Origin of the sequence: Microbacterium sp. 71-36, from assembly GCF_001898305.1 — a bacterium.
Lineage (GTDB): Bacteria > Actinomycetota > Actinomycetes > Actinomycetales > Microbacteriaceae > Microbacterium.
In genome coordinates, this window is record NZ_MKTP01000002.1 from 120,812 (window position 1) to 178,482 (window position 57,671).

General features: G+C 70.2%; 47 protein-coding genes (1 of these 47 cut by a window edge). 28 read left to right on the forward strand and 19 right to left on the reverse strand.

Going from position 1 to position 57,671, the window contains the following annotated elements; all coding sequences use genetic code 11:
- The 3 genes from BGO45_RS09195 to BGO45_RS09205 form a co-directional block, all read left to right on the forward strand.
- The coding region (locus tag BGO45_RS09195) for a response regulator transcription factor (RefSeq protein WP_292693197.1) at window positions 1–591 on the forward strand (591 nt) is incomplete at its 5' end.
- The gene (locus BGO45_RS09200) at window positions 584–1,843 is read left to right on the forward strand and encodes an ATP-binding protein (RefSeq protein WP_292693199.1); all 1,260 of its coding nucleotides are present in this window, start codon (window positions 584–586) and stop codon (window positions 1,841–1,843) included. The genes BGO45_RS09195 and BGO45_RS09200, both read left to right, overlap by 8 nt.
- Complete coding sequence (locus BGO45_RS09205; RefSeq protein WP_292693202.1) at window positions 1,840–2,880, forward strand: hypothetical protein; 1,041 nt, start codon at window positions 1,840–1,842, stop codon at window positions 2,878–2,880. The genes BGO45_RS09200 and BGO45_RS09205 overlap by 4 nt, the downstream gene beginning before the upstream one ends.
- A 256-nt stretch (window positions 2,881–3,136) precedes the next feature.
- On the opposite strand, the gene BGO45_RS09210 is transcribed toward BGO45_RS09205, so the two are convergent.
- Window positions 3,137–3,370, reverse strand: a complete 234-nt coding sequence (locus tag BGO45_RS09210) for an acyl-CoA carboxylase subunit epsilon (protein ID WP_292693205.1) — start codon at window positions 3,368–3,370, stop codon at window positions 3,137–3,139.
- Window positions 3,367–4,965, reverse strand: a complete 1,599-nt coding sequence (locus BGO45_RS09215; RefSeq protein ID WP_076491050.1) for an acyl-CoA carboxylase subunit beta — start codon at window positions 4,963–4,965, stop codon at window positions 3,367–3,369. Before BGO45_RS09215 ends, BGO45_RS09210 begins: the two co-directional genes overlap by 4 nt.
- 148 nt (window positions 4,966–5,113) lie before the next feature.
- Here BGO45_RS09215 and BGO45_RS09220 point away from each other — a divergent pair, with 148 nt between their 5' ends.
- From BGO45_RS09220 to BGO45_RS09320, 21 genes are all read left to right on the forward strand, one after another.
- On the forward strand, window positions 5,114–5,896 hold the full coding sequence (locus BGO45_RS09220) for a biotin--[acetyl-CoA-carboxylase] ligase (RefSeq protein WP_292693208.1): 783 nt from the start codon (window positions 5,114–5,116) through the stop codon (window positions 5,894–5,896).
- Window positions 5,897–5,955: 59 nt separating this feature from the next.
- Window positions 5,956–6,510: a PH domain-containing protein gene (locus BGO45_RS09225; RefSeq protein ID WP_292693211.1), complete on the forward strand. Its 555-nt coding sequence runs from the start codon at window positions 5,956–5,958 to the stop codon at window positions 6,508–6,510.
- Between the two features lie 165 nt (window positions 6,511–6,675).
- Entirely contained in the window at window positions 6,676–7,809 is a 1,134-nt protein-coding gene (locus tag BGO45_RS09230) for a 5-(carboxyamino)imidazole ribonucleotide synthase (RefSeq protein ID WP_292693214.1), read from the forward strand.
- A gap of 94 nt (window positions 7,810–7,903) precedes the next feature.
- Window positions 7,904–8,371, forward strand: coding sequence for a 5-(carboxyamino)imidazole ribonucleotide mutase (gene purE, locus BGO45_RS09235; RefSeq protein WP_292693724.1), 468 nt, complete (start codon window positions 7,904–7,906; stop codon window positions 8,369–8,371).
- Window positions 8,372–8,427: 56 nt separating this feature from the next.
- Window positions 8,428–9,834 (forward strand): LCP family protein, encoded by a 1,407-nt coding sequence (locus BGO45_RS09240; protein WP_292693727.1) that lies wholly within the window; start codon window positions 8,428–8,430, stop codon window positions 9,832–9,834.
- Window positions 9,831–10,931, forward strand: coding sequence for a glycosyl transferase (locus BGO45_RS09245; RefSeq protein ID WP_292693217.1), 1,101 nt, complete (start codon window positions 9,831–9,833; stop codon window positions 10,929–10,931). The genes BGO45_RS09240 and BGO45_RS09245 overlap by 4 nt, the downstream gene beginning before the upstream one ends.
- A gap of 98 nt (window positions 10,932–11,029) precedes the next feature.
- Window positions 11,030–11,983: a glycosyltransferase family 2 protein gene (locus BGO45_RS09250; RefSeq protein ID WP_292693220.1), complete on the forward strand. Its 954-nt coding sequence runs from the start codon at window positions 11,030–11,032 to the stop codon at window positions 11,981–11,983.
- Entirely contained in the window at window positions 11,980–15,435 is a 3,456-nt protein-coding gene (locus tag BGO45_RS09255) for a glycosyltransferase (RefSeq protein WP_292693223.1), read from the forward strand. Before BGO45_RS09250 ends, BGO45_RS09255 begins: the two co-directional genes overlap by 4 nt.
- Complete coding sequence (locus BGO45_RS09260; RefSeq protein ID WP_292693226.1) at window positions 15,432–17,525, forward strand: acyltransferase family protein; 2,094 nt, start codon at window positions 15,432–15,434, stop codon at window positions 17,523–17,525. Before BGO45_RS09255 ends, BGO45_RS09260 begins: the two co-directional genes overlap by 4 nt.
- Entirely contained in the window at window positions 17,522–19,762 is a 2,241-nt protein-coding gene (locus BGO45_RS09265; RefSeq protein ID WP_292693229.1) for a hypothetical protein, read from the forward strand. Before BGO45_RS09260 ends, BGO45_RS09265 begins: the two co-directional genes overlap by 4 nt.
- Window positions 19,752–21,143 carry a hypothetical protein gene (locus BGO45_RS09270; protein ID WP_292693231.1) on the forward strand — a complete coding sequence of 464 codons (1,392 nt, stop codon included), beginning with the start codon at window positions 19,752–19,754 and terminating at the stop codon, window positions 21,141–21,143. Before BGO45_RS09265 ends, BGO45_RS09270 begins: the two co-directional genes overlap by 11 nt.
- Window positions 21,140–21,523 carry a GtrA family protein gene (locus tag BGO45_RS09275; RefSeq protein WP_292693234.1) on the forward strand — a complete coding sequence of 128 codons (384 nt, stop codon included), beginning with the start codon at window positions 21,140–21,142 and terminating at the stop codon, window positions 21,521–21,523. Before BGO45_RS09270 ends, BGO45_RS09275 begins: the two co-directional genes overlap by 4 nt.
- Window positions 21,520–22,677, forward strand: a complete 1,158-nt coding sequence (locus tag BGO45_RS09280; protein ID WP_292693237.1) for an FAD-binding oxidoreductase — start codon at window positions 21,520–21,522, stop codon at window positions 22,675–22,677. The genes BGO45_RS09275 and BGO45_RS09280 overlap by 4 nt, the downstream gene beginning before the upstream one ends.
- A complete protein-coding gene (locus tag BGO45_RS09285; protein WP_292693240.1) occupies window positions 22,664–23,656 on the forward strand; it encodes a glycosyltransferase in 993 nt (330 codons plus the stop codon). The genes BGO45_RS09280 and BGO45_RS09285 overlap by 14 nt, the downstream gene beginning before the upstream one ends.
- On the forward strand, window positions 23,649–24,461 hold the full coding sequence (locus BGO45_RS09290; RefSeq protein WP_292693242.1) for a glycosyltransferase family 2 protein: 813 nt from the start codon (window positions 23,649–23,651) through the stop codon (window positions 24,459–24,461). The genes BGO45_RS09285 and BGO45_RS09290 overlap by 8 nt, the downstream gene beginning before the upstream one ends.
- A complete protein-coding gene (locus BGO45_RS09295; RefSeq protein ID WP_292693245.1) occupies window positions 24,458–25,225 on the forward strand; it encodes an NAD-dependent epimerase/dehydratase family protein in 768 nt (255 codons plus the stop codon). Before BGO45_RS09290 ends, BGO45_RS09295 begins: the two co-directional genes overlap by 4 nt.
- A complete protein-coding gene (locus BGO45_RS09300) occupies window positions 25,222–26,079 on the forward strand; it encodes a sugar phosphate isomerase/epimerase (protein ID WP_292693247.1) in 858 nt (285 codons plus the stop codon). Before BGO45_RS09295 ends, BGO45_RS09300 begins: the two co-directional genes overlap by 4 nt.
- On the forward strand, window positions 26,076–26,957 hold the full coding sequence (locus tag BGO45_RS09305) for an ABC transporter permease (protein WP_292693250.1): 882 nt from the start codon (window positions 26,076–26,078) through the stop codon (window positions 26,955–26,957). The genes BGO45_RS09300 and BGO45_RS09305 overlap by 4 nt, the downstream gene beginning before the upstream one ends.
- A complete protein-coding gene (locus BGO45_RS09310; protein WP_292693252.1) occupies window positions 26,941–27,702 on the forward strand; it encodes an ABC transporter ATP-binding protein in 762 nt (253 codons plus the stop codon). The genes BGO45_RS09305 and BGO45_RS09310 overlap by 17 nt, the downstream gene beginning before the upstream one ends.
- A gap of 55 nt (window positions 27,703–27,757) precedes the next feature.
- Window positions 27,758–28,321, forward strand: coding sequence for a hypothetical protein (locus BGO45_RS09315; RefSeq protein ID WP_292693256.1), 564 nt, complete (start codon window positions 27,758–27,760; stop codon window positions 28,319–28,321).
- Window positions 28,321–30,870 carry a hypothetical protein gene (locus tag BGO45_RS09320; protein WP_292693258.1) on the forward strand — a complete coding sequence of 850 codons (2,550 nt, stop codon included), beginning with the start codon at window positions 28,321–28,323 and terminating at the stop codon, window positions 30,868–30,870. The genes BGO45_RS09315 and BGO45_RS09320 overlap by 1 nt, the downstream gene beginning before the upstream one ends.
- Before the next feature lie 36 nt (window positions 30,871–30,906).
- On the opposite strand, the gene BGO45_RS09325 is transcribed toward BGO45_RS09320, so the two are convergent.
- From BGO45_RS09325 to BGO45_RS09375, 11 genes are all read right to left on the reverse strand, one after another.
- Window positions 30,907–32,310, reverse strand: coding sequence for a bifunctional dTDP-4-dehydrorhamnose 3,5-epimerase family protein/NAD(P)-dependent oxidoreductase (locus BGO45_RS09325; RefSeq protein WP_292693261.1), 1,404 nt, complete (start codon window positions 32,308–32,310; stop codon window positions 30,907–30,909).
- Between the two features lie 5 nt (window positions 32,311–32,315).
- On the reverse strand, window positions 32,316–33,314 hold the full coding sequence (gene rfbB / locus BGO45_RS09330) for a dTDP-glucose 4,6-dehydratase (RefSeq protein ID WP_292693264.1): 999 nt from the start codon (window positions 33,312–33,314) through the stop codon (window positions 32,316–32,318).
- Window positions 33,314–34,183, reverse strand: a complete 870-nt coding sequence (gene rfbA / locus BGO45_RS09335; protein WP_292693268.1) for a glucose-1-phosphate thymidylyltransferase RfbA — start codon at window positions 34,181–34,183, stop codon at window positions 33,314–33,316. The genes rfbB and rfbA overlap by 1 nt, the downstream gene beginning before the upstream one ends.
- Before the next feature lie 100 nt (window positions 34,184–34,283).
- A complete protein-coding gene (locus BGO45_RS09340; RefSeq protein ID WP_292693271.1) occupies window positions 34,284–35,228 on the reverse strand; it encodes a UDP-glucuronic acid decarboxylase family protein in 945 nt (314 codons plus the stop codon).
- 36 nt (window positions 35,229–35,264) lie between these two features.
- On the reverse strand, window positions 35,265–36,146 hold the full coding sequence (locus BGO45_RS09345; RefSeq protein WP_292693274.1) for a glycosyltransferase: 882 nt from the start codon (window positions 36,144–36,146) through the stop codon (window positions 35,265–35,267).
- Between the two features lie 37 nt (window positions 36,147–36,183).
- Window positions 36,184–37,257 (reverse strand): glycosyltransferase family 1 protein, encoded by a 1,074-nt coding sequence (locus BGO45_RS09350; RefSeq protein WP_292693275.1) that lies wholly within the window; start codon window positions 37,255–37,257, stop codon window positions 36,184–36,186.
- A 62-nt stretch (window positions 37,258–37,319) separates the two neighbouring features.
- Entirely contained in the window at window positions 37,320–38,567 is a 1,248-nt protein-coding gene (locus BGO45_RS09355; protein WP_292693277.1) for a hypothetical protein, read from the reverse strand.
- Complete coding sequence (locus tag BGO45_RS09360) at window positions 38,564–39,694, reverse strand: glycosyltransferase family 1 protein (protein WP_292693280.1); 1,131 nt, start codon at window positions 39,692–39,694, stop codon at window positions 38,564–38,566. Before BGO45_RS09360 ends, BGO45_RS09355 begins: the two co-directional genes overlap by 4 nt.
- Window positions 39,694–40,893 (reverse strand): glycosyltransferase family 2 protein, encoded by a 1,200-nt coding sequence (locus BGO45_RS09365; RefSeq protein WP_254845521.1) that lies wholly within the window; start codon window positions 40,891–40,893, stop codon window positions 39,694–39,696. Before BGO45_RS09365 ends, BGO45_RS09360 begins: the two co-directional genes overlap by 1 nt.
- Window positions 40,890–42,089: a glycosyltransferase family 4 protein gene (locus tag BGO45_RS09370; RefSeq protein WP_292693284.1), complete on the reverse strand. Its 1,200-nt coding sequence runs from the start codon at window positions 42,087–42,089 to the stop codon at window positions 40,890–40,892. Before BGO45_RS09370 ends, BGO45_RS09365 begins: the two co-directional genes overlap by 4 nt.
- Before the next feature lie 2 nt (window positions 42,090–42,091).
- On the reverse strand, window positions 42,092–44,020 hold the full coding sequence (locus BGO45_RS09375; protein ID WP_292693287.1) for a DUF6541 family protein: 1,929 nt from the start codon (window positions 44,018–44,020) through the stop codon (window positions 42,092–42,094).
- 147 nt (window positions 44,021–44,167) lie between these two features.
- Here BGO45_RS09375 and glf point away from each other — a divergent pair, with 147 nt between their 5' ends.
- Genes glf through BGO45_RS09395 form a run of 4 tightly spaced genes read left to right on the forward strand, consistent with a single transcriptional unit; the run spans window position 44,168 to window position 48,898 of the window.
- The gene (gene glf / locus BGO45_RS09380) at window positions 44,168–45,304 is read left to right on the forward strand and encodes a UDP-galactopyranose mutase (RefSeq protein ID WP_292693290.1); all 1,137 of its coding nucleotides are present in this window, start codon (window positions 44,168–44,170) and stop codon (window positions 45,302–45,304) included.
- Complete coding sequence (locus tag BGO45_RS09385; protein WP_292693293.1) at window positions 45,301–47,343, forward strand: acyltransferase family protein; 2,043 nt, start codon at window positions 45,301–45,303, stop codon at window positions 47,341–47,343. Before glf ends, BGO45_RS09385 begins: the two co-directional genes overlap by 4 nt.
- Before the next feature lie 23 nt (window positions 47,344–47,366).
- Window positions 47,367–48,158, forward strand: coding sequence for an ABC transporter permease (locus BGO45_RS09390; RefSeq protein WP_292693295.1), 792 nt, complete (start codon window positions 47,367–47,369; stop codon window positions 48,156–48,158).
- The gene (locus BGO45_RS09395; RefSeq protein WP_292693297.1) at window positions 48,158–48,898 is read left to right on the forward strand and encodes an ABC transporter ATP-binding protein; all 741 of its coding nucleotides are present in this window, start codon (window positions 48,158–48,160) and stop codon (window positions 48,896–48,898) included. The genes BGO45_RS09390 and BGO45_RS09395 overlap by 1 nt, the downstream gene beginning before the upstream one ends.
- 3 nt (window positions 48,899–48,901) lie before the next feature.
- Here the strand turns inward: BGO45_RS09395 and BGO45_RS09400 are convergent, their stop codons facing one another.
- The 6 genes from BGO45_RS09400 to BGO45_RS09425 form a co-directional block, all read right to left on the reverse strand.
- Window positions 48,902–50,767 (reverse strand): S-layer homology domain-containing protein, encoded by a 1,866-nt coding sequence (locus tag BGO45_RS09400; RefSeq protein ID WP_292693301.1) that lies wholly within the window; start codon window positions 50,765–50,767, stop codon window positions 48,902–48,904.
- Window positions 50,768–50,842: 75 nt separating this feature from the next.
- The gene (locus BGO45_RS09405) at window positions 50,843–52,693 is read right to left on the reverse strand and encodes an O-antigen ligase family protein (protein WP_292693304.1); all 1,851 of its coding nucleotides are present in this window, start codon (window positions 52,691–52,693) and stop codon (window positions 50,843–50,845) included.
- On the reverse strand, window positions 52,690–53,343 hold the full coding sequence (locus tag BGO45_RS09410) for a hypothetical protein (RefSeq protein ID WP_292693307.1): 654 nt from the start codon (window positions 53,341–53,343) through the stop codon (window positions 52,690–52,692). Before BGO45_RS09410 ends, BGO45_RS09405 begins: the two co-directional genes overlap by 4 nt.
- Entirely contained in the window at window positions 53,340–56,366 is a 3,027-nt protein-coding gene (locus BGO45_RS09415) for an S-layer homology domain-containing protein (protein ID WP_292693309.1), read from the reverse strand. The genes BGO45_RS09410 and BGO45_RS09415 overlap by 4 nt, the downstream gene beginning before the upstream one ends.
- Before the next feature lie 176 nt (window positions 56,367–56,542).
- Complete coding sequence (locus BGO45_RS09420; protein WP_292693312.1) at window positions 56,543–57,514, reverse strand: glycosyltransferase family 2 protein; 972 nt, start codon at window positions 57,512–57,514, stop codon at window positions 56,543–56,545.
- A protein-coding gene (locus tag BGO45_RS09425; protein ID WP_292693315.1) for a glycosyltransferase crosses the window boundary here: on the reverse strand, window positions 57,511–57,671 show its final stretch. It continues 1,750 nt past the right edge of the window; 161 of the gene's 1,911 nt are visible here — the last part of the coding sequence; the start codon falls outside the window, past its right edge; it ends in the stop codon at window positions 57,511–57,513. The genes BGO45_RS09420 and BGO45_RS09425 overlap by 4 nt, the downstream gene beginning before the upstream one ends.

Consider the following 57,671-nt stretch of genomic DNA (forward strand, 5'->3'; position numbering starts at 1 on the left):
TCGTTCCACGTGGTCTCGTCGGGGGCGAACGTCGCCGCGTACCTCGATTGGCGCCGTGCCGCAGGGGAGGCTCCCGCCGACGTCGTGGTGCTCGACCTCACGCTCGGCGACGGCACCACCGTCTCCGAGAACGTCGACCGTGTCGTGCGCGACGGTTCGAGCGTGATCATCCACAGCGTCGCCGATCGGCCGGCCGCGGTGCGCGAGGCGCTCGCCGCCGGCGCCGCCGGTATCGTCAGCAAGTCCTCGCCGACGCACGAGGTCCTGGCGGCCATCGACACCGTCGCCCGGGGCGAGCTCCTCGACAACGTCGAGTGGGCCAGTGCCGTCGAGGGCGATCGCGCGTTCGCCGACGCGCAGCTCTCCGCACGCGAGCGAGAGGTGCTGCGACTGTACGCTGCGGGGCTGCCCCTCAAGGCCGTCGCCGAGCGTCTGGGAGTGGCGTACTCCACGGCCAAGGAGAACATCACGCGCGTCCGCGTGAAGTACGTCGAGGTGGGTCGCCCCGCCCCGACGAAGGTCGATCTGCTGCGGCGGGCGATGGAGGACGGAATCCTCCACGAGACGCCCGAGACCCCCCGAGATGCCTGACGTCGAGCGGTCCGTCCTCGACGAGGCGTGGGGGCGGATCCCCCACACGCGCGAGACCAGCGACGACCCCGGCTCGTTCACGCAGAAGCGCATCGAACGCGTCATCACTCTGCTGGTCGGGCCGGCCTGTCTGGTCCTCGGCGTCCAGGCCTTCGTCGCCGCCTTCGGACCGAGCGACGAGTCCCCGGGGTGGCACCTCCCCCTCGTCATCGGGGTCTTCGTCCCGCTCGTCGCAATGGTCATCGCGTGTGCGGTGAACCGGTTCGCCCGAGTGTTCTCCGGTCTGTTCGCCGTGCTGTTCATGGTGGCCCTCGCCCTGTGGCCGATCGCCACGATGGGCGGCGAGCAGGCTCCGTCGCCCACCGAGAACCCCTGGATCTTCTACCTGATCAACGTGGCGACGGTCGCGACGGTCGTGGCCTTCCCGCTTCCCCTGCAGGTCGCCTGGACGGTGGCGGCGCCGCTCCTGTTCGGCGTGGTCCGCCTGCTCCAGGTGGGTGGGCGGCCGGAGTTCCTCCTGCCCGTCGCGCTCGACGTTTCCTTCGCGCTCCTCCTGGGCAGCGTCCTCGTCACGCTCACCTGGATGTACCGCTCGATCGCCGCGAACGTCGACGAGACGCGTGCCCGCGCCGTCGCGAGCTACGCGCAAGCCGCCGCCACCGCGGCGACCGAGCGCGAGCGCGTCGCCGTCGCCGCCCTCATGCACGACAGCGTGCTGGGTGCTCTGCTCGCAGCGGAACGCGCGGCGACCCCGCGCGAGCGCACGCTCGCCGTCAGCATGGCGCGCGAAGCCCTCACTCGACTGGCCAACGCCGAGAAGGACGCGCTCGAGGGCAGCGACGAGCCGATGGATGCCGTGGCCCTGGCCGACGACATCGAGACCTCGGCCCGCGACTTCGGAGTGGAGCTGGCGGTCACGCGCCGCGTGCAGGAAGGAACGCCGCGGGTGCCGGGTCGCGTGGCCCGGGCGCTGGTGCTCGCCGCGATGCAGGCCGTCGCCAACGCCGTGCAGCACGCCGAGGCCCGGGCGCTGACGGTGGAGGTCTCCGGGTCCGCCGAGCCCGGGGGAGTGACGATCCGTGTGCGCGACGCGGGTCGCGGCTTCGACGTGAATGCGATCCCCGCCGATCGGCTCGGGATCCGGGGGTCGATCATCGCGCGCGTGACCGCGGTGGGCGGCCGCTCGACGGTGGACTCCTCGCCGGCGGGCACGACGGTGACCCTCGAGTGGGAGAGCGGGGATCGCTGGTGACCGTCCGCTCCATCCTGTCGGGCATCGGCCTGGCCTTCACGGCCTACCTCGCCGCGCGCAGCCTCCTCTGGACGCTCCCCGACACCGTCGAGCGAGGGTGGTTGCTGATCGCCGCGCTCGTGCTGTACCTGCCGATCACGTGGATCTGGATCCTCCTGCCGACGCGTCGGCCGGCTGTCGTCTCGGGCGAGGGGGATTCCGGCACTCGGCTCGCGCCTCCCCGCTGGGCCGTCGTCCTCGCGCTGCTGGCGGCCGCCGTCGTCCCGAACGCGGCTTTCGCCGCGGTGAGCGAGGCCGGTCGCGCGCAGCCCTTCGTCACGTGGGTCATCGGGGGCATCGGCGCGCTGATGACCGTCGTGATGGTGCGTCGTCGACCGATCGTCGCCTGGGTCGGCACGGGGATCCTGGCCGGGTCGGCGGCGGCGTGGCTGGGGCCGCTCTCCGCGCTCAGCATGGGGCTCGTGGGGTCGCTCGTGTGGGTGGCCGTGGCCCAGCTGATCACGACGGCTCTCGATCGCGTCGCTCCCGACGCCGAGCAGTTGTCCGAGCTCCAGCAGGCGGCCTCCGCCTGGCAGGCCTCACAGAGCGGGCGTCAGCGGGAGCGCCGCCTGCACGTGCAGCGGGCACTTCACGTCGCAGGCCCGGTGCTCGGTCGCACGATCGAGACGGGCGGCAATCTGCGTCCGAGCGAGAAGAACGCGGCGCGCCTGGCGGAGCAGAGTCTGCGCGACGAGTTGCGCAGTCCGCGCCTCCTCGACGAGGCGGTGCGCGCACAGATCGACGCGGCTCGTCGTCGTGGGACGATCGTGATGCTCTTCGACGAGGGCGGCCTCGAAGACCTGCCGGCGTCGGCGCTGCACGACATCCGGGCCGAACTGGCGGGCATCGTCGAGCAGGCCTCCTCCGAGCGCCTGATCATCCGGACGTCGCCCCACCACGAGGTCGCGGTCACGGTCGTGGGGCGCACGGCGGCTGCGGGTGCCGGCGCGGACGAGGACGACGTCGACCTCTGGCGCGAGATCCGCCGCCCGCACTGAGGCGAAAGGGAGGCCCCCGCGGCGCGAACGCCGCCGGGGGCCAGACGGGTATCTGCATCCGGGGAAGAGTGCGAAAAATGAGGGGTGAGGGGCGGCGATGTCGCCTGCCCCTCACCCATGCGAACGGCTACCCGAAAACCGTTCGCGGTGGCCGGAACCGGCTCGATGGAGCGGCCCGACCGAACGCGTGATGCGTTCCAGCTCCTCCAGTATTCGCGAACGATCCGGCGGCGTCTGTAGGTATTTCGGGGGACAGTCAGCCCGTGAATCCGTTCCAGCCGGCGTCGCGGTTGAGCGGGACCCGCAGTCCGCGCGCGGACAACTCCCAGCGCGATCGCGCCGCGGCGTCGGGCGCCGTGGCGTCCGCCGCCTCTCGCGCGTACGCCTCGCCCACGACGACGATGGCCGCAGCGAGTTCTTCGGGGGTCGGGGCTCCGCGGACGATGCGACCGACCGACGCGGGCGGCTCGACGGCGCTGGGCTCGCTCACAGCGGGATGTTCCCGTGCTTCTTGGCGGGCAGGCTCGCGCGCTTGTTGCGCAGCGCCCGCAGCGCCTTGGCGATCGACACGCGCGTCTGTGCGGGCTCGATGATGCCGTCGAGCTCTCCGCGCTCCGCAGCCAGGAAGGGGGATGCCACGTTGTAGGTGTACTCGTTGGCCAGGCGCGTGCGCACCGCGGCGACGTCTTCGCCCGCTTCCTCGGCGCGCTTGATCTCGCCGCGGTAGAGGATGTTGACCGCGCCCTGGCCGCCCATCACCGCGATCTCGGCCGTCGGCCACGCGAGGTTGATGTCGGCGCCGAGCTGCTTGGATCCCATCACGATGTAGGCGCCGCCGTAGGCCTTGCGCAGGATGACGGTCACCAGTGGCACGGTCGCCTCGGCGTAGGCGTACAGCAGCTTGGCGCCGCGGCGGATCACGCCGGTCCACTCCTGGTCGGTGCCGGGAAGGTAGCCGGGCACATCCACCAGGGTGACGATCGGGATGGAGAACGCGTCGCAGAATCGCACGAAGCGCGACGCCTTCTCTCCCGCGTCGATGTTCAGCGTGCCGGCCATCTGCGACGGCTGGTTGGCGATGATGCCGACGGTGCGGCCCTCGATGCGACCGAAGCCGATGACGATGTTCGGGGCGAACAGAGGCTGGACCTCGAGGAAGTCGGCGCCGTCCACGATGCCCTCGATGACGGTGTGGATGTCGTAGGGCTGGTTCGGCGAGTCGGGGATGACGGTGTTCAGGGCCCGATCGGCATCCGTCGTCTCGAACTCGAACGGCGTCTCGTAGAGCGGCAGCTCGGCGAGGTTGTTGTCGGGGAGGAACCCGATGAGCGTGCGCGCGTAGTCGAGCGCGTCGTCCTCGTCGTCGGCGAGGTAGTGCGCGACGCCCGAGCGGGTGTTGTGGGTGTGCGCGCCGCCGAGCTCCTCCATGCCGACGTCTTCGCCGGTGACGGTCTTGATGACGTCGGGGCCGGTGACGAACATCTGGCTGGTCTTGTCGACCATGATGACGAAATCGGTGAGCGCGGGGGAGTACACGGCGCCGCCGGCGGCCGGACCCATGATGATCGAGATCTGCGGGATCACGCCCGAGGCTGCGGTGTTCAGGCGGAAGATCTCGCCGTACTTCCCGAGCGCGACGACGCCCTCCTGGATGCGCGCGCCACCCGAGTCGAGCATTCCGATGATCGGGATGCCACTGCGCAGCGCCAGCTCCATGACCTTGATGATCTTGTCGCCGGCGACCTCGCCGAGCGAGCCGCCGAAGGTGGAGAAGTCCTGCGCGTACACCGCGACCGTGCGGCCGTGGATCGTGCCGGTCCCGGTGACGACGGAGTCGCCGTAGGGACGCGACTTGTCCATGCCGAACGCCGTCGTGCGGTGGCGCACGTACTCGTCGAGCTCGACGAACGAGCCGGGATCGACCAGCATCTCGATGCGTTCCCGGGCGGTGAGCTTGCCCTTCGCGTGCTGTTTGGTGCGCGCGGCGGCTTCGGCGTCGACGACCGCGTCCTGGAACCTGGCGCGCAGGTCCGCGATCTTGCCGGCGGTGGTGAAGAGATCGGGCTGGTCGGTCACGCTTTCCACCCTAGCGACCGGTTCGGCGCCGATGTTGGAGGGTGCGCACAAGCACCCCGCCGGGACGCTGTGGCATCCATCCATCCCGTCCGCGGGTGCGAGCAGGGGGAGAGGCGAGGGGATGCAGATGCCCCCGCGTCGTGCCTAGGGTGTGCACATGCCCATCCCCGCTGCCGGATACCCGCTCACCGCCGCACTCAGCCCCCGGGTCCAGGTCGTCGAGACCACCGACTCCACCAACGCCGACGTCGTGGCCGCCGTGACGGCGGACCCCGCGGGGTGGCCGCACCTGTCGTTGCTCGTGACGGACGACCAGCGGGCGGGGCGCGGCCGGCTCGACCGCACGTGGACCGCCCCCGCCGGCACCGCGCTCGCCGTGTCGGTGGTCGTGGACGCCGGGCGCATCCCGATGGAGATGCGCGGGTGGATCCCGCTCGCCGCAGGCGCGGCGATGACACGCGCCATCGACGCGCGGCTGGTCGGTCACGGTCCGAGCGCACAGCTGAAGTGGCCGAACGACGTGCTCGTGGACGGGGGCAAGATCTGCGGGATCCTGGCCGAAGCGGTCCCCGGCAGCCTCGACACGGTCGTGATCGGGTCGGGGATCAACACGCGCATGACGCGGGCGGATCTCCCCGTGTCCACGGCCACGTCCTTCGCCGCGATGGGGGTCGAGGTCGACGACGACCGTCTGCTCGCCGACTACGTCGAGGCCCTCGCCTGGTTCCTCGCCGCGCTCTCGGGCGGCGACGCGGCGCGCGTGCACCGCGATGTCGAGAAGCTGTGTTCGACGGTGGGGCGCGATGTGTCGGTGTCCCTCCCCGACGGCACGACCGTGCAGGGCCGGGCGGAGCGGCTCGACGCCGAGGGCCGGCTCGTCGTCGCGTCGGGCACGATCGAGACGGTGGTCGCGGCCGGAGACGTCGTCCACGTGCGCTGACCCGTGTCCGGTCCGCGTGTGCGGGCGGACTCGACGGCTTCGACCCCCACAATGAGTATGTGACCCCGCCCGACACCTACGGAGGCCGCCCTCGCACGCCGGCTCCCGGCGCGGCTGCGCCCGAACGGCGCATCGCGCGCCTGCGCGGTCATGCCCGGCGGCTGTTCTGGTCGGCTCTCGTCCTCATCGCCGTGGCCGGGGCGACCGCGTACTACTACGACAACCTCCCCGCGCCGTTCGAGAACTGGATGCTGCTGACCGCAGCCGGTGCCGCGCTGGTGCTGCTCGTGCTGGTGCCGTACTTCGTGTGGCTGTCGCGGTCGTGGACGATCACGACCCGTCGGGTCATCGAGCGCTCCGGCTTCTTCGGGTCGAGCAGCCGGGAGATCTCGCACGTCCGCGGCTATGCGATCCAGATGCGTCGCGGCATCCTGCAACGCATCTGGGGGGCCGGGACCCTCACGCTTTCCAACGGCGTCGAGCCTCCGCTGCGTCTGAAGAACGTGCCGCACGCGGCCCTCGTGCACGAGACGCTGGTCGATCAGGTCGAGGTGAACCAGATCCTCGCGCATCGCGACTCCCAGGCGCACGGGTCCGGCGCCGTCGACTTCTGACGCCCCGCCCCGCTCGCTGACGCCCCGTCGATAAACGGCATCCACGGCGAGAAACGCGCTGTCGCGCCGTTTCTTCGCGCGGATGCCGTTTATCGCGCGGGGGAGGGGTGCGGAGGGGAGCGCAGCGGTGGCGTGCAGCACAATGGACGGGACGGAAGGAGCGGCATGGCGCTGCGAGTCGGAGTGGTCGGTGGCGGACAGCTGGCGCGGATGATGATCGCGCCGGCCGAGGAGCTCGGAATCGACATCCGCGTCCTCGCCGAGGCCGAGGGCATGTCGGCGGGGCTCGCCGCCACCGCCGTGGGCGATTACCGCGACGCCGAGACGGTGCTCCGCTTCGCGCGGGACGTGGACGTCCTCACGTTCGATCACGAGCACGTGCCGCAGGACGTCCTGGCAGCCCTCGTGGACGCGGGCGTGGCCGTGCACCCGGGTCCGGCCCCCCTGGCCGTGGCTCAGGACAAGCTCGTCATGCGCGCACGCATGGCGGAGCTCGGGATGCCGCAGCCCGACTGGGCGGCGGTCGCGGATGCCGCGCAGCTCCAGGACTTCCTCGACGCCCACGGCGGCCGGGCGGTCGTGAAGACGCCCCGCGGCGGCTACGACGGCAAGGGCGTGCGCGTGGTCTCGGCGGCGACCGAGGCCGACGACTGGTTCGCCGCGCTCGCCGAGGACGCCCGCGGCGGGGCCCTCCTCGTGGAGGAGCTCGTCGACTTCACGAGAGAGCTGGCGCAGCAGGTCGCCCGTCGCCCGTCCGGCGAGGTGCGGACGTACCCCCTCGTGGCGACCACGCAGCGCGACGGCGTGTGCGCCGAGGTGATCGCCCCCGCGCCGCGCGCGAGCGAGCGACTCTCGCGCATGGCCGCGGAGATCGGCGTCGCGGTCGCGGAGGGCCTCGGCGTCACCGGGATGCTCGCCGTCGAGCTGTTCGAGACGTCCGACGACCGCATCCTCATCAACGAACTCGCCATGCGCCCCCACAACAGCGGGCACTGGACGCAGGACGGCGCCGTCACGAGCCAGTTCGAGCAGCATCTGCGCGCGGTTCTCGACCTCCCGCTCGGATCCACCGAGGCCGTCGCGCCCTGGACCGTCATGATCAACATCCTCGGCGGCCCCGCCGAGGGCGGGCTCACGGAGCGGTTCGCGCCCGCGATGGCCGCGCATCCGACCGCGAAGATCCACACGTACGGCAAAGACCCGCGCCCGGGGCGCAAGGTCGGGCACGTCAATGTCGCGGGCGACGACCTCGACGACGTCGTCTACGAGGGGCGTGCGGCGGCCGCGTTCTTCGACTGAGCGCGCCGTTCCGGGATCTTCCAGCGACCCGCCCTACCCTGGACCGGTGACCCGGCCGCTGCATTCCTCCGAGACGCCGCTGGTCGGCGTCGTCATGGGCTCCGATTCCGATTGGCGCGTGATGAGCGACGCCTCGCAGGTGCTCACCGAGTTCGGCATCCCGCACGAGGTGGAGGTCGTCTCGGCGCACCGTACCCCCGACAAGCTCATCCGCTACGGCCGCGAGGCGCGGGCGCGGGGGCTTCGGGCGATCATCGCCGGGGCCGGCGGTGCCGCCCACCTCCCGGGAATGCTCGCCTCGGTCACCGCGCTCCCGGTCATCGGCGTCCCCGTCCAGCTGGCCACGCTGGACGGTCTGGACTCGCTGCTGAGCATCGTGCAGATGCCGGCCGGCATCCCCGTCGCCACGGTCTCGATCAACGGGGCCAAGAACGCGGGGCTCCTGGCGGCCCGCATCCTCGGTGCGAGCGACACCGCCCTCGGAGACCGCGTCGAGGCGTACGCCGTCGACCTCGAATCCCAGGTGGAGGAGAAGAACCGCCGCCTCAAGGACTCGTTGTGAGCGTTGCCGCACCGGTGCGGCCCCGCGCACGCGAGTCGCTGACCGAGTCCCGACCGATGCGTCACCCGGACGCGTCGTCGCGGGAGGTCATGACCCGTCGCGGGTGGTGGCTCGTCGTGCTCAACGTGCTCGTGCCCGGGTCGGCGCAGATCCTCGCGGGCAACCGCCGCCTGGGCCGCTTCGGTCTGGGCGCCACGCTCTTCCTCTGGGCGGTCCTCGCCCTCACGGCGCTGGGGGCGCTGCTCTGGCCGAGCGGGCTGTTCGCCCTCGCGACGGGCTCGTTCATCCCCGACTTCCTGGCCTGGTTCCGGTGGGTTCCGCTCACCCTCGTGCAGGTCGTCCTCGTCGGCTACGTCGTCCTCTGGATCGTGCTCACGATCGACACTCTGCGTCTCGTGCGGTTGGTGCGGACCGGCCCCGTGGCGCGCTGGGCGATGGCGGTCGTGTCGGTGGGACTGCTGGTCGTGACCGGCTCCGGCGCCGCCTGGGCGGGCCAGGCCGCCGGGACCACGCGCGACGCCTTCGCGTCGATCTTCGCCGAATCCGCGCCGGTCGTCCCGCCGTCGGACGGCTACTACAACATCCTGCTCCTGGGCGCGGATTCGGGCGAGGGGCGCGACTCGATGCGGTTCGACTCCATCTCGGTCGTCTCCGTCAACGCCTCCACCGGGGCGGTCACCATCACCGGCATCCCGCGTGACATGCCGCACTTCCCGTTCGCCCCCGGGCCCATGCAGGACGAGTACCCGGATGGCCACCAGGGCAAGTACGACCCGACCTGCGGCTGGGGGAGCGGCATCAATCAGCTGCGCACCGAGGTCGAGGTGTGCCAGGACGGCAACGCCCTCTATCCCGACGCCAAGGCCAACGGATCCGAGCCGGGCATCGAAGCGACCAAGGATGCCGCGGAAGGAATCCTCGGCATCCAGATCCCGTACTACGTGCTGATCGACATGAAGGGCTTCGCCGACGTCGTCGACGCGCTCGGCGGCGTCGACATCACCGTCGACGAGCGCCTGCCCAAGGGGGGTCCGGCCTACGACGGGCAGCCCGTGGACGACTGGGCGTTCGGCTGGATCGAGCCCGGCGCGCAGCACATGGACGGGGACACCGCGCAGTGGTACGCCCGCTCGCGCTACACCACGAGCGACTTCGACCGCATGCGGCGCCAGCGCCAGCTGCAGGAGGCGATCCTCGCGCAGTTCACCCCCCAGAACGTCCTGCAGCATTTCCAGCAGGTGGCGGCGGCCGGGACGAACATCCTCGAGACCGATCTTCCCCAGGGGCTGATCGCGCCGACGCTGGTCGATCTCGCCCTGAAAGCCAAGGACCAGCCCGTCACGACCATCGAATTGACCCCCGAGGGCGGCGTCGACGAGTTCGACCCGGACTACGCGCAGGTCCAGCAGATCGTGCGCGACAAGCTCCACCCCCCGACCGAAACGGAGAGCCCCGCGCCGTGACCGTCACCCTCCGGCTCGTCCTCGACCAGCTCGTCGCACCGACCTCCCGCGACCTCGCGGAAGCCTCGGCGTCGCTCGCTCAGGCCCTCGTCGACACCGCCCCCCGCGGCTGCGACGTCGCGGCCATCACTCCCGCGCCGGGTCTGCCCGACGACGCGGGCATCACGGGTCTGAGCGCCGAGACGCGCCTGTCGATGCGCCGACGCGAGCTAGCGGCATCCTGGCAGCTGGGTGTGGTGCCCGGGATCGGTCGCGGGCTCATCCACTCGCCGACCGCGCTCGCCCCGCTCGTCCGGCACGATCGTGTCAACGAAACCCATCAGATCGTCGTCACGCTGTGGGATCTGCGCGCCTGGGAGACGCCGGACGAGCTGCCCCGCGCCGAGGTCCTCGCCACCCGCGCGCTGCTGTCGCGCATCGGCAAGCACGCGGATGCCGTCGTGGTGCCCTCGCACGCCATGGCCGAGCGTCTGGCGGAGGTGGCCAAAGCCAAGCTCGTCGCGAAGGTGCGGGTCATCGGAGGGGCGCCGGTGGCCGGGTTCCGTGTGCCGTCGGACGTCGTCGGGCGCCTCCGCGCGCTCGACCTGCCCTCGTCGTTCGTCGCCCTGTCCGGCGGTGCGGCCGCCTCGGACGGTCTCGCGGCCGCGTTCACAGGCCTGGCTTCGGAGTGGGACGGCGACGTCGTGGTGCTGGACGTCCCGGAAGGGGAGGAGCCGGCTGTCGTCGAGCTCGCGTCGGCCGCGGGGATCCCCGAGGCCCGCGTGCACGCGCGGGGTGCGCTCGACCAGTGGGACCGCGCCGCGGTCCTCTCCCACGCCGTCGCGTTCCTCGTGGCGAGCACTCGGACCGACTGGCCGTGGCGTGCCGTGGACGCGCTCGCCCTCTCCGTCCCGATCGTAGCGCGCGACACCCCGGTCCACCGTGAGGTGCTCGCCGACGCCGCGGCGTTCGCCGCGGAGGGGGAGCTCGGCGCCGCCGTCGCCCGCGCTCTCGGGCCGGATGCCGAGCGCCTGCGCGTGCTGGCCGGCGATCGCGCGAAGGGCTTCGCGTGGGCGGCGTCCGCCGAGCGCGTCTGGGCGTTGCACGCCGAGCTCTGAAACATCACCGACGGCCCCCGCTCACGACGCCCTCCCAGGAGGCTCGGGAACCTGCGGCTACCATGGCTTGGTTGCCCAGAGTGTGGAGGAACACCCGAATGCACGTGCACGGTCACGACGACCTGACGGTGGACATCGTGATGCGCACCAAGGATCGTTCCCTGCTGCTCGCGCGTGCCCTCGACGACGTGCTCGGCCAGACGCACCGTTCCTGGTTCCTCACGGTCGTCAACGACGGCGGCGATCCCGACGCGGTCGATGCTCTCGTGGCCGCGAGGTCCGCGGCGTGGGACGGGCGCGTGCGGGTCATCCACCACCGGGAGTCCGCGGGCATGGAAGCTGCGGCGAACGCCGCCATCCGCGCATCCGAGAACCCCTGGATCGCCATCCACGACGACGACGACACGTGGGATCCGCGCTTCCTGGAGCGGACCGTGGCGTGGCTTGCGGAGCATCCGGACGCCCCCGCGGTCGGTGTGCGCACCGAGATCGTGTGGGAGCGGATCGAAGGCGACCGGGTGAGCGAGCTGTCGCGCGAGATCTTCCTGCCCGAACTCACCCAGGTCACCCTCGCGCAGTTGCTGCGCTTCAACTGCTGCGTCCCCATCTCCCTGCTCTACCGGCGCACCGCCCTGGAGGCCGTGGGCCTGTTCGACGAGGCTCTCGCCGTCGTCGGCGACTGGGAGTGCAACGTGCGGCTCGCCGTGCACGGCCCGCTGGGATTCCTCGCCGATGAGCCTCTCGCCTTCTGGCGGCAGCGGCCCGGCCTCACGGGCGTGCTCGGGAACTCCGTCATCACCCAGCACGACGCCCATCGGCGCGCGGACCGGGAGGTCCGCGACCGCGAGCTGCGTGTCGCGATCCAACGCGACGGCACCGGCATCCCTCTCTACCTCACCCGCTTCCTCGACGATCGGTTCGACGAGCTGCATCGCCGACTCGACGGGTTCGACGACCGCTTCGGCGGCCTCGAGAACCGACACGACCGACAGCTCGCCGTACGGCTGAGACGATTCGCCGGACGCGTGCTGCGTCGCGGAGGGAGATCATGACCGCCGACATCTCCGTCGTCGTCCCCGCGCACGCCGAAGGACGGATCCTGCTCCCGACCCTCCGCTCCGTCCGCGCCGCGGCGGACGTGGCCGGGGAGAGCGGCATCCGGGTCGAACTGGTGATCGTCGCCGATCGCATCGACGAAGAGACCCGCCGGGTCCTCGACGCGCACGCGGACTCCGCGACGCTCGGCGACGTCGAACTGCAGGTCCTCGAGGTCGACAACGGCGACCTGGGCCTCTCGCGCAACGACGGAATCGCCGCCGCGACCGCCCCGGTCATCGCCGTGCTGGACGGTGACAACCTCATCTCCACGCGGTGGCTGATCGACGGGCTCGAGCAGGTCCGCGCGCACGGCGATCGGACGATCGTGCACCCCGAGACGATCATCTCCTTCGGTGCGCGTCACACGCGCTGGGACCTCGTCGCCGGCGACGCTCCGGACTTCCCGCCGGGACTGCTGGCCGCGGTGAACCCGTGGGACGCCTGCGTGATCGCCTCTCGCGCGGTGTTCGAGACGGTGCCGTACCTCTACCTCCCGCCGACGCTCGGCCTCGGCCCCGAGGACTGGGCGTGGAACCTCGAGACCCTCGATGCCGGGTTCACGCATGTCGTCGCCCCCCGCACCGCCATGTTCTACCGGGTACGCCCCGGATCGCTCCTCGCCGCGCACGGGGACAACCTGCTGCCTCCGGTCGGCTTCCTCTCCTCGCTCGACCGCGCGGAGGCCGCTCTGAACGATGCCCGCCTCTTTCCGCGCGCGATCCCGCGCACCGGTCGCGACGTGTTCCGCGAGGTCGTGCCCTTCCCGGTCCGGCGCGCTCTGCGCGACACCGCCCGGGGAACACGCTCGGTCGCCCGCCGTGTCGTCCGGCGCATCGGCCGCGAAGGCGCCCCGATCGCGCCCGTCCCGTCCGCGATCGTCGGCGAGGAATGGTTGCACCACGAATGGGCGGCCGCCAACCGGCTGGAGCCCGAGGTGCCTTTCCCCCGCGCCGACGCCGTCGCACGGTACTCGCCGTGGGGGCACCCGTGGGGGGAGTGGGACCGCGAACGCGCTGCCGCCTACTGGGGGATGCTCCGCGCCTTCGGTGGTGCCCCGGACTTCCTGTTCGTGTGCCCGTGGGTGCGCACCGGGGGCGGCGACCGGGTGATGCTGCAGTACATCGCCTCCGTCCGGCGCACGCGTCCCGACGCGCGCATCGTCCTGCTGACGACCGAGCCGGACCGGTCCACGCGTCTGTCGGAGGTCCCGGAGGGCGTGCGGGTGGTGGAGCTGCGCGACTTCCTCTCTCGTCATGTCGACCGTGAGTGGATGGTCAGCCGACTTCTGCCGCAGCTGTTCACGCAGGCCGCGCCCCGCACCATGCACCTGTTCAACTCGACCGTCGGGTACGACGTCGTGGAACGGTTCGGTCGCGTGCTCTCGCGGAAGATCGCGATCTTCGTATCCACGTTCGTGCTGGATCGCACGCCCGACGGGGAGCGCACATCGGTCCTGTTCTACCGTCATCCGCGGTTCCTCGACCCCGTGCAGGCGGTCCTGGTCGACAGCCGTGCCTTCGCGGAGACGATGGTGCGCGAACAGGGTTACGACCGGGAGAAGTTCTGGGTGCAGCATCAGATCGTCCCCGACCTGCCGATGGTGGCGCGCGCGTCGCGGACGATCTCGGACTCGGCGCCGCTGCGCGTGCTGTGGGCGGGGCGCTTCGATCTGCAGAAGCGGCTGGACGTCCTCGCCGACGTCGCCGAGGAGATCGTGCGTCGCGGTCTCCCCGTGCGCATCGACTACTACGGGGAGGCCGTCATGGGCGACCCCGACCTCGAGACGCACCTCGCGCGGCTGGACGCGGCCGGGGCCGTTCGGCACCCGGCGTACTCGCACATCGGCGAGGTCGCGCTCGACCGGTACGACGTCTACCTCATGACGAGCGAGTGGGAAGGGGTGCCCAACACCCTTCTGGAGGCGATGACGGTCGGGGTCCCCGCGATCGCCCCCCTGGTCGGCGGTGTGGGGGAGGTGCTCGACGAGCGCACCGGCTACCCCGTGGAACGCTTCGACGACGCCGGCCTCTACGCGGACGCCCTCGAGGCGGTCCTGTCCGACGTCGAGCAGTCCCGCGACCGCGCGCAGGCCGCCCACGACCTGGTGCGCGCGAAGTTCTCGGTCGAGGCGTTCGACGAGGGCATGGAATCCGTCCCGCACTATCTCGACGGACTCGCGGACCCGGAGGGGGAAGCGGATGCCGTGTCCCCCGAGGAGCCGGAGATCCGCTTCGTCGCGGACGACGAGACCCTCCGCTTCCTCGCGTCGGACGCGCCCCGGGTGCTGATGTTCGCCGGCTCTGCGGGCTACGCCAACTACGGCGACGTGCTCCAGCACAAGAACGTGCTGCGTCAATGGGCCGAATCCGCACCCGACCGCACCCCGGTCAGCGTGTTCCACGTCGGATCGGCGGGTTCTCCCGAGCACCTGGCCGCGCTCCGCGACTGGTATCGCACCCGGCACATCGTCTTCTTCCACCGCCCGGACGAGGAGATACCCGAGTGGCTCGCGCCCACCCCGTCCGCGGAGGGCGCGGCGTGGCCGACGCACGTCGTCGGCGGCGGCTACCTCAACAAGGAGTGGGGGCCCGGCTACATCGCGGTCATCGACGCGATGGCCGATCAGCTCGGCGCCGAGACCTTCCTGTTCTCCGGGATGCAGATCGACGATTTCATCGTCCCGCACATCGTCGATTTCGCCGAGCGGCGGGAGGTCAGCGCCTTCGGCACGCGCGACCGCCAGTCGTTCGCGCGTGTGCGCGCGGCCCTCGGCGATCGCGCGGCGCACACCTTCGACGACCTCTGGGAGATCATCTCCGCGTGGGAGGCCGCACCGCCCACGCCGAGCGATCGGCCGTTCCGGCTGGGTCTGCACATCAACGCATCCGGATATGTCGGCGACGACGTGATCGCGCACATCTCCGAGATGCTCGGGGAGGTCCTCCAACGGCATCCCGACGCCCGGGTGACCCTGCTCAACGCGTACGACGATCGCCGTGCCGAGGTGGTCGACACGCTCGCGGCACTCCGTCTCTTCGACGACACGTTCCCGTTCGCCACGTTCGACGTGGTCGACCTCGCCCGGATCTCGCTGGAGACCGCGCCGGGGGAGCCCACGCCGGAGGGCGTCGCGCGCCTGGATCTGGATGCCGCCATCACCTGCTCGTATCACACGGCGATGACCATGAACGCCCTGGGTGTCCCCGCCTTCCTGCTGCGCCGCAGCGCGTACTACGCCCAGAAGGCCGAGATCTTCGGTCTTCCGGACGACTTCGCGACCTTCATCGACGCACCCGAGCGCTACCTCAAGGACTTCGCGGCGGAGGACGCCGAACGTCGCGCGTGGACCGCGCGCCTGGCGGCATGGATCCGCGGAGAATCCGTGGCCCTGGGTGAGCCCGCGTGAGCGCTCAGGCTGCGACGGCCCGTGACTTCCGCCCGGAGATCCAGGCGCTGCGCGCCTTCGCCGTCGTCGTCGTCGTCCTGAACCATCTGTGGCCCGGGCGGCTGCCGGGCGGTTTCGTGGGGGTCGACGTCTTCTTCGTCATCTCCGGGTACCTCATCACCGCGCACCTGCTCCGCGAAGCCGATGCGACGGGGCGCGTGCGCCTCGGGGCCTTCTGGGCACGTCGCGCCCGGCGACTGCTCCCGGCGAGCATGCTGGTGCTGGTCGTCTCCGCCGTCGGCGTGCTGTGTCTCGTGCCCCTGGGGCAGTGGGAGCTCCCGCTTCAGCAGATCGCGGCCGCTGCGGTCTACGGCGTGAACTGGCTGCTCCTGGTGCAGGCGACGGACTACTTCACGTCGGCCAGTTCGCCGTCGCCGGTCACCCACTTCTGGTCGCTGTCGGTCGAGGAGCAGTTCTATCTGGTCTGGCCGCTGCTCATCGTCCTCGCGTACCTCGTGGCCCGCCGACTCGGTCGACGTGGTCTGCCGTTCGCGGGCGCGGTGCTGGGCCTGGTGTTCCTGGGGTCGCTGATCTACAGTCTCGCGATCTCGGGCACGCACGCGAGCGTGGCCTACTTCTCCACGTTCACGCGGGCGTGGGAGTTCGCAGCCGGCGGTCTCCTCGCGATCGTCCTCGCCTCCCGCCGTCTGCCCGCCCCGGTCGCCGTGTGGGCGAGCTGGCTGGGGTGGGGAGGGCTCGCATCCTCCATCCTCATCATCACCCCCGACATGGCCTTCCCGGGGTGGATCGCCCTGCTCCCGGTCGTCTCGACCGCGCTGGTGATCGCCGCTCGCAGCGGAGGGAGCGGGCCGAACCTCAACGACGCGACCGGATTCGCCCCGCTGCAGTTCGTCGGCGGCATCTCCTACTCGCTCTACCTGTGGCACTGGCCGCTCATCATCCTGATCCCGTTCATCGTGGGGCGTCAGATCGGGGACGTGTGGCGGGTGGGCATCATCGTCCTCAGTGTGCTCGTGGCGTGGGCCAGCAAACGGTGGGTCGAGGATCCCGTGCGCAGTGCCCGGGTCCTCACGTCGCGCAAATCCTGGGTCACGCTGGCGGCGACCGGGGTGTCCATGGTGCTCGTCGCCGGTGTGGGGCTCGTGCCCATCGCCGCCTCCGCGACGCTCCGCGAGAGTGCGAGCGACCGGCTGTCCGCCGCCGCGTTCTCGCCCGCGCCGTGCTTCGGCGCCCTGGCCGCCGTCGACGATTGCGCCGACTCGCATGATCTGCAGTACCCCGACGCCCTGTCCCTCACCTTCGGCGCCGAGGGGGGTTCGGTGCCCGGCTACGACCCGCAGTGCGAGACGCCCGCCGATGCCCCCCTCCTCACCGTCTGCACCTACGGTCCGCCGGCCGATCAGGCCACGCGCACCGTCGCGCTGATGGGCGACTCGCACGCGGTCCACTACACGGCCCCGCTCGCGAAGCTCGCGGCGACCGAGGGGTGGCGTGTGGTGTCGGTGGCGCAGTCGGGCTGCATGCCCATCGGCTTCGACGATCGCGTCGTGCCGCTCTGGGCACCCGAGAAGGCGAAGGAATGCCGTCCGTGGGCGGAGCAGGCCATCTCCTACATCGCCGGGCGCGCGGACATCGGGACCGTCCTGTACTCCAGCCTGTCCAGGGAGTACGGCTATGTCGACGGGACCCCGACGGCCGGTCAGGACATCAGCGACGACTATGTGCGCTCGTGGCAGCCGTGGCTGGACGCCGGGAAACGTGTCCTCGTGCTGGCGGACACCGCATTCCTCAACCAGGGCACCGTCCTGGAATGCATCGGAAGGGAGCGGGGCCAGAGCGACCCGTGCGCGAGTCCGCGGGACGTGGTTCTGAGCAAGCCCGACCCCATGGTCACGGCCGCGGAGAAGATCGGCTCCCCCCGGGTCGCGGTCTTCGACCCGAACCGCTACATCTGCGACGACCGTCTGTGCCACGCCGTGGTGGGCGGCATTCCCGTGTTCATCGACCAGAACCACATGCTCCAGGCTTTCGCGATGACCCTCTCGGGGTTCCTCTCGAGTTCGCTGCAGGAGTTGGAGGCCGCCTCATGACGACGACCGCCGCCGCTGACATCGCGGACGCCCCCGGACGCCTGGATCCCGCCGACCGTGCAGCCGGACGGCGGGGGCGGCGCCTCGGAGTGCCCTTCCGCGGAGCGGTCGTCGAGACGGGGACCTGGACGCGGTGGATCGTCCTCGCCCTGTTCGTGGTCTCGTCGGTGTTCCTCCTCGCCCAGGCCGTCATCAGCGTGTTCCAGGCCCTGGATCACTCGACCCGATTCTCGGGCTACGCGCTCGACGGCGCGTTCCAGCTCTACAACCCGCTCCGACGTCTCGCCGACGGGGAACTGCCCGGACGCGACTTCCCCTTCTTCCACGGCGTGGGGATGCCGTGGATCCACTACCCGCTCTTCGTCCTGTTCGGACAGAACATCTTCGCGTCGGAGATGGCGCGGTGGCTCCTGAGCCCCTTCCTGTTCGCCCTCAGCGGCGCGCTCTTCTTCCGGGCGCTGCTGGGCACGTGGACCCGGGCCGTCATCGCACTCGGCGTCTTCGTCGCGATGTCGAACACCGTTCCCGAGCTCAACCTCGTCGACCCGGGCAATTCCATGGTCGGCATCCGATCCACCACGGTGCTCTTCCTCGCGGCCGCCATGCTCTGGCCCGCACGCCGACGCAGGACCGTCGGAGGATTCCTGCAGGCCGACACGCCGTTGCTGGTGTCGTACGCGCTGCTGGGTGTGTCGGTCGCCCTCGGGAGCGAGCAGGGGGTCGCCGCCATCGGCGCCTTCCTCCTGGTCCGTTTCTTCCAGAACCTCCGGCGGCTCGGCTGGGGATGGCGTCCGTTCGCGCAGAGCGCCGTGGATGCGGTGGCCGCCGTGGCATCCGTCCTGCTGGTGCTCACCGTCCTGACGGGCGGCCACGCCGTCGAAGCGCTGCGGTATGCGTTCGTCGACATCCCGGCGGACCAGGGGTGGGTGTTCGGCACGATCCCCAACATCGTCCTGACCCCCGATGCGCTGGCGTGGGACCTGCGTGGTGGACCGACGCTGGACCTGCACGCCATGGTCCCGGGCTACCTCATCACCGGCGCTGTGGCGATCCTGTTGCTGGTGATCGCCCGTCGCACCGGCGCGGTGCACCCTCGCATCGTCCCCGCGGCGGCGATGCTGGCTCTCGCCGGCATCGCGGTGCTCGCCGCCGTGCTCGGCTACCTCTCCTTGACGCTCCAGCTGGCGCCGTTCGGTCGCAACGCCGCCGCCGTGGCCAGCGGCGTGGGAACAGCGCTCGTCATCACCGGGATCGCTCGCGTCGAGGCGCGCATCCGGTCGGGTCGAGGGCTCTCGTGGGCCGTCGCGGGGCGGGCGGCGACGGCGATCGCCCTGGTGGCCGCGGCCGTCGTGTTCCTGGGGACGAGCGCGGTCGCCCGGGTGCCCGTCTTCCAGGCGATCCCCAAGCGCGAGGTCGTCTCGGCCGCGATCGCGGCACCGGGTCAGGACGACTACGACGTGGCGGGTCCCGGGTTCCGGGGGGCGATGGATCAGATCCTGCCCCGCATCCCCGAGGGCGCGCGCATCTGGGCCACCTACTCGAGCCTGTTCAACAGCGAACGACGCGAACTCGTGCCGGCGCCCGGCGGCGAGGACTACATCATCCACGCCCTCGGAGCCGAACGACGGGACGCCTACGAGAACGCCTTCGCGACGGAACGACCCGAAGCCGTGATCACCTCGAACCCGAACTACACCATCTACGAGGAATGGCTGTGGGGCCGGTACCCGCGGTTCTACGCGACCCTCCTGCAGGACTACACCCTCACGGTGGTCACGGGCAGCCATCTGCTGTGGCTGCGCAACGACGTCTCCACCCCGCAGGACGCTCCCTCGCAGGAGATCACGATCGGCGACGACGGAAGCTTCACGCTGCCCGGGAACGACAGCGACCGGGTGCGCTATTTCGAGCTGACGGTCGACTATTCGGCATCCGGGGGCTCGCTCCCGGTCCTCAACCGACTTCCCCGGTTCTACCTCGGTGTCAGCGGATCGGCCCTCTCGCTCAGCGGTGAGGTGCTGCCGCCGGACGAGACATCGTGGTCCCTCACGGTCCCGGTTCTGCCGGGATCCGCCGGCGTCACGGTCCACCCGTTCATCGACGGCGTCGCACCGCAGGCGACACTGGAAGTGACGGGGGCGCGGTACCGCACGCTGGACGTCCCGCGCGAGAACGATCAACTCATCGACCTGAACTACTGCTTCTGGAACAAGACCAATGAGATCTGTGCCCGATAAACGGCCCTGGTACGCCGCCCTCCTCGCGGCCGCGCGCGGTCAGCGCGGTGTCGGCGCGTGGCTGCTCGTGCTGCTCGCGGTGTACCTGCTGCTCCAGCTGATCTTCCTCCTCGCGAACCTCTGGGCCGCGGCGTTGCCGCACGCCCCGATCGTGGCGGCCCTCGAGCAGGGGCTGACGCAGAACCTGTGGTCCACGGCCGACTACCCGTCGGACGGCATCGGCCACGCGGTGCCGGCGTTCCCCTTCGCGGGCGTGAGCGACGCGTACACGCAGTGCATCGCGCTGACGATGAACGTCCCCACGGTGGGAGCGGGTCTGTGGGATGCCGCTCTGGCCGGGCGCCACCTCGGCACCTGCTCGGCCGCCGTGCCGGCGCTGGGGCAGATCGCCGCGGGCGCCGACGCGCCTTTCCTGTCCTACAACCGCTATTGGAACGGCTACTCCGCGCTCACGCGCCCGCTGCTTCTCCTCGGCGGGGTGGGCATGGTGCGGATCGTCATCGCCGTCCTGTTCGCCGCCGCCCTCGTCTTCGCCGCGGTGATGCTCAGCCGTCACGTGTCGCGCGTGGCCCCCCTGGTGCTGCTGCCCCTGGTGCTGTCGACGAACGTGCTGACCCAGCCCACGGATTCCTTCCCCCACGCGCTGGCTTTCGCCGTGCTGTTGACCGGGATGGGGCTGGGGGCGCGATGGGGGAGCGAACCGCTGCCCTTCGTGTTCCTCGGAGCGGCGGCCGTCGCGAGCGTGTTCAACTTCGTCGACTACCTCCTCAATCCGCCGGTGGCGTGGGCCCTGTTCGTCTTCGCCGTCGTCGCCGCGCGCTGGAGCGCCGGGCGCGGCCGCCTGCGCGGGCTGTGGGCGGCGGGCGGGATCGCGGCGATCGGCTGGGTCGTCGGCTACGGCGCCACCTGGATGACGCGGTGGGTCCTCGCGGTGGCCACCTTCGGCGATTCCGCCTGGCAGGAGATCCTGGGAGTGATCGGCAACCGGCTCCAGGGGCAGGTCGACGGTCTCGTGCTTCCGGGTCCTCTCGAGGCGACGCGCCGCAACACCCAGTTCTGGCTCGAGACGATCCCCACGGCACCGGCGGTCGCGGTCGCGGCCCTGGTGACGCTCATCGCGTGTCTGGTCTGGATGCTCGTGCGACGCGAATGGGTGCGCCTCGGCGCGTTCGCCGCGATGGCGGCCGCCGCGCTGCTGGTGCCGATGTGGTTCGAGCTGTTGAACAACCACTCGCAGATCCACCTCTTCTTCGTGTACCGCGCCGTTCCGACCGCCGTCGGCGTCGCCGCCGCTGCGGCGCTGGTCGCGGTGTTCACGCGACGTGCCTCCGGGGCCGCGCCCGTGCGTCCGCCTGTCGCGGGAGAGGCGGTCGTGGCATGAAGCGCCTGATGGTCCAGACCCTGCAGTACTTCTGGGTCGCACTGGTCGGCCTGGTGGTCGACTTCGGTACGCTCGTCCTCCTCACCGAGGTGTTCCACGTGAACTACCTCGTCTCGGCGATCTGCGGCTTCCTCGGTGGGCTGGTGGTCAACTTCTTCCTGAGCGAGCGATACGTCTTCCGCGACCCGAAGCTCCGCTCGGGATGGACGCGTTTCGGCCTGTTCGGGATCATCGGGCTCCTCGGGCTCGGCCTGCTGACGCTGTTGATGTGGCTGCAGGTCGACGTGCTCGGCTGGAACTACATCGTCGCCAAGGTGGCGGCGACGGTGTTCGTGTACGCCTGGAACTTCGTCGCCCGTCGTGCGATGTACCGGTCATGAGCGATTCCACGTACGACTTCATCGTCATCGGCGGGGGGTTCTTCGGACTGCGCATCGCGCTGTACGTGCGCGAGGAGCTCGGGCTCGAGCGTGTCGCCGTGTTCGAGCGCGAGCCCGAGGCCATGAACCGTGCGTCCTACGTCAACCAGGCGCGTGTGCACAACGGCTACCACTATCCGCGCAGCATCCTGACGGCGTACCGGTCGCGGGTGAGCTCCCGGACGTGGACCGAGGAGTACCGCGAGGCGATCGACGACGACTTCACGCACTATTACGCCGTGGCGCGGAGGATGTCGAAGGTGACGGCCCGGCAGTTCGAGGTCTTCGCCGACCGGATCGGCGCCACGCTCGCCCCCGTGGGCGACCCCGATGTCGCCGGCGCGTTCTCACCGCTGATCGAGCGGGCGTGGGAAGCGGAGGAGTGGGCGTTCGATTCGCGCAAGCTGCGCGAGCTCGTCCTCGCGCGCATCGCGGCGGTCGGCGGGATCGATGTCCGTCTGGGCGAGGGCGTCGATCGGATCTCCCGCTCGTCCGGAGCGCTCGCGGTCCACACCGCGGCGGGCACGGCGCGGGCGCCCTTCGTCGTGAGTTCGGTCTACTCGCAGATCAATCCGCTGCACCGCGCCTCCGGCATCCCGCCGGTTCCGCTGCAGTTGGAGGTGACCGAGATGGCGCTGGTCCGACTCCCCGAGCGGTTCCGGCGATCGGCGTTCACGGTGATGGACGGGCCGTTCTTCTCGATCATGCCGTTCCCCTCCCGCGGCCTGCACACCCTTTCGCACGTGCGGTACACGCCCCACCTGAGGTGGACCGACACCGATGCCGTGCCCGATGACCGGCCCATTCCTTCCATCGGATCGCTCCGAGAGGGGGCGAGCACGTTTCGTGAGATGATTGCGGACGTCCGGCGCTACGTGCCGGCGCTCGGGGCGACCGAGTACGTCGACTCCGTGCGCGAGGTCAAAGCCGTGTTGGCCGATCAGGACCGGACGGACAGCCGACCGATCCTCGTCCGGGCCGAGCCCAGCCTCCCAGGCTATGTGTGCATCATGGGAGGCAAGATAGACAACGTCAATGACGTTCTGCATGAGGTGACGGCCCTCCTCGACCTCGGAACGGCCGCTCCTGGAGATCCCTCGAATGACCCGACCTGAATCCGCTCCTTCCGCGCGCATCGACGCGTTCGTCAGTGTCATCACGGTGGTGGATGTCGATGTGGACGACGTGCGCGGCACGGTCCTCGAGACCCAACGGATGCTGGAGCGTCACTACACCAACTACGAGCTCATCGTGGTCGACAACGGGCTGCGCCCCGAGACCGTCGCCGCATTGCGGGAACTGCTCACGGACATCCCCTGCGTGCGGATCCTGCGCCTTTCGCGGCGGTTCCCCTACGACACGGCGCTCTTCAGCGGGATCGAGTCGGCCATCGGCGACTACGTCGTCGTGTTCGAAGCCGGTCGGGATCCCCTCACTCTGATCCCGTCGTTCGTGGCGGCCTTGATGTCGGGGCACGACATCGTCCAGGGCCTGAGCACGACCCGCATCGGAGGGTCTCCTCTGCATCGGGCAGGACGGTCGCTGTTCTACTGGTACAACAAGCAGGCCCTGCGCATCGTGATCCCGGACCGGGCGACGTACTTCACCGGCTTCACGCGTCGAGCCGTGAACTCGCTCTCCAGCTCCGACCGCCAGTACCGCTACCTGCGCCACCTCATGCGCCACATCGGCTACTCGATCTTCGACCTGTCGTACGCGCCGCGAACGGTGTCCGCGCCGCGTCGGAGCCTGTTCTCGGCGGCGCACGACGCTGTCGAGATGGTGACGAGCTATTCGGTGCGACCGCTGCGGGTCGTCTCTGCGACGGGCATCGCCGTGGCCGCGCTGAACCTGCTGTACGCCATCTACGTGGTCGTGACCTTCCTCTCCGCCGACGGCGTGGAGCGCGGATGGACGACGACGAACCTCCAGTTGGCGGTGATGTTCTTCGTCCTCTTCCTGTCGCTGGCGGTGATCTCGGAGTACATCGCGCGCCTCCTGGCCGAGTCCCGGCGGGAGCCCGCCTACTTCGTGATGGAAGAACTGACGAGTGATCGGCTGCTGGCCGACGAGACGAGGCGCAACATTGTCTGACATCGCCGGGCGCGCGGTCCCCGAGTACCGCGCCGACGAGTTCCACGAACGACGCTCCGACCTCCTGGTGGCGGTGTTCGTGATCAACGAGGGCGAGAAGGTGCGCAAGCAGCTTCTGCGGATGCGCCCCCTCGCCGCCGACGTCGACATCATCGTCGCGGACGGCGGAAGCACGGACGGATCCCTCGATCACGAGTATCTGCGCGAGACGGGGGTGCGGGCGCTGCTGACGAAGACGGGCCCGGGCAAGCTCAGCGCGCAGATGCGGATGGCGTTCGCGTGGGCGCTCGACCAGGGGTACTCCGGCGTCATCGCCATCGACGGCAACGGCAAGGACGGGGTGGAGGCCATCCCCGAGTTCGCGCGCCTGCTGCGGGCGGGCTACGACCACATCCAGGGATCGCGGTTCATCCCCGGCGGCAAGGCCGTCAACACTCCGCTCTCGCGCCTGATCGGTCTGCGCATCCTGCACGCGCCCTTGATCAGCCTCGCATCGGGCGTGCGTCAGACCGACACGACCAACGGCTTCCGCGGCTACAGCGCCGCCCTCCTGGCCGATCCCGAGGTCGACGTGTTCCGCGACGTCTTCCAGACGTACGAGCTCCACTACCATCTCGCCATCGAGGCGGGCCGGGCATCCAGGTTCCGTACCGTCGAGACCCCCGTGACGCGCACGTATCCCCGGGGGAAGGTGCCCACCAAGATCAGCCCCATCCGCGGGAACGCGCACGTCCTGGGTGTGCTCTTCCGCGCCGCCCGCGGGGCCTACCGTTCGCCCGCCGCACGTAAGGACGTCTCCGCATGACCAGCGCCCTCATCGGCTACACCGGGTTCGTCGGGGGCAATCTCCTGCGCTCGCGCACGTTCGACGATCGGTTCAACTCCGCGAACGTCCACGAGGTCGCCGGTCGCTCGTACGACGAGGTCGTCTTCTCCGCCGCGAAGGCCGAGAAGTGGCGCATCAACCAGGATCCCGAGACGGATGCCGCTCACATCACGGACCTCGAGCGGATCCTGACGTCGTTCCAGGCCTCGCGCCTCGTCCTCATCTCGACCGTCGACGTCTACGGCAGCCCCGTCGACGTCGACGAGGACACGGTCGTCGAGACCGAGGGACTCCATCCCTACGGTCTGCATCGCCTGCGCCTCGAGGCGTTCGCCCGCGCGAACTTCGACGACGTCCTCGTCGTGCGCCTGCCGGGTCTCTTCGGCCCCGGCATCAAGAAGAACGTGATCTTCGACCTCATGAACGACAACAACGTCGACCGGATCCACCCCGGCGGCGAGTTCCAGTACTACGACCTGCGCCGCCTGGCCGACGACATCGAGGTGGCCCGCGCCGCCGGTCTCGACCTGGTGAACCTCGCCACCGAGCCCGTGTCGACCGCCCGGCTCGCGCGAGAGGCGTTCGGCGTGGAGCTCGACGTTCCGGAGAACGGCGCAGCCGGCCGTTACGACATGCGCACCCGGCACAGCGGGCTCTGGGGCCGCGACGACGGGTATCTGGCATCCGCCGACGACGTGGTCGAGGCGGTCACCTCCTTCGTCGAGAGCGAGCGCGCACGATGATCGGCCTGGCCGTCTCCAACATCGCCTGGGATGCCACCGAAGAGGCCGATGTCGCCCGTGCGCTCCGCGACCGTGGCGTCCGCCGCGTCGAGATCGCACCGACGAAGGTTTTCGAGGATCCCACCGATGTCTCCGACGCCGCCATCGCCGACTACCGGGGCTTCTGGGAAGCGCACGGCATCGATGTCGTGGCTTTCCAGTCGATGCTCTTCGGGTACCCCGACCTGTCGATCTTCGGTGACGAGGCCGTGGTGCGGGCGACTGTCGAACGTCTGGGCGCGTTCATCGACCTCGCCGGAAGGATGGGGGCGGGGCGTCTCGTGTTCGGGTCGCCGCGCAACCGGCGCCGTCCCGCCGGGATGGACGACGAAGAGATCCAGGATGCCGCGATCGCGGTGTTCGGCGAGCTCGGGCGCCGTGCCGCCGACGCCGGCGTGATCTTCTGCATCGAGCCGAACCCGCCGCAGTACGGTTGCGACTTCGTCACGACCGCCGCGGAGGGGGAGCGACTCGTCCGCGCGGTCGCGCACCCCGGCTTCGGGCTGCACCTCGATGTCGCCGGCATGACACTGGCCGGTGACACTCCGGCGGAGGCGGTGCGCTCGGCCGCCGACGTGCTGTGCCACTATCACGTCAGTGCGCCCGACCTCGGGCCGATCGAGAGGGATGTCGTGGACCACGTCTCCGCGTTCCGGGCGCTCGCCGAAACGAGCTACTCCGGCACCGTCTCCATCGAGATGCGCCCCGGTGACCCCGGGGAGGCCGTCTCGCGCGTCGAGTCCGCCGTCGACCTCGCGCGCGCCGCCGCGGTCCGCGCGGGTCTCGACCTCGACCCGGCGAGCGGAGCGGCGTGAGCGACAACACGGCACGCGGCGTGGCCCCCCTCGTCGCCCCCGGTGCCTCCCTCGGTCTCCTGTCCGTCATCGCCCGCCGTCATCTGCTGTGGCTGCTGGTCCGCAAGGACGTCCAGATCCGCTACCGCGGTTCGGTGCTGGGCTGGCTGTGGTCGTACCTCAAGCCGGCTGCGCAGTTCGCGGTCTACTACATCGCCGTCGGCGGATTCCTCGGCTTGAACAGCTCGATGCCGAACTTCCCGATCTACCTGTTCTCCGGGCTGGTGTTGATCAACCTCTTCAACGAGGCCTTCGGGAACTCCACTCGGGCGGTGGTCGACAACTCCGAGCTGATCAAGAAGATCTTCCTGCCGCGCGAGCTGTTCCCCGTGGCATCCGTCATCATCGCGCTGGTCAACTTCCTGCCCCAGCTGCTGGTGCTTCTCGTGGTGTGCGGCTTCGTGGGATGGCATCCCTCGCTCCTGCAGGTGTTGTGCATCCTGCTCGCGATGCTCGTCATCGTCGTCCTGGCGCTCGGTCTCGGTCTGCTCTTCGGCGCCATCAACGTGGGGCTGCGCGACGCGCAGAACGTCGTCGAACTGATCCTGCTGTTCACGACGTGGCTCTCACCGGTGCTGTACAACATCTCGCTCGTGCGCGGCGTGGTTCCGGACTGGGTCTTGACGCTGTACCAGCTGAACCCGATCACGGGTGCGGTCGGGCTGATGCATTACGGAGTCTGGTTCCCGACCACCGACCAGTCCGCGCAGGTCGGCTCGCTCATCGGGAGCGACAACATCCTGTTCGGGCTCATCGGCCTGGGGCTTTCCCTCGTGCTCCTGGTGATCGGCCAGATCGTCTTCCGGAACCTGGAGAAGTCCTTTGCCCAGAATCTCTGACACCAGCGCACACCCGGACTCGGCGGCCATCGTCGTGTCGCGGGCGACGAAGCGGTTCGTGCTGCGTCACACGCACTCGATGAAGGAGACTTTCGTCGCGTGGACGCGCGGCAAGCCCATCTCCAACGACTTCCTGGCTCTCGACGACGTCTCGTTCACGATCGATCAGGGCGAGTCGGTCGCGCTGCTCGGACTCAACGGTTCGGGCAAGTCCACGTCGCTCAAGCTGATCTCGGGCGTGCTCGTCCCCGACAGCGGCGAGGTGCTCACCCGCGGGCGCGTCGCCGGGCTGATCGAGGTCGGCGCGGGATTCCACCCCGACCTGTCCGGGCGGGAGAACGTGTATCTCAACGCCGCGATCCTCGGGATGTCCCAGGCCGAGACCGATGCGCGTTTCGACGAGATCGTGGCCTTCAGCGGCATCGAGCGATTCATCGACACCGAGGTCAAGCACTACTCGTCCGGGATGTTCGTGCGCCTCGCCTTCGCGGTGGCGATCCACACGGAGATGGACACGCTGCTGGTCGATGAGGTCCTCAGCGTCGGCGACGAGCCGTTCCAGCACAAATGCATCGAGCGGATCCGCGAGCTCAATGAGGCGGGGAAGACGCTCGTCGTCGTCAGTCATGACCTGGCCACGGTCAGCCAGATCTGTCGTCGGGGCGTCGTGATGCGCTCGGGAACGGTGCTGTTCGACGGGCCCATCGACGAGGCCGTGGCGGCGCTGCGCGCGTCGGCGGAGTGACGTTCCTCACAAATCACACCCGCAACATCCGTCACATCCCGGTTAGGCTGTGCGCATGAGCCTGCGTGCGCGCGTCGGGATCGCCGTCGGAGGCGTCGTCCTCGTCGTCGTGGTCCTCCTGATCGTGGCCACGGTCAGCGGCGTGTTCTCCGGAAGCTCGGTGGATGCCTCGTCCTCACCCGCTCCGACGGGGAGCGACGTGTCGGCGACCCCGCTCGACACCCCCACTCCGCTCGCCCCCTCGCTCACGCCCGCACCGGCGGTTCCCTCCGCCTCCGCGTCGGATTCGCCGGGGCCGGCGCCGAGCGCCACCATCGGGACCGCGTCGCTGATCTTGGCCGCCTGGCAGGCGGACGACCGGGGCATCTCGGCTTCGGCGTTCGTCCAGGACGTCGTCGAGGAGGGCGGAACCTGTGTCCTGCACGCGCGGCAGGGCGACATCGTGCGCGAATCGACGGCACCGGCCACCCCCACGGGGCAGAACGTCTCGTGCGGCTTCCAGACGATTCCCGCTTCCGAACTGACGCCCGGCGACTGGACGATCTGGTTCGATTACTCATCTCCCACCACCGCGGCGACGTCCGGCGCGGTGACGCTGGGATACGGCAAGGATCAGTGATGCTCCCTCGTTTCATCGCGCTGCGCGCCCTCGGACTTCTCGTGATCGCCGTGCTCTCGGCCGGTCTCTTCGTCGCTGTGGCACCCGCCCCGGCGGCACAGGCGGCCGATGCGCGCGACTTCGACGCGGGCGAGATCGTGTCGGATGCCAACTTCTACTCGACGTCGACGATGACGGCGGGCGACGTCCAGAACTTCCTGAACACCAAGGGCAACCGCTGTTCGCGCAACTGCCTGAAGGACTACGTCACGACGACGGTGGCGAAGTCCGCCGAGTCGGCTCTGTGCAGCGGATACCAGGGGGGCGTGCGCCAGACGGCCGCCCAGATCATCGATGGCGTCGCGCGGTCCTGCGGCATCAGCCAGAAGGTCCTCCTCGTCCTCCTCGAGAAGGAACAGAGCCTGGTCACGATGGACAACCCGAGCGCCGGCCGGTACCAGGCCGCCACCGGGCAGGGATGCCCGGACACCGCCGCCTGCGACTCGGCCTATTACGGACTGTTCAACCAGATCTACGGCGCCGCACGCCAGTTCAAGATCTACCAGAAGTACGCCGACAGCTACTGGTACAAGGCGGGGATGACCAACAGCATCCTGTACTCGCCGAACCAGTCGTGCGGCCGGAAGTCGGTGTACATCGTCAACCAGGCGACCGCCGCCCTCTACATCTACACCCCGTACACCCCCAACGACGCGGCGCTGCGGGCGCAGTGGGGGGAGGGCGACGGGTGCTCCGCCTACGGCAACCGCAACTTCTTCCTGTTCTGGTCGACGTGGTTCGGCGACCCGACGGCATCGCTTCCGGAGGCGGAGATCCAGGCCGTGCGCGACGCGAACCCCTCCCTCGGGGCCTCGACGTCCGGGGTGGAGTGCAACGATGCCCGGACGGGGTGCCAGCAGCGTTTCGCGTCCGGCGGCGTGTTCTGGACCACTGACAACGGTGCCAAGAAGGTCGACGGCGGGATCTGGGGGCTCTACCAGCAGAGCGGGCAGCAGAACGGGTACCTGGGCTACCCGACCGACACGGCGACGTGGTCGACGGTCAACCAGGGTGGATGGATCCAGAACTTCCAGCTGGGCGCGATCTACTGGTCGTCGGTGGCGGGCGGCCGCATCGTGTCGAGTTCGATCTTCGCCGAGTATCAGCGCTGGGGCGGTCCCTCGGGCGATCTCGGATGGCCGATGACGGATCAGTCGTGCGGCCTCCCGCGCGGCGGATGCAGCCAGGTCTTCCAGAACGGCGAGATCTTCTGGTCGGCGGGCGGCGGCACGTGGGCCGTGCGCGGCGGCATCAAGCAGAGCTTCGACGCGCTCGGCGGCGTCGGCGGCACGATCGGCTACCCGACGGGTCCGGAGCAGTACCGCACCGTCAACGGCACGGGCTGGGTCCAGGGCTTCGAGGGCGGAGCCATCTACTGGCGCAACGGCTGGGGCATCCACATGTTCGGTGGCATCCGCGATGCCTACGCGGCGGCCGGGTACAGCGACGGGCGACTCGGCTGGCCCGTGTCGGTACAGTCCTGCGGCTCGTCGGGCTGTCGCCAGGACTTCCAGAACGGGACGATCCTGTGGACCGCGACCGGCGGCACGCACGTCGTCGACGGCGCGATCTTCGCCCAGTACTCGGCCCAGGGGTTCGAGAAGGGGCGGATGGGGTATCCGACGACGGATGCGCTGCCGCGCTCGGGGAACGGCGACGGGATCGTCCAGGGCTTCACGGGCGGCGCGATCTATCTGCCGCCGGCGAGCGACACGGCGATCCAGATGTTCGGCGCCATCCGTGACGAGTACGCGCGTCAGAACTACAACTGGGGTCCGCTCGGATGGCCGACGGGCGCGCAGGTCTGCGGTCTCGATCGCGGCGGTTGCGTCCAGCCCTTCGACGGCGGATCCATCTACTGGACGTCCTCCCTCGGAGCGGTGCGCGTCGACAAGGCCGTGGCCGTGCCGTACGCGGCCCGCGGAGCCGAGAAGGGCGTGCTGGGCTACCCCACGGGGCCGACGCAGGCGCGCGACGGGAACGGCGTGGGCGTCGCACAGGGATTCGAGAAGGGTGCCCTGTACGTCAAGGACGGCAAGGACATACTGCTGAGCGGCCCGATCCGCGACGAGTACGCCCGTCAGGGATACAACGCCGGAACGCTCGGCTGGCCCCGCGCGGATGCGGTGTGCAAGCTGACGGGGGGCGGCTGCAAGCAGCAGTTCGACACCGGCTGGATCGTGTGGTCGCCGAACACGGCGGCGGTGCGCATCGACGGGGGACTCCTCGAGACGTGGACCTCGTTGGGGGCCGAGGGCGGGCAGCTCGGCTACCCGACGACGGCGGCCTACCCGCGTGCGGGCGGCGGCTGGAGCCAGGACTTCGAACACGGGACGATCTCGTGGACCGGAGCCCGCGGCGGGTTCGTGGAGGGGGCGGCCTCCTCGACGGGAGCGCGCTCGGCAGCACCGTCGGCGACGCCCACGGCCCCGCCGACCGTGTCGCCCACGCCGAGCCCGACACCCGTCACGAGCCCGTCCGCGACGCCGAGCGTCTCACCGACCCGCTGACCCGCGATCCCGATCGGCCGGGGGCGCGCGCTCGCCTCACCGCCCGAGGAGGTACCCGACCAGGCGCGCTCGCCACGGTGCGTCGAGCCCGTCGGTCTCGAGGACGCTGTTGCGGGGGCGCGGCGCCGTCGGTCCGCGGGATCCCGCGGAGTACTCCTCGGTCGAGACGGCCGTCACGCGCGCAGGATCGTGACCGGTGAGACGGAAGACCTCCCGGGCGATCTCGTGCCAGGTCGCGGGCGTTCCCGTGCCGCTGACGTGGTGAGTCCCGTAGGGCGCGCCGGTGTCCAGGAGTCGCCGGACGGCGGCGGCGATGTCGACGGTGAAGGTCGGACGTCCGGTCTGGTCGTCCACCACCATCGGGTCGATGCCGCGCTCGGCGAGGGCGGTCATGGTCCGCACGAAGTTCTCGCCGTCGCCGATGACCCAGCTGGTGCGGAGGATGTAGTGGCGCGGGACGGTGCTGACGACGGCGTCCGCGGCGGCCTTGGTCTGTCCGTAGACGCCGAGGGGCGAGACGGGATCGGTCGTGGTGTAGGCGCCGTCCTTGGTGCCGTCGAAGACGTAGTCGCTGGAGATGTGGACGAGGGTGATGCCGTGACGTGTGGCGATGCGTGCGAGGGCGGCGACGGCGGTCACGTTCGTCGTCCACGCGTCCACGCGTCCGCGGGGCGTCTCGGCGGTGTCGACGGCGGTGTAGGCCGCTGCGTTGATGATGGTCGCGACGTCACTCCATCGGCGGGCGGCGGGGAGGTCGGGGGACGTGAGATCGAGCGTCTCCCGCGTGGTGTATTCGATCCACGGATGGTCCCCGTAGAGGGCGCGCAGGGCGCGGCCGAGCTGACCGTCGGCGCCGGTCACGAGGATCTTCTTCGGCGCCATCGGGGTCACCTCCGTCAGGCGCGGGTGCCCCTTGTCTTTCTCGCTGATCTCCACCGAGCGGAGGGGGATCGGCCAGTCGATCGCGACCGACTCGTCGGCGAGGTTGAGGCAGGTGTAGGAGGCGTCGGGCGACCAGTGGTCGTTGACGAGATAGGTGTAGGCGGTCCGCGGCTCGAGGGTCTGGTAGGCGTTGCCGACACCGCGGGGGACGAAGACCGCCGTGGAGGGGTCGATCTCCGCGGTGTGGACCGCGCCGAAGCTGTCGCCGTCGCGCAGGTCGACCCATGCTCCGAACACGCGCCCGGTGGCGACGGAAACGTACTTGTCCCACGGCTCGGCATGGATGCCGCGGGTGGTCCCGACCGCGTGGTTGTAGGAGATGTTGTTCTGTACCGGACCGAAGTCGGGCAGGCCGAGGTCCTCACCCGTCATCTGCTCGCGGTGCCAGTTCTCTTTGAACCAGCCGCGCGCGTCCCCGTGCACGGGCAGGTCCAGAACGAGCAGGCCGGGGATCGGGGTGGTCGTGACGGCGAGGGTCTTGTCGAAGGCGAGGGTCATGCCGCTCACCGGCCCGTGCGCGCGTAGAACGCTTCGACCCCGTCTTTCTCCGGGCCCCACCACGCCTCGTTCTCCCGGTACCAGCCGATGGTCGCGGTGAGACCGGCCACGAAGTCGCCGTAGGTCGGGGTCCACCCGAGCTCGGAGCGCAGCTTGGTGGAGTCGATCGCGTAGCGCAGATCATGCCCGGGGCGGTCGGGGACGAGATCGTACGCGTCGACGGGCAGACCCATGAGCTCGAGGATGAGCTCGACCACGCTCCTGTTGTCGCGCTCGCCGTCGGCGCCGATCAGATAGGTCTCGCCGATCTCGCCGCGGTCGAGGATCCTGAGGACGGCGGACGAGTGGTCGTCGGCGTGGATCCAGTCGCGCACATTCACGCCGGCGCCGTAGAGCTTGGGGCGAAGCCCGCGCAGCACGTTGGTGATCTGGCGAGGGATGAACTTCTCGACGTGTTGGAACGGGCCGTAGTTGTTCGAGCAGTTGCTGATCGTGGCGCGGAGCCCGAACGAACGCACCCACGCGCGCACCAGCAGATCCGATCCGGCTTTCGTCGAGGAGTACGGCGACGAGGGGTTGTAGGGGGTGGACTCCGTGAACCGGGTCGGGTCGTCCAGCGCGAGGTCGCCGTAGACCTCGTCGGTGGAGATGTGGTGGAAACGGACGTCGTGTCGGCGGGCGGCTTCGAGCAGCGTGTACGTGCCGACGAGGTTGGTGTCCACGAACGGTCGCGGGTCGTGCAGAGAGTTGTCGTTGTGGGACTCCGCGGCGAAGTGGACCACGGCGTCGGTCTCGGCGGTCAGCGGATCGACCACCGCGGCATCGGCGATGTCGCCGACCACGAGCCGCACCCGGGCGGGCGGCAGTCCTGCCAGCGATGCCCGGTTGCCGGCGTAGGTGAGCTTGTCGAGCACGGTCACCGTGTGGTCGGTGTGGCGAACCACGTGGTGCACGAAGTTGGAACCGATGAAGCCGGCGCCGCCGGTCACGAGCAGCTTGCCCATCACCGCCCCCGCTCGAGGATCTCGAGGAGGTAGCTGCCGTAGCCGGATTTCACCAGTCGGTTCGCCCGTTCTCTCAGCTCGTCATCCGTGACCAGTCCCTCGCGCCAGGCGACCTCTTCGGGGACGCCGATCCGCATGCCGGTGCGCCGCTCCATCGTGCGCACGTAGTCGGCGGCATCCGTCATCTGATCGAACGTACCCGTGTCGAGCCAGGCCGTACCGCGGGGGAGAACCTCCACGTTCAACCTCCCTGACGCGAGATAGGAGCGGTTCACATCGGTTATCTCGTATTCTCCCCTGGCGGAACGGCGCAGGTTCCGTGCAATGCCGACGACGTCGTTGTCGTAGAAGTAGAGTCCGGGCACCGCGAAGTGGCTCTTCGGGTGCACGGGTTTCTCTTCGAGCGACACCGCACGGCCGGCTCCGTCGAACTCCACCACACCGTACGCCGCCGGTTCGGCCACCCAGTAGGCGAACACCGTGGCGCCGTCGACCCGGTCGTGCTTCTTCAACTGTGCGCCGAGGCCCGGGCCGTAGAGCAGGTTGTCACCGAGGGCGAGCGCGACCGTGTCGTCGCCGATGAACTCCGCCCCGATCACGAGCGCCTGCGCGAGCCCGTCGGGCGACGGTTGCTCGGCGAAGCTCAGACGGATGCCGAACTGGGATCCGTCTCCGAGGAGGGCCCGGAACTGCGGCGCGTCCCGCGGCGTGGTGATGACGAGAATCTCGCGCACCCCGGCCAGCATCAGCGTCGACAGCGGGTAGTAGATCATCGGCTTGTCGTACACGGGCACGAGCTGCTTCGACACACCGAGCGTGATCGGGTGGAGGCGCGTGCCGGAGCCGCCGGCGAGGAGGATGCCTTTCACCTCGGCATCGTCGCACCCCCGGCGGAGGGACCTCCTGCGTCGTACCGGACCGTCCGGGCGGGTGAGTCCGCCGTTCGGTCGACGGCGCTCGCGCGCCGTCTCAGGCGTCGGCGAGCACTCCGCGGAAGTAGTCGATGGTGCGCTCGAGCCCCGGCCGCAGAGCCACCGTCGGCTCCCACCCGAGCTCGCGGCGGGCGAGGTCGATGTTGGGCTGACGCTGCTTCGGGTCGTCCTGGGGGAGCGGGCGGTGCTCGATGGTCGAGGTGCTGCCCGTGATCTCGAGAACGGCGTTCGCCAGCTCGAGCATCGTGAACTCGCCGGGGTTGCCCACGTTGATGGGGCCGGTGACCTCGTGGTCGGTGTTCATCAGACGCACCATGCCGTCGACGAGATCGTCGACGAAGCAGAAGGAGCGGGTCTGCGAGCCGTCGCCGTAGATGGTGATCGGCTCGCCGCGGAGAGCCTGGACGATGAAGTTGGACACGACCCGACCGTCATTCGGGTGCATACGCGGCCCGTACGTGTTGAAGATGCGGATGACCTTGATCGAGAGGTCGTGCTGGCGGCGGTAGTCGAAGAACAGCGTCTCGGCGGCGCGCTTGCCCTCGTCGTAGCAGGACCGCGTGCCGATGGGGTTGACGTTGCCCCAGTAGTCCTCGGTCTGCGGGTGCACCGCGGGATCGCCGTAGACCTCCGAGGTGGAGGCCTGGAGGATCGGGACGCGCAGACGCTTGGCCAGGCCGAGCATGTTGATGGCGCCCATCACGCTGGTCTTCGTGGTCTGCACCGGATCGTGCTGGTAGTGCACCGGGGAGGCCGGGCAGGCGAGGTTGTAGATCTGGTCGACCTCGACGTACAGCGGGAACGTCACGTCGTGACGCATGAGCTCGAAACGCGGGTTCCCGAAGAGGTGCTCGACATTGCGGCGCGACCCCGTGAAGAAGTTGTCGACGCAGATGACCTCGTGGCCCTCGCCCAGCAACCGCTCGGACAGGTGGGACCCGATGAAGCCGGCGCCGCCGGTGATCAGAACTCTCGAAGACACTTCCGTAGCCTACCAGCGGCGCGCCGGCGGACCCGGTCAGCGAGTCGTCGACACCATACGGGCCTGCCCGAACGTGCGCCCCAGACCGCCCTCCAGTCGGCCGAGGAACATGGGCCAGCCGTCGGCCACCGTGATCGGCTTCGGGTTGCGCAGCCCGTAGAGCAGCCCCGCTCCGGTGAACGCGGCGCGCCACCACAACGGGTAGCCGTGCACCGCGAAGGCCCGACCCGTGCCACGACCGTAGGCGCGGAGCTTGCGGCGGCGCTCGGCATCCGACAGTCCGAATCCGGTGGAGATGCCGTCGACGTGGACCTCCGCGGGGAGCCAGCGGAACTCGGTCAGCAGCCGCGGCTCGTGCGCCATCGCGCGCAGGAGCAGGTCGGTGCCTTCGGCGACCTGCCAGGGTGTCGCGGATCCCGGACCCAGGTCTTCGTCGAACCCGCCGACGGCGTCGAACAGCGAGCGGCGCATCAGGATGCCCATCTCGATCACGGCCCACACGTTGTACTTGTCGAGCGGGGTGCCGGGCGTCGGCAGGGTCGTCTTGGGCCCGCGCTCGTCCCAGGAGGTGAATCCCCCCGCGAGGAACGCGGAGTCGTCGATCGCGGCGTGGAGGGCGTCGACCGTGCCGGCGGGATAGGTGGTGTTGTCGTTGGGGAACGTCACGACGGCCTCACCGGGCGGCAGCGCCGCGACACCGGTGTTGCGTCCGAGCGACGCGCCCCGGCCTGAGGTCGTCGAGGTGACGGCGACGCCGCGCGCCGCGAACTCCGCGGCCAGTGCCGCGACGTCGTCCTGGGCGCCCTGCGCGACCAGCACGACGTGATCGCCGTCGCGGAGCTGGCCCTCGAGGGAGGTCAGGAGGGCGCGGAGGGGATCGAGGCGCCCCAGGGTCGTCACGACGAAGCCGATGTTCACCTCTCGATTGTGCCCCGCCGACCGGTCCGTCGCGGAATCAGAGGCCTCGGCCGCGCCGCAGCCGATCCTCGATGAGGTCGTTCCATCGTTCCGCGGTCCGACGCCAGGTGAAGTCGCGGGCGTTGGCGACACCGCGCTGCGAGAGGTCGGCGCGCGCATCGGGGTCTGCGGCGACCTCCGTGATCAGGGCGGCGAGGGCCGCGGCATCCGTGGCCGGGAAGTAGCGCGCGGAGTCGCGGAGGATCTCGCGGTTGATCGGGATGTCGGAGGCGAGGATCGGCGTGCCCAGGCGCTGGGCCTCCAGCGGGGGGAGTCCGAAGCCCTCGTGCAGAGACGGCCACACGAACGCCGACGCGCGGGCGAACGCGTCCGCGAGCTCGTCGTCGCTCACCCGCCCGCGCCATCGGATGCGACCGGGCGCGATGCCCTTCTCCGCGGCGTAGGGCTCCAGCGCGGGATCGAGATCGCCGAGGAACTCCACCTGGATCGGTGCGTCCTCGGGGAGCAGGGCCAGCGCGTTGATCGTGGCTCGTGCGTTCTTGCCGGCGCCGTGGCGGCCGAAGGCGACGATGACGGCGGGATCGGCGGGCGCGGGCCTCGCCTCGGGCACCGGCAGGGTGTCGGCTCCGAGGTGGACGACGTCGATCGTCTCCGGGGCCACGCCGAAGCGTTCCGCGATCTCCCGCCGCGACGCGTCACTGCTGGTGACCAGGGTCTGGCCGCGGCGCAGCATCCCCCAACGCACCGACAGGTGCCATTGGACGCGGAAGAGGAAGGTGAAGTCCTGCGGGCGCAGCGACGGCGCGATGTCGTGCTGCACGGAGATCTGCGGCCGATAGACCATCGGGGCGATGTTCGCCGGGTTCAGCAGCAGGGGCGAGCCGTTTCGACGCAGCCACAGCGGCAGCTCGATCTGCTCCCAGAGCGGGCCGCCGGTGCGCCCGATCGCACGGAACGGAACCCCCTCGGGCACCTGGTCGACCGCGGACGGCGGGACCAGCAGCACGATGTCGGAGCGCATCTGCGACAGGTGCTGGGTGATCTCGATGGCGCACCGGCGGACGCCCCCGAAGGAGGCGAGCAGGTACCGCCCGTTGATGGCGACGGTCACGGGGGCGTCCTTCCGGTTCGACGCGGAGGGTCCGTTCGACGAGGCGGACGGGGGAGAGGATGTCATGACGGAGCCTCCGAGGGGGCGTGACGCAGCTCCCGCAGGACGCGGAGGCAGCGGCGAGCGAGCAGCAGGGTCGCGGCGCCTTCGGTGAAGGCGTACCCGAGAGCCGCGCCGACCGGGCCCCAGGCGATTCCGAGACCGATCATCAGCGGGATGCCGAGGACCGTGGCGATCAGGGTCGCGCGCATCACGGGACCGGCCTGTCCGGCGGGGAAGAGGATCAGCCGTGCGACGGCGGTGCGGACCGAGAAGAAGAAGAACACCAGACCCATCACGAGCAGGATGTCGAAGGGCGCTCCGGCGGCGGCGCCCAGGTAGGCGCTCGTGAGCCAGGGACCCACGAGGGCGAGCCCCGCCCACCCGAGGAGCCCCGTGCCCGCGGCCAGCAGCAGGGCGATGCCCATGCGGCGCCCGCGGTGGGCCCCATGAGCCTCGCCGATCCAGCTCTGCAGCGCGTTCGCGAGCGTCATCGGGATGAACTGACCGAGCTTGAGCATCTTGTCGGCGGTGGCGTACCCGGCGGCCGCCGACGCGGGCGAGGTGACGTTGACCACGGGGGCGGGGACGCTGGAATAGCCGCTGAGACCGGCGTCGTTGAGCGCGACCGGCAGGGTGCTGCGCAGCAGTCGCGGCAGGTCGCGTCGCCCGGGCCAGGGCCCCGGATGCCGTCGCAGCAACCGGATCGTGAAGATCCCGGTGCCGATGAGGGTCACCGCGATACCGGCGACCGGGTAGAGCACGACCACGCCCGTGACCAGCACCAGTCCCGCCGCGGCGATGTTCGCGACGAGGCGGGGCACGGCGTCGAAGATCACGATCGTGCGCGGGTCTCCCACCCCGGCGCTGAACCAGGTGAAGGACAGCGCGATGAGCGCTCCCTGCGCGCCCATGAGGATGGTGAGCCACTCCGATCCCGGCGAGGCGATGAACCAGCAGACGACGCCGAGGGCGGGGAGGGCCACCACCGCGATCAGCAGGCGCACGACGATCGACTCGCGGTACAGGCGGGCCCGTTCGTCGTCGTCGGCGGCGATGGAGATCAGTGCCGGGCCGATGGTCGCCCAGCCCCACCCGATCGCGATCGCGGCGAACGTGCCGATCGATTCGCCCGCGATCGCGCTGGCCCAACCGGCATCGCCGGCGATGCGCACGACGACCGGGAGGGCGACGATCGGAGAGAGCGCCGCGATCGCGGGCAGCAGCATGAAGCCCAGCAGGCGCCGCCGCAGCGACGGGGCTGCGCTCATCGCCGTCGTCCCGCCGACAGCACGCGCTCCAGCTCGGCGGCGGTCGCCTCCGCGGCGCCGTCCCAGGTGAACCGCGACGCCCAGGCCCGTGCGGCCTCGCGCGCGTCGGCATCCGGCGGCGACGCCAACGCGGCGCCGATCGCGGCGCCGAAGGCGGTGGCATCCGTCGCGTCGGCGTACCGCGCGGCGACTCCGCCGACCTCGCGCAGGACCGGGACGTCGTGCGCCAGCACCGGGATGCCGCGCCGCAGCGCATCGACGATGGGGAGGCCGAATCCTTCGACGAGCGACGGGCACACGTACAGGTCGGCGATCTGGAACAGCGCTTCCAACTGCGCGTCGCTCACCCAGCCGGGCAGGACGACGTCGGCCTCGAGACCGAGCCGGGCCACATCGGCCTCCAGCGGATCGGGCAGCCGACTGCCCGCGATCACGGTCACCGGGCGCTGCTCCCTCGGCAACGTGGCGACGGCGGCGAGGAGTCCGGGGAAGTTCTTGTGCGGCATGCGGTTGCCGACGCTGAGCACGACGGGCCGGCCGGCGGGGATCGCGAGGGATGCCACCTCGCTCGCCGGATCGGCGACGGGGCGAGGGTCGGTGCTGCCGTTGTGCACCACGGCGATCCGACCCGACGGGACCCCGAGATGGCGGCCGATGCTCTCGGCAGCGGCGTGAGAGACCGTCAGCACCCGGTCGGCCGTGCGGGCCGACCGGCGCATGAGCCACGACGTCACGCCCCGCTGCGCCCGCTGGGCGAGGCTGCCGGGCACCTCGTCGTAGATCGCGTCGTGCACCGTGACCACGCGCGGCACGCCGCGCAGGACGGGACCGAAGTTGGCCGGTGCCCACACGAGGTCGGCCCGGTGCCGACGCGCGATCGCATCGGTGGCCGCGACCGCGCCGAGCGCCCACGTGGCCGGATCGGTGCCCACGGCGCCGAGGGTCTGCACACGACCCGGGAAGAACGCGCCGACCCGTTCGGTGCCCGCACGGCCCGTCAGGGCGGCGAAGCGCATGTCGGGCAGCAGGGCGTCGATGCGGGGGAGGAGTTCCCGGACGTAGGTCTCGGTCCCCCCGCGCGACCCCGTGAAGCCGAGCAGGTCGACGAGGATTCGACGGGCGGGCATCAGCTCTCGATGACGGCTTCGGGGCGCTGCTCGCGCCGGGGCGTGGTCAGCACGCCCGAGAAGAAGCTCATCATCACGGTCTGGAAGCCCAGGATGATCAGCAGCGCACTGGGCACCGCGATGCGCACCGCCTGCGCCGCGTTCTGCTGACCGAAGTCGAGGTTGCCCCACAGCACGACCTGCACGATCCCGATGATCACGCCGAGCACGAACAGCCCGACGCCGATCAGCAGGCCGCGCTCGGCGGACCAGTTCGCCACGATGCGCCGGTATCTCGCGCTCGTGGGGAGGAACCCCTCTTGGGTCGCGTACAGCTTCGTCAACCAGAAGAAGAGCAGCGATTGGAACCCGATGACGCACAGGGCGCTGGCGTAGACCATCGTGGTCACGTCGAAACCCACCCCGCCGATGTTGATGCCGCCGAAGGCGAGCACGCCCACCGCGATCGCACCGAGGAAGAACGCGACCAGCCCCGGGTAGACGAACAGCCAACGCGGTGCGAACAGCAGCAGGAAGCGCAGGTGCCGCCACCCGTCGTGCCAGCTGCGCAGGTGCGGCGGACGCGACCGACCGTCCTTCTTCAGCGTGGTCGGCACCTCTTCGATGCGGTAGCGGGCGAGCGAGGCGCGCACCACCATCTCGGAGGCGAACTCCATGCCCGTGGTCTGCAGGTCGAGCTCGCGGATGCGTGCGCGGTTGAACCCGCGCAGACCGCAGTGGAAGTCCCGGATGCCCGGGCGGAAGAAGAGCTCTCCGATGAACGACAGCACCGGGTTGCCCAGGTACTTGTGCAGCGGCGGCATCGCGCCCGGGGCGATCCCTCCGCGGAAGCGGTTCCCCATCACGAGGTCCGCACCGGCGCGCAGCCGCTCGACGAACGGCTCGAGGTTCTCGAAGTCGTAGCTGTCATCGGCATCCGCCATGATGACGTACGTCCCGTGCGCCTGCTCGATGCCGTTGATCAGTGCGGCGCCGTATCCGCGGCGGGGGGCGTGCGAGACGCGGGCGCCGAGACGCTCGGCGATCGCCTGAGACCCGTCGGTGCTGCCGTTGTCGGAGATGAGGACCTCACCGCGGATGCCGCTGCGCTGGAGGAAGCCCTGTGCCTTGCGGATGCAGACCTCGAGCGTCTCCGCCTCGTTGAGGCAGGGCATGAGGATCGTCAGTTCGACGGCGTCGTTGGGGGCGGGAGAGGTCACGGCGTGTCTTCTTTCGTGGTCCGCGGGGCGGGGGCGGTCGACAGCTGCAGCGCCGACAGGATCCCCTCCACGGTGCGTCGGATGGTGCGGGTGCCCACGGCGGTGTCGTACCAGGCGCGCGCGGAGCGGCGCAGGTCGTCACCGCCGTGGGCGACGGCCCGGATCGCCCGGGCGAGGTCGGTGGGGGAGGTGCTGGGTGCGACGACGCCGTTGACGCCCTCGTCGATCAGCTCGGTGGCGGCGTTGCCCTCGTCGGCGACGAGGACGACGGGCGTGCCGTGGGCGTTGGCCTCGACGACGACGAGTCCGTATCCCTCGCGGCGGGACGGGTTGATCAACGCCAGCGCGCCGTGCATGAGGGCGTCGAGCTCGGCGTCGTCGACGAAGCCCGGGAAGTCGGTCCATCCCGAGCCGTGGACCCGGTCGACCTCCGCGCGGATCCGAGCCGAGGTCGGTCCGGTGCCCAGGACCGTCAACCGCAGATCGGGGATCGTCGTGCGGGCCTCGGCGACCGCGGCGGGCAGCGACTCGACGCGCTTGTCGGGGATGTGGCGCCCGGCGTACAGGACGTACGGCGGCTGGGATGCCGGCGCCGTCGGCGCGGCATCCACGGCGCCGTCGATGAGCCCGGGGCTCACGAGCGGAGCGCGGCGGAGGCCCTCTCGGCGCAGGCGCGTCGCGCTCAGCTGCGAATGACAGGTCGCCAGGGGCGTGATCGCGATCGCGCCCCGCTGGAGGAGCCACGCGATCGTGCCGGTGATGAGGCCGGAGTACTCCACCCACTGACGTCGGTGCCAGACCTCGAGGTAGTCCACCACGACGCGCGTGCGCGTCCCGAGGAGTGCGAGGCGCGCGGCGTACACGTTGAAGATCGGCAGACCGCTCACGATGACGGCGTCGTAGCGACCGCGACTGCGCCCGAGTGACCGGAACAGTCCGGCGGCGTACGCGAGGGCCGCGGGGATGCGGCGGACACCGTCGGCGCCGTAGAGCGACAGACGTCGGCTGACCGGAACGATGCGGAAGTTCCGTTCCGACGGTATGTCGCCGTCCCACTGGACGGCCGTGAGGTACTCGACGTCGAGCCCCCGCGCGCCCATCTCGTCGGCGAACGCGCGATACTGCCGTTCGCCGCCCCCCGTGGAGTAGGGGAACAGGCAGTCGTACGCGACCGCGACGGTCGCCGGGGATGCCACGATCAGCACCCCTCGATGCGGAACAGGCGCGCGTCGGGTCCCTGCGCATCCACGAGGACGAGATGCGCGGACGGCGTCAGCCCGTAGAGCCCCTGGCGGTCGAGACCGACGCCCGGGTTGTTCCACACGTTCTGCGCGCCGAAGTCGAGCACGTAGTCGACGCCCAGTCGATCCACGACCTGGCAGACCTTCGGGTCGGAGTCGATGTCCTTCAGGCGGTTGTCGAGGTACTGCTCGTCGGCACCGATGTTCCCGAAGACGTGCTTGCGGAGCACTTCGCGGTCGCCGATCGCGTAGGCCAGAGACGCGCCGGTCCACGCGCTGCCGGCGATCACGGCATCCGCGGGCGTGGTCTCGGGAAGGCGCTCGAGGAGCGCCTCCTCGTCGGAGGTCAGCAGGGCGGATGTCGGTGTCAGCGCGAACGAGTCACGGGCGTCGTTCGCGGTGCGCAGCACGTTGGGGCTGACGGCGACGGAGAACACGATGACGACGCCCACCGCGGCGACGAGTCCGCGCACCGCACCGGGGGCGCGCAGCGAGGTCAGGGCTGCCGCGGCGAGGTCGACCACGGTGAGCGCTCCGAGCACGACGAGCGGGATCCCGGCGACGGGGAGGAGCGCCGCCAGGCGGAAGGAGTCGTTGTACCAGGGGTTGGTGACGAGCTCGCGGATCGGATTGCCGACGCCGGTGCCCGAGACCAGGACGAACATGACGGATGCCACGACCCACGGCGCGAGCACCACCAGGTTCCGGCGTGGGCGGCGGACGACGGTGATGAGGCCGACGATCATGAGCAGGGAGATCGTGATCGTGATCGGGTACGAGCGCGGCGACAGCAGGATCGCCTCGCCCACCGCCTGGGCGGTGCTCTGCCACGGGCCCCAGCGCGACATGTCGTACCCGGTGCGCGAGAAGCGCCAGAGGAACAGCATGACCAGGGCGAGAGCGGCGAGGATCGCGGCGACGCGGATCCACCCCCGTCGGGTCGGCTGGGCCCAGACCTCGCCGATCAGCTCGACGACGACGATGGCGGCCGACAGGGCGACCATCGCGAGGAAGGCGTTGGGATGGGAGAGACCGACTCCCGCGGCCGCGGCCAGCACCAGCACCCCCGCACGCACGCGCGCGGCGACCCCGCGGACGCGGAGGAGATGCACCACGGCCGCGATCCCCCCGGGCAGGACCGCGTATCCCATGGCGTTCGGGTAGAGCACGCCGAAGTAGAGCAGGAGCAGGGGGAACGCCCCGAAGCCGGTCGACAGGGCGGCGGAGCTCACGAGCACGGCCGTGCGCTCGCCGAGCAGCGCGGCCGACAGCGCGACGACGGAGACGGGCCAGGCCACGGCCCCCAGCGCGATGGTGGCGGCGTTGACCGCGACGGGGACGGACACCCCCGTCATCTCCGCCGCGAGGGCGGCGACGGTGTGCCAGCCGTTGGGGTAGAACCCGATGTCGGAGGTCGCACCGATGTGGAAGGCCGAGGCGTCGTGCTGCGCGACCGCGTACGCGACGGTGTTGAGGTGCACGATCGCGTCGAAGGTCTGCGAGATGTTGCCGGGGGCGCCGAAGACCGAGATCATCTGCAGGGCGATCGCGACGGCTGCGGCGGCGAGGGCGAGCAGCCCCCAGGCGAACGGGGCGCGCGGGGTGCGGTCCCCGGGCTCGGGTCCGACCCACCGGCGGAGTCCGAATGCGGCGCCGGCGGCGAGCAGGGTGACCAGGAGGATCGGCAGGGGCGACCACCCCAGACCGAGGAGCGGCGCGAGGGTGGCGGAGATACCGAGGATCGCGATCGACACGACCGGCGCGAGCGCCAGCAGTCGCAGCCGCCGCACGCCCCATCCGGCGGCCATGACGGCGATTCCGGGGACGGTCAGCCCCAGGACCGAGACGATCAGAGGCATCACGATCACCGACCAGGAATCGCTCATGCACTCCCATTTCTCGCTGGACGACAGTCAGTCATGCTAACCGACGGCGCCTGATCTCCCCCTGAGGGGCGCGGAGGAGGGCCCGCATAGACTGGTCGGGCGTGGGCGAGACCCGCGCGTTCGTCGACACGAAAGTCTTCTGCTTCCATGGATCTTCTCATCGTCGGCTCGGGCTTCTTCGGTCTCACGATCGCGGAGCGCGCGGCCGCCTCGGGTCGGAAGGTGACGGTCATCGACCGTCGCCATCACATCGGCGGCAACGCCTACTCCGAAGCCGAGGCCGAGACCGGCATCGAGGTGCACCGCTACGGCGCGCACCTGTTCCACACCTCGAACCCCTCGGTGTGGGAGTACGTCAATCGCTTCACCGACTTCACGTCGTACGTGCACCGCGTCTACACGACCCACAAGGGCGTCGTGTTCCCCCTGCCGATCAACCTCGGCACCATCAACCAGTTCTTCCAGGCGGCCTACACGCCCGATCAGGCGCGGGAGCTCGTGCAGGAGCTGGCGGGCGAATTCGACGCGAAGGATGCGGCGAACCTCGAGGAGCGCGCGATCGGTCTGATCGGGCGCCCGCTGTACGAAGCGTTCATCCGCGACTACACGGCCAAGCAGTGGCAGACGGATCCGCGCAACCTCCCCGCGGAGATCATCTCCCGGCTGCCGGTGCGCTACACCTACGACAACCGCTACTTCAACGACACCTGGGAGGGGCTCCCCGTCGACGGGTACACCGCGTGGCTGGAGCGCATGGCGGATCACCCGAACATCGACGTGAAGCTGTCGACCGACTACTTCGACGAGACGCAGCCGTTCAACAAGAAGGCCACGGTCGGCCGGGTGCCGGTCGTCTACACCGGTCCCGTCGACCGGTACTTCGACTACGCCGAGGGCGAGCTGGGGTGGCGCACGCTCGACTTCGAGCAGGAAGTGCTGCCCATCGGCGACTTCCAGGGGACGAGCGTCATGAACTACGCCGACGCCGACGTCCCGTACACGCGCATCCACGAGTTCAAGCACTTCCACCCCGAGCGGGCCGACCGGTACCCGACCGACAAGACGGTCGTCGTGCGCGAGTACTCGCGGTTCGCGACGCGCGCCGACGAGCCGTACTACCCGGTGAACACCCCGGAGGACCGCGCGGGGCTGCTGACCTACCGTGAGCTGGCCAAGGGGGAGCGCGACGTGTTCTTCGGTGGGCGTCTCGGCACGTATCAGTACCTCGACATGCACATGGCGATCGGCTCGGCCCTGTCCATGTGGAACAACCAGCTGGCGTGAGTCTCGTCGGGTCCGCCTCTCCCGCACCCCCGCTCAGCGCCGACGAGCGCGCGCGGGGGCGATGGGACTACCGGTCCGACATCGACGGGCTCAGGGCCGTCGCCGTCCTCTTGGTGGTCACGTACCACGTGTGGTTCGGGCGGGTGTCCGGCGGGGTCGACGTCTTCCTGATGCTGTCCGCGTTCTTCCTGACGCGCGGATTCGTCCGCCGCATGGACGGCCCCGCCCCGGTCCGTCCGGTGCGGCATCTGCTGGGCGTCTTCCGCCGCCTGCTGCCGGCCGCCGCCGTGACCCTCGTCGGGGTCCTCGCCCTGGTGCGGACGCTGTACCCGCCGACCACCTGGGTGTCCGTGTGGGAACAGACGTGGGCGTCCCTGCTGTACGTGCAGAACCGGTTGCTCGCGCTGGACGCCGTGGACTACTACGCCCGCACCGAGGTCGCGAGCCCGCTCCAGCACTTCTGGTCGTTGTCGGTCCAGGGGCAGGCCTTCGTGCTGTGGGTCGCGATCCTGGCCCTGTGCCAGGTCCTCGTGCGCCGTGCCGGGCTCTCGCCCGACCGCGTCGTGGCCGCGGCCTTCGGCATCGTGTTCGCGCTGTCGTTCACGTACTCCGTCATCATCACCGCCGCCGACCAGCAGGCGGCCTACTTCGACACCGGCGCACGGCTGTGGGAGTTCGCCGCGGGCTCACTCCTGGTCGTCGCTCTTCCGCACGTCCGTCTGCGCGAGTGGGCGCGGGCACTCGTGGGGTGGGCCGGCGTCGTCGGGCTCCTCGTGCTCGGGCTGGCCGTGGACGTCCGCGGCGGCTTCCCCGGATTCCTCGCCCTGTGGCCGGTCCTCTGCGCGGCCGCCGTGGTCGTCTCGGGATCGGGGGAGCGGCAGGTGGGCCCGGCCCGGATCCTGGCATCCCGCCCCCTCGGCGCGCTCGGGCGCGATGCGTATGCGCTGTATCTCGTTCATTGGCCGCTGTTGATCACCCTGTTCGTGGTGACGGGCCGCACCGACGCGGGCCTGGTCGGCGGGGCGCTGGTGATCGCGGTCTCGCTCGTGCTCGCCCGCGGGCTCACCGTGCTCGTGGACGCCCCGGTCCGTGCGTGGCGCCGCAACGACCGTTCGCCGCTCGTGCCGGTGGCCGTCCTCGTCGTGGCGACGGCGCTCGTGGTCACGCCGCTGGCGGGATGGCAGGTGTCCAGCGCCATCCAGGATCGCGAGCTCGAGGCGAGGGCGCTGCAGGACAACCCCGGTGCCGCGGTGCTGAACGACCCCTCGTTGCCGGAGCCTCCGTCGGACGCGGTGATGCTTCCTCTGCCCACGCAGCTCGAGGACGAGTGGGTCCACCTCGATCAGGAGTGTTCGGGGGCGCGCGCGGTCGACGAAGAGATCCTGCACGGGACGTGCTCGGAGACTCGGGGCACTTCGCGAGCCGACCGGACGATCGTCGTCATCGGCGACTCGCACGCGCAGCAGATGACCGGTGCGCTGCTGCCGGTCGCGGCGCAGAACGGGTGGGGCGTCGTGTTCCTCATCAAGGGCGGATGCTCGATGGGGTGGGATGAGGCCGGTATGGATCCGACCTGCCCGGAGTGGCGCGACGCCGCCGTCGCGCACGCGGAGCGCCTGGCGCCGGACGCGGTGATGACCGTCGTGACACGGTCCGACCCGGGTGAGGACGATGAGGCCCTCCGCCCGGGGGTGGAGCGCTTCGTCGAGCGGATGACGCAATCCGGGATCGAGGTCTGGGCCGTGCGCGACAACCCGCGGTTCTCGTTCGACATGTTCGGCTGCGTGGTGGAGGCCGACGAAGCCCTGGAGTGCGCGGTTCCGCAATCCAGTTCGCTCGCAGCGGTCGACCCGTCCCGGCGTCTGTCGGGACCGGGGGTCCGTTTCATCGACCTCACCCCGTGGATCTGCCCCGACGGGTTCTGCCCCGGGGTGATCGGCAACGTGGCCGTCTACCGTGACGACAACCATCTGTCCGGGACGTACGCGCGGACGCTCGCCCCGTCACTCGCCGAGCAGCTGCCCCCCAGCCTCGGCTGAGGGCGGGCGCATAGGATTCTCCGGTGACCCCCGCCGCCGTCGGCGCCCCCGGATCGGTGCGGCGCTCCCTCCACTCGTTGTGGTTGCTGTCGTCGCGCGATCTGCGTGTGCGGTACTCCACGAGTGCGCTGGGGTACCTGTGGTCGGTGCTCGATCCACTGGTGATGAGCGGGATCTACTGGTTCGTCTTCACGCAGGTGTTCCATCGCTCGGTCGGCGAGGATCCCTACATCGTGTTCCTCATCACGGCACTCCTGCCGTGGGTGTGGTTCAACTCGGCGGTCACCGACTTCACGAAGGCGTTCAAGAAGGACGCGCGTCTCGTACGGTCGACGTCCATCCCCCGCAGCATCTGGGTCACGCGCATCGTGCTGAGCAAGGGCATCGAGTTCCTGTTCTCCCTCCCGGTGCTCGTGCTGTTCGCGGTCTTCGGCGGCGCCCAGGTGACGTGGGGTCTCCTGCTCTTTCCCGTCGCGGTTCTCCTGCAGAGTGTGCTGCTGGTCGGCCTCGGGCTGATCGTGGCGCCGCTGTGCGTGATGTTCGGCGATCTGGAGCGCACGACGCGCCTCGTGCTGCGCGCACTGTTCTACGCCTCGCCGATCATCTACGGCGTCGGGAACCTCCCCGGCGTGTTCGCGGACCTCGCGGCCGTCAATCCGCTCGCGGGCATCATCACGCTCTACCGTGTCGGGTTCTTCCCCGATCAGTGGGATCCGCTGACGGTCACCGTCGGGGCGGTGCTGAGTTTCGGCATCCTCGCCGTCGGCGTCGCCGTCTTCCCGCGGCTCGAGCGTCCCGTCTTGAAGGAGCTGTGATGGAACGCGCAGCGATCGATGTGGACGACCTCGGTGTCCGGTTCCGCCGCAACCGCCGCGGCGGACGCTCCCTCAAGGACCTGTTCGGGGGCGCGGCCCGCCGCACCCGCCCCGACGAGTTCTGGGCGTTGCGGGGCGTGTCCTTCTCGGTGCGGCCGGGCGAGGCGATCGGGGTCGTGGGGCGCAACGGCCAGGGCAAGTCGACTCTCCTCAAACTGGTGGCGGGCGTGCTGCTGCCCGACGAGGGTCGGGTCACGGTCGACGGCGGCGTCGCGCCGCTCATCGAGATCACGGGCGGGTTCGTCGGCGACCTGACGGTGCGCGAGAACGTCCGGCTGACGGCCGGCCTGCACGGGATGCCGCGCGCCGAGGTCGCGCGACGGTTCGACGACATGATCGCGTTCGCCGAGATCGGCGACTTCGTGGACACCCCGTACAAGCACCTGTCGAATGGGATGAAGGTGCGCCTGGCCTTCTCGGTCGTGTCGCAGCTGGACGAGCCCATCCTGCTCGTGGACGAGGTGCTGGCCGTCGGCGACCGCTCGTTCCGTGAGAAGTGCTATCGCCGCATCGACGAACTCCTCGCGGACGGTCGGACCCTCTTCTTCGTCAGCCACAACGAGAGGGATCTCCGTCGCTTCTGCACGCGCGGGCTCTACCTCGACGGCGGCGTGCTGAAGCACGACGGGCCGATCGCCGACGTGCTCGACCGGTACAACTCCGATCACCCGGCGGGGTGACGCTCAGGGGGCGGTGAGGCAGCACGCCGCCCCGCCGTTGGCCGTGAGGACGCGTCGACCGTTGCCGTCCGTCCACCAGCCGGAGTAGGCCGTTCCCGAACTGTAGGCGGTGTATCCGCCGAAGGTGACGCCGTTCATGGCGACGGGTCGGTCCTGGTAGAACAGGCGCAGGTGGACGTGGTCGAACGTCGCCCCACCACCGCACGGGACCTCGCGGCCGACGTCGCCGAGATAGGTGCCCTGGGGCACTCGGGTGCCGATGAGCCCCTTCTGCACATTGACGAGGTGGTAGTAACTGGAGGTCCAGCCGTCGCCGTGATCGACGCTGAGATATCCGCTCGATCCGCACGCCACCCAGCCGACGACTCCGTCCGCGATCGTGCGGACCTCTCGTGACTGACCGGAGATCGGGCCGAAGTCGAGCGCGTTCCAGGCGCCCCTCCCGTCGCCGTGGGCGGCTCCGGCGGACCAGCGCTGTCCCGTGGCGAACGGGAGGCCCCATACGCGTGCGCCCTGCACACGGGAGGACCACATCACCCGGCCGTCGCCGCGCACCACGGCGAGTTCGCCGTCGTCGCGCAGTTCCAGACGTGTGTTCGCCGCGGTCGCGGGGGTGCTGGCCCAGATCTCCGACCCGTCCGGGCGAACGAGGTGCAGGATGCCGTCGGTGGCGAGCCGCAGCTCGGCGGTGTCGTTCCCGCGTGTCCGCGACTCCCAGACCCGCCCGCCGGGACCGGAGACGGTGAGGTTGCCGTCGGTGCCGACGTCGAACCAGTACGCGCGGTTGGGGGAGCGCAACGACTTTCCGGCCGGGAGGCTCGATCCGTTGGCGAGCGAAGATCCGTAGTCGTCGGGCACGACGGCCACGGCGCTCTGGCGGCCGGTGCGGAAGTACCCGTCGAGGGTCGCCGTGATCCGCACGGTGAGGGAGGCGCCGGCGTCGCCGCGGGTGACGGTGTAGGTCGAGGTCGTGGCGCCCGGGATCGGCATCCCGTCGCGCAGCCACTGCGTCTCCACCCGGGTGGGTGCCGGACTCCACGGCTCCGTCACCGTTGCGCGCAGTTCCGTGCCCACACGGGCGTCGCCGTCGATGGTGGGCACCGGGGCGTGCGTGAACCGCGACAGGCCGCCGTTGGCGTGACGTGACAGGAACGCGGCCATGGCATCCCGGGTGATGCTGTTCCACGGGCGGAAATCGCTCGCCCCGGCGGGGGCGTCGTAGCCTCCCGTGATCCCGCGGCCGTACAGCCACGAGATCTCCCGGGAGAACGGGGATCCGTCGGGCACGTCGGCGAACGGCGACGGCGGGACGGGCGTGGATGCCGGGACTCCGGTGAAACGGTAGAGGAAGGCCGCCATGGCATCCCGCGTGATCGACTCGAACGGACGGAACTCGCGCGCGCCGTCGGAGGTCTCCCATCCGGTCGAGACCTTCTGCTGGGCGAGCCAGGCGATCTCGCGATAGAACGGGGCGTCCGTGGCGACATCCGCGAACGGGGAGACCTTCGGCGCGGGGAAGTCCGGGGATCCGGCGTAACGGTAGAGGAACGCCGCCATCGCGTCGCGGGAGATGGCGAGCCAGGGGCGGTACTCCCGTCGGCCGTCCACCTCCCACCCCGTGGAGACGCCCGTCCGGTCGAGCCAGTCGATCTCGCCGGCGAACTCGCTGTACACGGGGGAGGCGGGATCGGAGGACACGTCGGAGAAGGCGGAGGCCGCGACGGTGGCGGGGGCGACCGTGGGGGCGACCACGACCATCGTGGTCACGAGACAGACGGCCAGCAGGGCGGTGATGATGCGTCCCGTCCGCGAGCGGAGTGCATCGGGGCGTCGCGGGGCACGAAGAAGGCGGGGGGCGGTGGAGCGCACGTGGGTCCTGCGATCGGTGGGGGGATGTCTGGGGTCAGCGTACTGCGGTGCGGGGCGGAGTCGAAGCGAGCGGATTCACCGGGCCGCGGCGAGACCGCGGGCGTAGTCGAGGGTCTGCCGGATGAGGGGATCGTCCGGGGCGAGAGAAGCGGCACGTTCGAGCTCGACCAGTGCCGCATCCACGTCGCCGGAGAGGAGGAGGACACCGCCGAGCCGCTGGTGCAGTCGGGGGTCGACGGGCGAGAGCACGACCGCGCGGCGCAGCGCGTCCAGGGCGCGGGACCGATCACCCGAGTACTGCGCGATGATCGCGTCCGCGAGGAGGGCGCGCGACGAGGCGGGCAGGGTGCGGACCGCCGTGTCGGCCCAGGCTCCGGCGACCGCGGGGTCCCCGGTCGCGCCGGTCTGCTCGGCGGCGGCGGCGTAGGTCTCCGCGGCGCGCAGAGCGAGGTCGGCATCCCACGGTCGCAGTGTCGCGGCGGTGGCGAAGGAGCGCTCGGCGTCGGCCGCTCGGCCGGCCCCCAGATCCCCCATGCCGCGGGCGAACGCGTGGTCGCCCGCGAGAGCGAGCACGAGGGCGAGCCCCCAGACGGTCAGACCTCCCACCGCGGTCCGCCGCACCCACGGCCCCTCGGGAGCACTCGTCCGCACCGCGGCGATCGCACCGGTCAGCAGGCACAGCAGCAGGAACGGTCCCGGCGAGGTGACGTGGGTGAGGAGGGCGATCCCGCCGCCCACGAGGGCGATCACGGCGGAGGTCCCGAACGCGCCACCGACCCCCCGGCGGCGGAGGCCGCGGGCGAGGAGGACGATGAGGCCCGCCGCCGTCGCGGCGCCCAGGACACCTCCCGCCGCGAGGACCTGCAGAGGGAGATCGTGCGGCGACTCGGTCCATGCGCCGAGTCCCGTCTCCGCGAACCAGGTGTCGCCCAGGACCGCGGGGAGGGCATCGGCGAAGCCGTTCGGTCCGACACCGGTGAGCGGATGCTGTCCGATCAGCTGGAGCGTCGATGCCCAGAGGTCGAGCCGATGGAGGGCGGAGTCCGCCGCGTTCGGAGAGGTCCCGAACACGCGAGCGGCGGTGAGAGGGAGGAGCAGCGCGCTCACGGTGGTCGCCGCGCCGGCGACCGCGACGGTGGCCCACCACCGAGGACGCCGTTCTCGTCGGCGCAGAGCGGTGAGCGCGGTCAGCGCGACCACGACGACGGCGGCGACGAGCGCCGCGCGCGATGCCGACAGCAGCACGGTCACGATCGCCGCCACCGTACCGACGGCGGGCACCACGCGTCGCGTTCCGGATGCCAGGGCATCGGCGGCTCGAGGGAGGAACAGCGCCAGGCCGACGACCCCCACCACCCCGAGATCGGACGCGTTGCCCAGGAGCGACCCCGGCCGGTCCAGGTCGCTGGCGAGAGGTCGCCCCCCGGCCGCCTCGATCACGGCGAGCAGCGCGGCGAGGGTCAGACCCGCGGCGAAGGCCGTCGCCCCGATGTCGCGGAGTGTGCGGGTCGCGCCGTTCCTCGAGGGGCCGGGCGCGCCCCACAGTCGTGCGCCGAGGGGGACGGCCAGGGCGTACGCGCCGAGGGTGACGATCCCTTCGTACCGTGGCCATCGACCCAGGAACTGGGGGAGGGGGGCGGCGCCCCAGAGCGCCGTGAGCCCGAGCACGACGATCGCGACGGCCACCCACCATCGCCACCACCGCGGCATCCGGTACTCGGACGGGACCGCCCAGGCCAGCACGGCGGCCGCGACGAGACAGAGCTCTTTCGGGAAGACCCACCGGTCCAGACCGAAGGGGTCGAAGGCGAACGGCGCGAGCGCCGCGAGGATCGCCGCGAGCCGGAGCGGCAGACCCGGATGCCACGGCGCCGGCGGACGCGTCCGCCCGGACGCGACCGCCGCCGGCCGTGGAGCGCGCGTCACTTCGGGTTCTGCACCAGGGCGGTCAGGCGCAGCAGCGCGTCCTCGAGGGACTGCAGGGCGGCAGGAGCGGAGGACTCCGGCGTGGTGGCCGCGGCCGTGAGCGCGTCCAGCGCCCGTTCGACCTCGCCGAAGGCGTCGAGCGCCGCGCCGTCCGTCGTCGCAGCGGCGATCGACGACCGCACGCGGCTGGAATCGGCGTGGAGTCGATCGAGCAGGGGCGTGAGGTCGGCGCCGGCGCCGAGGGCTGATCGGGCGGACCCCGCGTCGGCGCGGAACTGTTCCACGGCCAGCGCGGTCTCCGCGCCGCGGGCGATGCGCTCGTCGTCGCGGCGCACCTGCTGCTCCGCCTCGTTCATCGCGGCTTCCTGAGCGCTGTTCACGGTGCCGTCGGGCGCGCTCGGTGCGGGAGACCCGCCCGTGTCGGCCGCGACGTCGGACGAGGAGCCCGCGGACTCCGCGCCGCGTGCCTCGGTGGTCTCGCCGGTACCGCCCGAGGCGGAACCCGCGTTCGCCGACGCGACCGCCCACGCCGTCCCGCCGCCGATGACCAGCACCGCGCCGACGACCACCGCGGCGATCACCGGACGCGACGGTCTCCGCGACGCGCCCTGCTCGCGCCCGCCGCCGGAGGTGTCGTTCGTGTCGGTCACTGGTTCTTGTAGCGGTAGAGGAAGGCTGCCATGGCGTCGCGGGTGATGTCGTCGAAGGGTTTGAAGGAGCGGGTGCCGTTGCCGTTGTCGTATCCGGTGGACAGGCCCTTGCTGGACATCCAGGCGATCTCCTTGAGGAAGGCGCTGTCGGCGGGGACATCGGTGAACGGGCTCGTCTCCGGTTTGGGGTCGGTTGCTTTGGCGTAGCGATAGAGGAACGCGGCCATCGCGTCGCGGGTGATGTTCAGCGTCGGACGGTATTCCTTGGCGTTGCCGACGGCCCAGCCAGTCGAGATCTTCTCGCGATCCATCCACGCGATCTCTTTGAAGAACGGGTGGGTCGTGGGGACGTCCGTGAACGGCGAGGTCTTCGGGGCGTCGAACTGAGGGGATCCGGCGGCGCGGTAGAGGAAAGCGGCCATCGCGTCGCGGGTGACTTTGCCGAACGGGCGGTATTCGCGTCCGTTGGGGGTCTCGTAGCCGGTGGAGATGCCCTGGTCGTACATCCAGGTGATCTCTTTGGTGAAGGCGCTGCCGGTGATGTCGATGAATCCGGTGACGGGCGTCGTGGAACCGGTGACGGTTCCGTCGATACCGGTCTTCTTCTGTCCGGTGGTCAGCGTCAGCGCGTCGGCGGAGGCGAGGGAGGTCTTCTTCTGCCACCACTGCTCGGTCACGGCCGGGTTGGCCGAATACGGCGTCTGCGACTTCTCGAAACCGACCGTGTACGTTCCCGCGGTCAGACCCGGAACCGTGTACGGCACGGTCCCGTTCTTCTCCGCCGAGACGGCCCCGGGGACGAAGAAGAAGAGCTGGTCCAGCGGCACCCACGTCGAGTCCAGCTTCTGGTAGATCCGCGTGTCGGCGAGGTAGTGCTTCGTGTTCGGATCAGCCGTCTGGTTGGCGAACCCGGTCGCCGTCAACGAGCCCGCGATGCTCGCCGTCGTCGGCTGCGCCGTGAGCTTCTGGCCCGAAAGGCCGCTCCCGGCGATCGTGAACGCGTACCCACCCGACGGGTTCTTCAGGAACTGGTAGTGCGAACCGTCGGTGTTGTTCCACGTGTACAGGCGCAGCCAGTAGGTACCGGGGCGAAGACCGGCGAAAGCGAACGAGCTGTCGGATGCCACGGGGGTGCCGATGTAGTCGGCGGAGTCGAGCTTGGTGGCATCCACCAGTTCCAGGTAGGAGTCCTGCGGGGTGGCGCCACTCAGGGTTCCCTTGAGTTCGGCTCCCGCGGCGAGGGTCACGTCGGTCTTCGTCCGAACCTGACCCGCGGTGAGAGTGAGCACGCGCGCGGACGCGAAGTCCGCCGCGTCGTCATAGAACTCCGAGACGAGGTTCGGCGTGATGTAGACACCGCCCGACGGGCCGGGGATGCTGCCCACGGAGAACTGGATCTTGTAGTCGCCCGGCTCGAGTCCGAACACCGCGTAGGTTCCGTCGTCGGCGATCGAGGAGCTGTACTCCGCGTATTCGCCGGACGCGGTACGCACGACCAGGTTGACGGCCCTCACCCACTGCGCCGGTGCGCCACTCGGAAGCGTGATCTTGCCGGAGATGCTGGAGCCGGCGTCGAGCGACGCGTCGATCTTCGATGTCGTGCTCCCCGCGGCGACCGTGATCTTGGTGGCCGTGTTGTAGTCGCGCGTCGAGTTCCAATACTCGCTCAACAGGTTCGGGGTGACGTTCTTCCCGTTCGCGTCCGTGTATACGCCGACGTTGAACTGCACGCGATATGTTCCGCCCGAGAGGCCGCTCAACGTGTACGTGCCGTCCGCAGCGATGTCGCGTGCATATCCGCGACCGCCCATTCCTTCCTGGGATGCCGAGACGCTGACGCCCTCGAGCCACTCGGCGGGGGCGCCCGCCGGGAGAGTGATCTTCCCGGTGATCGTCGCCCCCTTGGCCAGGGCGGCGTCGATGCCGGTCTTGACGTCTCCGGCGGACACGGTCACCGTCTTGGCCGACGACCAGTCGAGGGCGTCGTCGTAGTACTCGGGCACGAGGTTCGTCGGCTCGCTCTGCTGCGTGTCGGGGTTCCACCACGTCGAGCTCGGGGTGAAGGAGATCTTGTAGGTTCCGGCCACGACACCGGTCAGCACGTAGGTGCCGTCCTTCTCCACGTAGCCGTAGGCCCCGGGACCGTTGCCGACGGCCGGAGACGCGTTGACGCTGACGCTCGTCACCCACCCCGCGGGGACGTTCTTCGGGAGCGTCACCTTGCCCGAGATGGTTGCGCCCTGCGCGAGGGTCGCGTCGATGCCCGACGTCGTCCCGCCCTTGGTCACGGCGACGGGTTTGGCCGCGTCATAGCTCGTCGCGTCGTCGTAGTACTCGGGAATGAGATTGGGGCGGATCGGGGATCCTGACGGCGGGTAGTACGTGTTCGAGCTGAACTGCACGCGGTAGTCGCCCGCGGCAAGCCCGGACACGCTGTACGTGCCGTCCTGTGCGAGCATGGCGGAGCCGTAGCTTCCCCCCTGGATGGCGTTCACCGACACCGAGACCGCCTGCCGCCACTCGGCGGGCGCACCGGCGGGCAGGGTGACCTTGCCGGTGATCAGACCGCCCTTGCCGAGGGTCACGTTCGTCTTCGACGCGGTGCCCCCGGCAGTCACGGTGACGAGAGTTGCGGCCGAGTAATCCGGCGTGTCGCCGTAGTACTCGTTGACGAGGTTCGTCTGCACGGTCTTCTGGGTCTTCTCGTCCCAGTAGGAGTATGTCGAGAACCGCACCCGATACGTTCCGGCGTCGAGGCCTGTGATCGCGAACGTTCCATCGCTCTGCGGGAACGCGCTGCCGTACGACGAGCCCGACACGGATTCCGCCGACACGGAGACGCCCTTGATCCAGTCACTCGGCACTCCGGACTCGAGCGTGACCTTGCCCGTGATGGTTCCGGTGCCGGCCGCGTTCGCGGCGACGGGCGCCTGGGTGCCGAGCAGCAGAGCCGCGAAGAGCGTGAAGATGACGGCGAGTGCGCGAGCGACGCGCGGCCGCCCGACCGTGGATCGGGTGGTCATGGAGTTCCCCCTGGCTCATGGGCGAGCGTCCCCCCGCTTCGCCTCCCTGGGAAAACTATCGGAATGCGGTATGCGTTTCCTAATCCTTCATAATGCGGGGTGAATCACGGCGTGTTCGGATCAATTCGCCCATGAATCCGCGCTGAAGTGTGCATTTCGCCCCGTCGGCGGTCGCGCTACGCGACGGGCTGAGCGGGCTCCAGCGGCGGCATCGGACGCCAGGACGCGTCGCGTGAGATCTTCCGGCCTTCGCGCAGCCCACGGAACAAGTGGCTGGTGCCACGCAGCTTCCGCTCGACCACGACCAGTCGGATGAGTTCCTTCACGAACGTCAGCGCGGTGCCGGCGGAGAAGAGGAGCGGACGGTAGACGCCCAGCTCGCGGTAGTACTTCGCGAGGTAGGCCCGGTTGCGCATGATGTAGAACCGGTAGGCGTCGCTCGAGGCGTTCATATGCCGGATGCCCATGTCCCACTGCTTGATCTCGCGGGTACGGCGCAGGACGAACTCGTTCACGATCACCGAGTCGGTCACCCGGGAGGCGAGCCACCCGTACAGCTGGTCGTCCCAGTAGATGAAGAAGCGCGGGTCGGGCAGGCCGATCTTCGCCACGACGTCGCGGTGGATGAACATGCCCTCGAAGCATCCGGAGTTCATCGGTTTGAACCCCGACTCGTCGAAGCTCGCGGGCGCGAACGGGATCGGGATCGCCATCGATTCGGCCACGCGGTACTGCCAGTAGAACTCGCTGCCGTCGTAGTCGTAGCGGCGTCCCTGGATGCTGCGGAACCGCGGCGCCCACGCCCCCATGCGGGCGAGGCCGTCGGTGACGACCTCGACGTCGTCGTCCATGAGCCAGATCCACTCGGAACCCAGCTCGTAGGCCACCCGCATGCCTTCGCTGAAGCCGCCGGAGCCGCCGGTGTTCGTCTCGAGCCGGCGGTAGACGAGCTCGGTGGGGAGGCGATCGCGGAACGACTCGACCACCTCGGTCGTGTCATCCGTCGACGCGTTGTCGACGATCACGAGGTGCCCCGGTGCCGGTGACATCCGCTCGATGCTCTCGAGCAGACGCGTAAGCAACGGGGTGCGGTTGTAGGTGACGACGACGATGGTCGCGGACGCCGGGTCGAAGGATGCCGTGCTCACGCCTGCTCCTCGAACGTCGCGCGCCACTGGCTCTCGGACACGAGGTCGGGCAGGGCGTCCCGGTACTGGCGAGCGAGCCGCGGCCACTCGCGCTGGAGCCGGCGGTGCAGACGCACACTGTCGAGCAGCATCCGTCGGAACTGCGCGCGGTCGCGGG

Excerpts from the sequence above, each read along its gene's own strand:
- BGO45_RS09320 (WP_292693258.1), top strand. The coding sequence starts at position 28,321 with ATGCTCCCTCGTTTCATCGCGCTGCGCGCCCTCGGACTTCTCGTGATC.
- glf (WP_292693290.1), top strand. The coding sequence starts at position 44,168 with ATGGATCTTCTCATCGTCGGCTCGGGCTTCTTCGGTCTCACGATCGCG.
- BGO45_RS09265 (WP_292693229.1), top strand. The coding sequence starts at position 17,522 with ATGACGACGACCGCCGCCGCTGACATCGCGGACGCCCCCGGACGCCTG.
- BGO45_RS09295 (WP_292693245.1), top strand. The coding sequence starts at position 24,458 with ATGACCAGCGCCCTCATCGGCTACACCGGGTTCGTCGGGGGCAATCTC.
- BGO45_RS09315 (WP_292693256.1), top strand. The coding sequence starts at position 27,758 with ATGAGCCTGCGTGCGCGCGTCGGGATCGCCGTCGGAGGCGTCGTCCTC.
- BGO45_RS09325 (WP_292693261.1), bottom strand. The coding sequence starts at position 32,310 with ATGACCCTCGCCTTCGACAAGACCCTCGCCGTCACGACCACCCCGATC.
- rfbB (WP_292693264.1), bottom strand. The coding sequence starts at position 33,314 with ATGGGCAAGCTGCTCGTGACCGGCGGCGCCGGCTTCATCGGTTCCAAC.
- purE (WP_292693724.1), top strand. The coding sequence starts at position 7,904 with ATGGGCTCCGATTCCGATTGGCGCGTGATGAGCGACGCCTCGCAGGTG.
- BGO45_RS09250 (WP_292693220.1), top strand. The coding sequence starts at position 11,030 with ATGCACGTGCACGGTCACGACGACCTGACGGTGGACATCGTGATGCGC.
- BGO45_RS09220 (WP_292693208.1), top strand. The coding sequence starts at position 5,114 with ATGCCCATCCCCGCTGCCGGATACCCGCTCACCGCCGCACTCAGCCCC.
- BGO45_RS09230 (WP_292693214.1), top strand. The coding sequence starts at position 6,676 with ATGGCGCTGCGAGTCGGAGTGGTCGGTGGCGGACAGCTGGCGCGGATG.
- BGO45_RS09285 (WP_292693240.1), top strand. The coding sequence starts at position 22,664 with ATGACCCGACCTGAATCCGCTCCTTCCGCGCGCATCGACGCGTTCGTC.
- BGO45_RS09355 (WP_292693277.1), bottom strand. The coding sequence starts at position 38,567 with ATGAGCGCAGCCCCGTCGCTGCGGCGGCGCCTGCTGGGCTTCATGCTG.
- BGO45_RS09360 (WP_292693280.1), bottom strand. The coding sequence starts at position 39,694 with ATGCCCGCCCGTCGAATCCTCGTCGACCTGCTCGGCTTCACGGGGTCG.
- BGO45_RS09300 (WP_292693247.1), top strand. The coding sequence starts at position 25,222 with ATGATCGGCCTGGCCGTCTCCAACATCGCCTGGGATGCCACCGAAGAG.
- BGO45_RS09395 (WP_292693297.1), top strand. The coding sequence starts at position 48,158 with ATGGAACGCGCAGCGATCGATGTGGACGACCTCGGTGTCCGGTTCCGC.
- BGO45_RS09255 (WP_292693223.1), top strand. The coding sequence starts at position 11,980 with ATGACCGCCGACATCTCCGTCGTCGTCCCCGCGCACGCCGAAGGACGG.
- BGO45_RS09275 (WP_292693234.1), top strand. The coding sequence starts at position 21,140 with ATGAAGCGCCTGATGGTCCAGACCCTGCAGTACTTCTGGGTCGCACTG.
- BGO45_RS09375 (WP_292693287.1), bottom strand. The coding sequence starts at position 44,020 with ATGAGCGATTCCTGGTCGGTGATCGTGATGCCTCTGATCGTCTCGGTC.
- BGO45_RS09200 (WP_292693199.1), top strand. The coding sequence starts at position 584 with ATGCCTGACGTCGAGCGGTCCGTCCTCGACGAGGCGTGGGGGCGGATC.
- BGO45_RS09240 (WP_292693727.1), top strand. The coding sequence starts at position 8,428 with ATGCGTCACCCGGACGCGTCGTCGCGGGAGGTCATGACCCGTCGCGGG.
- BGO45_RS09415 (WP_292693309.1), bottom strand. The coding sequence starts at position 56,366 with ATGACCACCCGATCCACGGTCGGGCGGCCGCGCGTCGCTCGCGCACTC.
- BGO45_RS09280 (WP_292693237.1), top strand. The coding sequence starts at position 21,520 with ATGAGCGATTCCACGTACGACTTCATCGTCATCGGCGGGGGGTTCTTC.